Source organism: Nocardia cyriacigeorgica NBRC 100375 (assembly GCF_000308555.1).
GTDB lineage: Bacteria > Actinomycetota > Actinomycetes > Mycobacteriales > Mycobacteriaceae > Nocardia > Nocardia cyriacigeorgica.
Genome location: NZ_BAFY01000099.1, coordinates 1 through 54,884, shown reverse-complemented (window position 1 = coordinate 54,884; position 54,884 = coordinate 1). Strand labels below are relative to the sequence as shown.

58 protein-coding genes and 1 pseudogene (1 of these 59 running past the window's edge) are annotated in these 54,884 nt (G+C 69.2%); 16 read left to right on the top strand and 43 right to left on the bottom strand.

Annotated elements, in window-relative coordinates; all coding sequences use genetic code 11:
- From hisI to RJ05_RS09325, 17 genes are all read right to left on the bottom strand, one after another.
- A protein-coding gene (gene hisI / locus RJ05_RS09405) for a phosphoribosyl-AMP cyclohydrolase (RefSeq protein ID WP_036535687.1) crosses the window boundary here: on the bottom strand, positions 1-252 show its 5' portion. The gene continues 102 nt to the left of window position 1, outside the view; 252 of the gene's 354 nt are visible here — the first part of the coding sequence; its start codon is at positions 250-252; its stop codon lies beyond the left edge, outside the window.
- A gap of 8 nt (positions 253-260) precedes the next feature.
- Positions 261-4,790, bottom strand: a complete 4,530-nt coding sequence (locus RJ05_RS09400) for a type I polyketide synthase (protein ID WP_051016382.1) — start codon at positions 4,788-4,790, stop codon at positions 261-263.
- Positions 4,787-5,089, bottom strand: a complete 303-nt coding sequence (locus tag RJ05_RS09395) for an acyl carrier protein (RefSeq protein WP_373365055.1) — start codon at positions 5,087-5,089, stop codon at positions 4,787-4,789. The genes RJ05_RS09400 and RJ05_RS09395 overlap by 4 nt, the downstream gene beginning before the upstream one ends.
- The gene (locus RJ05_RS09390; RefSeq protein ID WP_036535686.1) at positions 5,086-6,741 is read right to left on the bottom strand and encodes a fatty acyl-AMP ligase; all 1,656 of its coding nucleotides are present in this window, start codon (positions 6,739-6,741) and stop codon (positions 5,086-5,088) included. The genes RJ05_RS09395 and RJ05_RS09390 overlap by 4 nt, the downstream gene beginning before the upstream one ends.
- Positions 6,742-6,892: 151 nt before the next feature.
- Entirely contained in the window at positions 6,893-7,666 is a 774-nt protein-coding gene (gene hisF / locus RJ05_RS09385) for an imidazole glycerol phosphate synthase subunit HisF (RefSeq protein WP_036535683.1), read from the bottom strand.
- A gap of 4 nt (positions 7,667-7,670) precedes the next feature.
- Entirely contained in the window at positions 7,671-8,513 is an 843-nt protein-coding gene (locus RJ05_RS09380; RefSeq protein ID WP_036535681.1) for an inositol monophosphatase family protein, read from the bottom strand.
- A gap of 10 nt (positions 8,514-8,523) precedes the next feature.
- On the bottom strand, positions 8,524-9,255 hold the full coding sequence (priA, locus tag RJ05_RS09375) for a bifunctional 1-(5-phosphoribosyl)-5-((5-phosphoribosylamino)methylideneamino)imidazole-4-carboxamide isomerase/phosphoribosylanthranilate isomerase PriA (RefSeq protein WP_036535678.1): 732 nt from the start codon (positions 9,253-9,255) through the stop codon (positions 8,524-8,526).
- A gap of 119 nt (positions 9,256-9,374) precedes the next feature.
- On the bottom strand, positions 9,375-9,902 hold the full coding sequence (locus RJ05_RS09370; protein ID WP_036535676.1) for a hypothetical protein: 528 nt from the start codon (positions 9,900-9,902) through the stop codon (positions 9,375-9,377).
- 298 nt (positions 9,903-10,200) lie between these two features.
- Positions 10,201-10,833, bottom strand: coding sequence for an imidazole glycerol phosphate synthase subunit HisH (gene hisH, locus RJ05_RS09365; protein WP_036535674.1), 633 nt, complete (start codon positions 10,831-10,833; stop codon positions 10,201-10,203).
- Positions 10,830-11,462 carry an imidazoleglycerol-phosphate dehydratase HisB gene (gene hisB / locus RJ05_RS09360; RefSeq protein WP_085996188.1) on the bottom strand — a complete coding sequence of 211 codons (633 nt, stop codon included), beginning with the start codon at positions 11,460-11,462 and terminating at the stop codon, positions 10,830-10,832. Before hisB ends, hisH begins: the two co-directional genes overlap by 4 nt.
- A gap of 14 nt (positions 11,463-11,476) precedes the next feature.
- The gene (locus RJ05_RS09355) at positions 11,477-12,610 is read right to left on the bottom strand and encodes a histidinol-phosphate transaminase (RefSeq protein WP_036535672.1); all 1,134 of its coding nucleotides are present in this window, start codon (positions 12,608-12,610) and stop codon (positions 11,477-11,479) included.
- Complete coding sequence (gene hisD, locus RJ05_RS09350; protein ID WP_036535669.1) at positions 12,607-13,944, bottom strand: histidinol dehydrogenase; 1,338 nt, start codon at positions 13,942-13,944, stop codon at positions 12,607-12,609. Before hisD ends, RJ05_RS09355 begins: the two co-directional genes overlap by 4 nt.
- A gap of 259 nt (positions 13,945-14,203) precedes the next feature.
- Positions 14,204-14,806 (bottom strand): maleylpyruvate isomerase family mycothiol-dependent enzyme, encoded by a 603-nt coding sequence (locus tag RJ05_RS09345; RefSeq protein WP_036535726.1) that lies wholly within the window; start codon positions 14,804-14,806, stop codon positions 14,204-14,206.
- A 61-nt stretch (positions 14,807-14,867) separates the two neighbouring features.
- The gene (locus RJ05_RS09340) at positions 14,868-16,457 is read right to left on the bottom strand and encodes a serine/threonine-protein kinase (RefSeq protein ID WP_036535667.1); all 1,590 of its coding nucleotides are present in this window, start codon (positions 16,455-16,457) and stop codon (positions 14,868-14,870) included.
- A gap of 510 nt (positions 16,458-16,967) precedes the next feature.
- On the bottom strand, positions 16,968-18,743 hold the full coding sequence (locus RJ05_RS09335) for a penicillin-binding transpeptidase domain-containing protein (RefSeq protein ID WP_051016381.1): 1,776 nt from the start codon (positions 18,741-18,743) through the stop codon (positions 16,968-16,970).
- Between the two features lie 259 nt (positions 18,744-19,002).
- The gene (locus RJ05_RS09330; RefSeq protein WP_036535663.1) at positions 19,003-19,206 is read right to left on the bottom strand and encodes a hypothetical protein; all 204 of its coding nucleotides are present in this window, start codon (positions 19,204-19,206) and stop codon (positions 19,003-19,005) included.
- Between the two features lie 173 nt (positions 19,207-19,379).
- On the bottom strand, positions 19,380-20,246 hold the full coding sequence (locus RJ05_RS09325) for an arylamine N-acetyltransferase family protein (RefSeq protein WP_036535661.1): 867 nt from the start codon (positions 20,244-20,246) through the stop codon (positions 19,380-19,382).
- A gap of 194 nt (positions 20,247-20,440) precedes the next feature.
- On the opposite strand from RJ05_RS09325, the gene RJ05_RS09320 reads away from it, so the two are divergent.
- A complete protein-coding gene (locus tag RJ05_RS09320) occupies positions 20,441-20,731 on the top strand; it encodes a hypothetical protein (protein WP_036535658.1) in 291 nt (96 codons plus the stop codon).
- An 81-nt stretch (positions 20,732-20,812) separates the two neighbouring features.
- On the opposite strand, the gene RJ05_RS09315 is transcribed toward RJ05_RS09320, so the two are convergent.
- Positions 20,813-21,499: a TetR/AcrR family transcriptional regulator gene (locus RJ05_RS09315; protein WP_036535656.1), complete on the bottom strand. Its 687-nt coding sequence runs from the start codon at positions 21,497-21,499 to the stop codon at positions 20,813-20,815.
- Positions 21,500-21,586: 87 nt separating this feature from the next.
- Between RJ05_RS09315 and RJ05_RS09310 the strand changes: the two genes are divergently transcribed.
- The 3 genes from RJ05_RS09310 to RJ05_RS09300 all read left to right on the top strand — a co-directional run bounded on the left by RJ05_RS09310 (position 21,587) and on the right by RJ05_RS09300 (position 23,000).
- Positions 21,587-22,282, top strand: coding sequence for an NAD(P)-dependent oxidoreductase (locus tag RJ05_RS09310; protein WP_036535653.1), 696 nt, complete (start codon positions 21,587-21,589; stop codon positions 22,280-22,282).
- 65 nt (positions 22,283-22,347) lie between these two features.
- The gene (locus RJ05_RS09305) at positions 22,348-22,689 is read left to right on the top strand and encodes a type II toxin-antitoxin system RelE/ParE family toxin (protein ID WP_036535651.1); all 342 of its coding nucleotides are present in this window, start codon (positions 22,348-22,350) and stop codon (positions 22,687-22,689) included.
- Positions 22,689-23,000, top strand: a complete 312-nt coding sequence (locus RJ05_RS09300; RefSeq protein ID WP_051016380.1) for a helix-turn-helix domain-containing protein — start codon at positions 22,689-22,691, stop codon at positions 22,998-23,000. The genes RJ05_RS09305 and RJ05_RS09300 overlap by 1 nt, the downstream gene beginning before the upstream one ends.
- Before the next feature lie 123 nt (positions 23,001-23,123).
- Here the strand turns inward: RJ05_RS09300 and RJ05_RS09295 are convergent, their stop codons facing one another.
- Together RJ05_RS09295 and RJ05_RS09290 are read right to left on the bottom strand one after the other, a co-directional pair.
- Positions 23,124-23,327: a DUF397 domain-containing protein gene (locus RJ05_RS09295; RefSeq protein ID WP_036535648.1), complete on the bottom strand. Its 204-nt coding sequence runs from the start codon at positions 23,325-23,327 to the stop codon at positions 23,124-23,126.
- Positions 23,324-24,181: a helix-turn-helix domain-containing protein gene (locus tag RJ05_RS09290; protein ID WP_036535647.1), complete on the bottom strand. Its 858-nt coding sequence runs from the start codon at positions 24,179-24,181 to the stop codon at positions 23,324-23,326. Before RJ05_RS09290 ends, RJ05_RS09295 begins: the two co-directional genes overlap by 4 nt.
- Before the next feature lie 302 nt (positions 24,182-24,483).
- On the opposite strand from RJ05_RS09290, the gene RJ05_RS09285 reads away from it, so the two are divergent.
- Complete coding sequence (locus RJ05_RS09285) at positions 24,484-24,822, top strand: hypothetical protein (RefSeq protein WP_036535644.1); 339 nt, start codon at positions 24,484-24,486, stop codon at positions 24,820-24,822.
- Positions 24,819-25,010, top strand: a complete 192-nt coding sequence (locus tag RJ05_RS09280) for a hypothetical protein (protein ID WP_036535642.1) — start codon at positions 24,819-24,821, stop codon at positions 25,008-25,010. Before RJ05_RS09285 ends, RJ05_RS09280 begins: the two co-directional genes overlap by 4 nt.
- 55 nt (positions 25,011-25,065) lie before the next feature.
- Here RJ05_RS09280 and RJ05_RS09275 read toward each other — a convergent pair whose 3' ends face one another.
- The 3 genes from RJ05_RS09275 to RJ05_RS09265 form a co-directional block, all read right to left on the bottom strand.
- Positions 25,066-26,028, bottom strand: a complete 963-nt coding sequence (locus tag RJ05_RS09275) for an esterase/lipase family protein (RefSeq protein WP_036535640.1) — start codon at positions 26,026-26,028, stop codon at positions 25,066-25,068.
- 31 nt (positions 26,029-26,059) lie between these two features.
- A complete protein-coding gene (locus RJ05_RS09270) occupies positions 26,060-26,920 on the bottom strand; it encodes an SGNH/GDSL hydrolase family protein (protein WP_036535638.1) in 861 nt (286 codons plus the stop codon).
- 274 nt (positions 26,921-27,194) lie between these two features.
- Positions 27,195-28,082: a LysR family transcriptional regulator gene (locus RJ05_RS09265; protein WP_036535636.1), complete on the bottom strand. Its 888-nt coding sequence runs from the start codon at positions 28,080-28,082 to the stop codon at positions 27,195-27,197.
- Positions 28,083-28,172: 90 nt separating this feature from the next.
- On the opposite strand from RJ05_RS09265, the gene RJ05_RS09260 reads away from it, so the two are divergent.
- Both RJ05_RS09260 and RJ05_RS09255 read left to right on the top strand, forming a co-directional pair.
- A complete protein-coding gene (locus tag RJ05_RS09260; RefSeq protein ID WP_036535634.1) occupies positions 28,173-28,526 on the top strand; it encodes a DoxX family protein in 354 nt (117 codons plus the stop codon).
- Between the two features lie 155 nt (positions 28,527-28,681).
- Positions 28,682-29,224 carry a YaeQ family protein gene (locus tag RJ05_RS09255; RefSeq protein WP_036535632.1) on the top strand — a complete coding sequence of 181 codons (543 nt, stop codon included), beginning with the start codon at positions 28,682-28,684 and terminating at the stop codon, positions 29,222-29,224.
- Positions 29,225-29,466: 242 nt separating this feature from the next.
- On the opposite strand, the gene RJ05_RS09250 is transcribed toward RJ05_RS09255, so the two are convergent.
- Together RJ05_RS09250 and RJ05_RS09245 are read right to left on the bottom strand one after the other, a co-directional pair.
- The gene (locus RJ05_RS09250) at positions 29,467-30,342 is read right to left on the bottom strand and encodes an LLM class F420-dependent oxidoreductase (protein WP_036535630.1); all 876 of its coding nucleotides are present in this window, start codon (positions 30,340-30,342) and stop codon (positions 29,467-29,469) included.
- Between the two features lie 77 nt (positions 30,343-30,419).
- Positions 30,420-31,370: a phosphotransferase gene (locus tag RJ05_RS09245; protein WP_036535721.1), complete on the bottom strand. Its 951-nt coding sequence runs from the start codon at positions 31,368-31,370 to the stop codon at positions 30,420-30,422.
- Positions 31,371-31,674: 304 nt separating this feature from the next.
- Here RJ05_RS09245 and RJ05_RS09240 point away from each other — a divergent pair, with 304 nt between their 5' ends.
- Genes RJ05_RS09240 through RJ05_RS09230 form a run of 3 tightly spaced genes read left to right on the top strand, consistent with a single transcriptional unit; the run spans position 31,675 to position 34,846 of the window.
- Positions 31,675-32,937, top strand: a complete 1,263-nt coding sequence (locus tag RJ05_RS09240) for an FAD-dependent monooxygenase (RefSeq protein WP_081597247.1) — start codon at positions 31,675-31,677, stop codon at positions 32,935-32,937.
- Between the two features lie 41 nt (positions 32,938-32,978).
- Entirely contained in the window at positions 32,979-34,157 is a 1,179-nt protein-coding gene (locus RJ05_RS09235; RefSeq protein WP_036535627.1) for a winged helix DNA-binding domain-containing protein, read from the top strand.
- Positions 34,158-34,210: 53 nt separating this feature from the next.
- Positions 34,211-34,846, top strand: coding sequence for a GNAT family N-acetyltransferase (locus RJ05_RS09230; RefSeq protein ID WP_036535624.1), 636 nt, complete (start codon positions 34,211-34,213; stop codon positions 34,844-34,846).
- On the opposite strand, the gene RJ05_RS09225 is transcribed toward RJ05_RS09230, so the two are convergent.
- From RJ05_RS09225 to RJ05_RS09205, 5 genes are all read right to left on the bottom strand, one after another.
- Positions 34,819-36,054: a TetR/AcrR family transcriptional regulator gene (locus RJ05_RS09225; protein ID WP_036535620.1), complete on the bottom strand. Its 1,236-nt coding sequence runs from the start codon at positions 36,052-36,054 to the stop codon at positions 34,819-34,821. The genes RJ05_RS09230 and RJ05_RS09225 overlap by 28 nt on opposite strands.
- A gap of 91 nt (positions 36,055-36,145) precedes the next feature.
- Positions 36,146-36,976: an SDR family NAD(P)-dependent oxidoreductase gene (locus RJ05_RS09220; RefSeq protein ID WP_036535617.1), complete on the bottom strand. Its 831-nt coding sequence runs from the start codon at positions 36,974-36,976 to the stop codon at positions 36,146-36,148.
- A gap of 25 nt (positions 36,977-37,001) precedes the next feature.
- Positions 37,002-37,415 carry a MaoC/PaaZ C-terminal domain-containing protein gene (locus RJ05_RS09215; RefSeq protein ID WP_036535614.1) on the bottom strand — a complete coding sequence of 138 codons (414 nt, stop codon included), beginning with the start codon at positions 37,413-37,415 and terminating at the stop codon, positions 37,002-37,004.
- A complete protein-coding gene (locus RJ05_RS09210) occupies positions 37,412-37,870 on the bottom strand; it encodes a MaoC family dehydratase N-terminal domain-containing protein (protein WP_036535612.1) in 459 nt (152 codons plus the stop codon). The genes RJ05_RS09215 and RJ05_RS09210 overlap by 4 nt, the downstream gene beginning before the upstream one ends.
- 3 nt (positions 37,871-37,873) lie before the next feature.
- Entirely contained in the window at positions 37,874-39,058 is a 1,185-nt protein-coding gene (locus tag RJ05_RS09205) for a lipid-transfer protein (protein ID WP_036535609.1), read from the bottom strand.
- 184 nt (positions 39,059-39,242) lie between these two features.
- Between RJ05_RS09205 and RJ05_RS09200 the strand changes: the two genes are divergently transcribed.
- Entirely contained in the window at positions 39,243-40,790 is a 1,548-nt protein-coding gene (locus RJ05_RS09200) for a long-chain-fatty-acid--CoA ligase (RefSeq protein ID WP_036535605.1), read from the top strand.
- Between the two features lie 23 nt (positions 40,791-40,813).
- Here RJ05_RS09200 and nadC read toward each other — a convergent pair whose 3' ends face one another.
- The 3 genes from nadC to nadA form a co-directional block, all read right to left on the bottom strand.
- On the bottom strand, positions 40,814-41,674 hold the full coding sequence (nadC, locus tag RJ05_RS09195) for a carboxylating nicotinate-nucleotide diphosphorylase (protein ID WP_036535603.1): 861 nt from the start codon (positions 41,672-41,674) through the stop codon (positions 40,814-40,816).
- A gap of 93 nt (positions 41,675-41,767) precedes the next feature.
- Positions 41,768-43,558: an L-aspartate oxidase gene (locus tag RJ05_RS09190; RefSeq protein WP_036535601.1), complete on the bottom strand. Its 1,791-nt coding sequence runs from the start codon at positions 43,556-43,558 to the stop codon at positions 41,768-41,770.
- 134 nt (positions 43,559-43,692) lie between these two features.
- On the bottom strand, positions 43,693-44,736 hold the full coding sequence (gene nadA, locus RJ05_RS09185; RefSeq protein WP_036535716.1) for a quinolinate synthase NadA: 1,044 nt from the start codon (positions 44,734-44,736) through the stop codon (positions 43,693-43,695).
- 77 nt (positions 44,737-44,813) lie between these two features.
- On the opposite strand from nadA, the gene RJ05_RS09180 reads away from it, so the two are divergent.
- The gene (locus tag RJ05_RS09180; RefSeq protein ID WP_036535714.1) at positions 44,814-45,572 is read left to right on the top strand and encodes an NUDIX hydrolase; all 759 of its coding nucleotides are present in this window, start codon (positions 44,814-44,816) and stop codon (positions 45,570-45,572) included.
- A gap of 73 nt (positions 45,573-45,645) precedes the next feature.
- Here RJ05_RS09180 and RJ05_RS09175 read toward each other — a convergent pair whose 3' ends face one another.
- Complete coding sequence (locus tag RJ05_RS09175; RefSeq protein WP_036535599.1) at positions 45,646-46,581, bottom strand: GlxA family transcriptional regulator; 936 nt, start codon at positions 46,579-46,581, stop codon at positions 45,646-45,648.
- Between the two features lie 71 nt (positions 46,582-46,652).
- On the opposite strand from RJ05_RS09175, the gene RJ05_RS09170 reads away from it, so the two are divergent.
- Positions 46,653-46,988, top strand: coding sequence for a cupin domain-containing protein (locus RJ05_RS09170; RefSeq protein WP_036535597.1), 336 nt, complete (start codon positions 46,653-46,655; stop codon positions 46,986-46,988).
- 47 nt (positions 46,989-47,035) lie between these two features.
- Here the strand turns inward: RJ05_RS09170 and RJ05_RS09165 are convergent, their stop codons facing one another.
- Together RJ05_RS09165 and RJ05_RS32190 are read right to left on the bottom strand one after the other, a co-directional pair.
- On the bottom strand, positions 47,036-47,569 hold the full coding sequence (locus tag RJ05_RS09165; RefSeq protein WP_036535594.1) for a DUF1353 domain-containing protein: 534 nt from the start codon (positions 47,567-47,569) through the stop codon (positions 47,036-47,038).
- A 115-nt stretch (positions 47,570-47,684) separates the two neighbouring features.
- Positions 47,685-48,146 carry a DUF2567 domain-containing protein gene (locus RJ05_RS32190; protein ID WP_255220926.1) on the bottom strand — a complete coding sequence of 154 codons (462 nt, stop codon included), beginning with the start codon at positions 48,144-48,146 and terminating at the stop codon, positions 47,685-47,687.
- Between RJ05_RS32190 and RJ05_RS32185 the strand changes: the two genes are divergently transcribed.
- Positions 48,088-48,435, top strand: coding sequence for a hypothetical protein (locus RJ05_RS32185; protein ID WP_255220927.1), 348 nt, complete (start codon positions 48,088-48,090; stop codon positions 48,433-48,435). The genes RJ05_RS32190 and RJ05_RS32185 overlap by 59 nt on opposite strands.
- On the opposite strand, the gene bsaP is transcribed toward RJ05_RS32185, so the two are convergent.
- Complete coding sequence (bsaP, locus tag RJ05_RS09155) at positions 48,432-48,647, bottom strand: biotin synthase auxiliary protein BsaP (RefSeq protein ID WP_036535591.1); 216 nt, start codon at positions 48,645-48,647, stop codon at positions 48,432-48,434. The genes RJ05_RS32185 and bsaP overlap by 4 nt on opposite strands.
- Before the next feature lie 17 nt (positions 48,648-48,664).
- Positions 48,665-49,678, bottom strand: a complete 1,014-nt coding sequence (gene bioB, locus RJ05_RS09150; protein WP_036535588.1) for a biotin synthase BioB — start codon at positions 49,676-49,678, stop codon at positions 48,665-48,667.
- Positions 49,679-49,824: 146 nt separating this feature from the next.
- Between bioB and RJ05_RS09145 the strand changes: the two genes are divergently transcribed.
- Positions 49,825-50,415: a TetR/AcrR family transcriptional regulator C-terminal domain-containing protein gene (locus RJ05_RS09145; RefSeq protein WP_036535585.1), complete on the top strand. Its 591-nt coding sequence runs from the start codon at positions 49,825-49,827 to the stop codon at positions 50,413-50,415.
- A gap of 84 nt (positions 50,416-50,499) precedes the next feature.
- Here the strand turns inward: RJ05_RS09145 and RJ05_RS09140 are convergent, their stop codons facing one another.
- The 5 genes and pseudogenes from RJ05_RS09140 to RJ05_RS31370 all read right to left on the bottom strand — a co-directional run.
- Positions 50,500-51,849 carry an LLM class flavin-dependent oxidoreductase gene (locus tag RJ05_RS09140; RefSeq protein WP_036535583.1) on the bottom strand — a complete coding sequence of 450 codons (1,350 nt, stop codon included), beginning with the start codon at positions 51,847-51,849 and terminating at the stop codon, positions 50,500-50,502.
- On the bottom strand, positions 51,846-52,592 hold the full coding sequence (locus tag RJ05_RS09135) for an ABC transporter ATP-binding protein (protein WP_174343919.1): 747 nt from the start codon (positions 52,590-52,592) through the stop codon (positions 51,846-51,848). The genes RJ05_RS09140 and RJ05_RS09135 overlap by 4 nt, the downstream gene beginning before the upstream one ends.
- Positions 52,568-53,431 carry an ABC transporter permease gene (locus tag RJ05_RS09130; RefSeq protein WP_036535580.1) on the bottom strand — a complete coding sequence of 288 codons (864 nt, stop codon included), beginning with the start codon at positions 53,429-53,431 and terminating at the stop codon, positions 52,568-52,570. The genes RJ05_RS09135 and RJ05_RS09130 overlap by 25 nt, the downstream gene beginning before the upstream one ends.
- Positions 53,431-54,522: an ABC transporter substrate-binding protein gene (locus tag RJ05_RS09125; protein WP_174343918.1), complete on the bottom strand. Its 1,092-nt coding sequence runs from the start codon at positions 54,520-54,522 to the stop codon at positions 53,431-53,433. Before RJ05_RS09125 ends, RJ05_RS09130 begins: the two co-directional genes overlap by 1 nt.
- Before the next feature lie 69 nt (positions 54,523-54,591).
- Positions 54,592-54,884, bottom strand: a pseudogene (locus tag RJ05_RS31370) (alpha/beta hydrolase); the annotation flags it as partial.

Genomic DNA, 54,884 nt, shown 5'->3' with positions numbered 1-54,884 from the left:
GTCGCCGTCGCAATCCAGGCGCACCTCGTGCACGTACTGGGTGTGACCGGAGGTCTCCCCCTTCACCCAGTACTGGCCGCGCGAACGCGAGTAATAGGTGGCCTTGCGGGTGGCCAGGGTGCGGGCCAGTGCCTCGTCGTCCATCCAGGCGACCATCAGCACATCGCCGGTGCCGCGTTCCTGCGCGACGGCGGCGAACAGGCCTGCCTCGTTGCGCTTGAGGCGGGCGGCGATGGCTGGGTCCAATGTCATGTCACCGTTTATAGCAGTGCCAGTTCTTCGGCGAGGATGGCGACGGCTTCGCGGATCTGCTGCTCGCTGTGGCAGGCGGTGACGAAGAAGCGCAGTCGCGCCAGATCTTCTGGGACAGCCGGGTACAGGATCGGGTTGACGTTGATCCCGCGCCGCAGCAGCGCGTTCGACAGCTTCAGCGTCTTCAGCGAATCGCCGACGATGCACGGGATGATCGGCGTGTCGTGGCTGTCGCCGGTGTCGATCCCGGCGGCCTTGGCCAGCGTCAGGAACAGTTCGGCATTGCGACGCAGCCGCGCCAGCGGTTCCGGATCGGTGCGCAGCACCCGGATCGCCGCCGCCGAGGCCGCCGCGTTCATCGGTGTCATGCCGACGCTGTAGACGAAACCGGGCGTGGTGTATTTCAGGAACCGGATCAGCTCGGCACTGCCCGCGACATACCCGCCGCACCCGGCCAGCGCCTTCGACATCGTGCCGGACCACAGCTCCACCTCGCCGCGGTCCACACCGTAGTACTCGCCGATGCCGCCGCCGCCCGCACCGAGCACGCCGACGCTGTGCGCCTCGTCGATCATCAACAGCGCCTGGTGCTTGTTCTTGATCTCGATGATGGCGGGCAGGTCGGGGATGTCGCCGTCCTGGCTGTACACGCCTTCGATGAGGATCAGCACCCGGCGATACCGGTGCCGCAGCTCGCCGAGCAGCCGGTCGAGGGCGGCGTGGTCGTTGTGCGGGAACGGCCTGCGGGTGGCGCCGGACAGCTTGCAGCCTTGCAGGATGCTGTCGTGGGCCAGGCTGTCGTGGATCACCAGATCCTGCGGGCCGACGATATGCCCGATGATGGTGACGTTGGTGGAATGCCCGCCCACCAGCGCCATCGCGTCCTCGGTGCCCAGCAGCGCGGCGAGTTCGGCTTCCAGCTCCCGATGCACCGGCTTCTCCCCGGAGAGCACCCGGCTGGCCGAGCACGAACTGCCGTACCGGGCGACCGCGTCGCGCACCGCCTCGACCACGGCCGGATGGCCGGACAGGCCCAGATAGTTGAAGCTGGAGAAATTCAGTACCGGCATGCCGTCGATCACCGAAGTGTCCCGGGTGACGCCGTCATTGACCAGGAAGTACGGGTTGGCCAGGCCGAGCGCCTGCGCGCCGGCGATCCGGCCCTCGATCGCCTTCACTTCGGCGAACTCGCTGATGCGGAACTCGGGGGCGACGAGCGGTGGTTCGGGGGCCGGTTCCGCGGCCCTCGCCTGCATGCGCTGGTGGGCGCCCGCGCGGCCGCGCCCATCGTTGGACGCCGACGCTGCTCCGCCGTCCGCGACGTAGTCGAGCACGTCGCCGAGTGTCGCCTGTTCCCCGAACCGCGCCGGGTCGATGACCAGCCCGGGCATCCGGCGGACGATTCCGCTGAACAGGTCGGCGGTCATGATCGAATCGAATCCGAGGTTCCCGGTGAGGGTTTGGGCCGCGGTGAGACGTTCGGCGGGATAGCCGCTCACCCTGGCCGTTTCGGCGTAGACGATGGTGGCTGCCTGTCGACTATCAGCAGCGGGGATGGTGGGCGAAGCGCCCGCAGTCCCGGTCGGCGCGTCGGCTGTCGCGTAACCCGAGGCTGTGCCCCCGTTCCCCGCCTGCGGCGCAAGAGAGTCGGTGGAGCCGGCTGCGAGCCTCGCCAGTAGCGCGTTCTGTTCGCGGAAAAGCGCGATCATCTGGTCCATGGTGGTGGTGTCCTCGGAGTCTTCGGGTGACGCTGTGCGGGTGGGTGATTCGGGTTGGGCTGGGGATGCCGTGATCCGCTGCTCGCGCGGTGCCGCACCGAGCGGTGATGGCTGCTGCTTCCCACCCTGCGGCTCGAACCAGAAGCGGTGTTCGGTCGAGAACTCGTACACCGGAAGCCGCCGCCGCACCCGCTGCTCGGGCTCATAGAGGCGGTCCCAGTCCGGGTCGAAACCGTCGCGGTACAGCGCGGCGATGGTGTCGGCGAATTCGCTGCCGGTGGCGCCGGGGCCGGGACTGGGAGCCAAGCAACGGCCCGCGTATTCGGGCCGGATGCGGCCGATCAGCGGTGTCAGCACGCGCCGGGGTCCCACCTCGATCAGGTGGGTCGGTTCGGTGCCGAGTGCGGCGTCGACGGCCTGGCCGAAGCGGACGGTGGCGCGAATGTGTTCGGTCCAGTACGCCGCGTCCATCGTCTCGCCGGGCTCGAGCAGGCGGCCGCGCACGGTCGAGTAGATGGGCAGGTTCGGCGCGCGGTAGGTGCAGGCGCGGGCAGCGGCAGCGAATTCGGCCAGCATCGGTTCCATGCGCGGGCTGTGGAAGGCGTGGGAGACGGTGAGCGCTGTGGTGATCACCGTGCGCTCGGCCAGGATCTTGTCGATGCGCGCGATCGCGGCGGCGTCGCCGGAGAGCACGAGGTCGGCCGGGCCGTTGACGGCGGCAATGGCGACCTCCGGCTCCTCGGCCAGCAGATCGGCCACCGCTGCCTCGCCTGCGCGCACGGCGAGCATCGCGCCACCGCCGGGCAGTCGCCCCATCAGCGCCCCGCGCAGCACCACCAACCGGCAGGCATCGTCCAGGTCCAGCACGCCGGCGACCACCGCGGTCGCATATTCGCCGATGCTGTGCCCGAGCAGCCACGCCGGCCGCAGCCCGGTCTCGGCCAGCGCACTCGCTATCGCGTATTCCATCGCGAAGATCGCAGGCTGCGCCGACTCGGTGCGGTCGACGTCGGCGGTGTCATCGAGCAGCAGTTCCCGCACGGATCGTCCGAGATGGACGCTCATGGCGTCATCCACGAGCACGAGCGCCTGCCGGAATCCCGGGCTCGCCGCCGCGAGCGCCCGCGCCATCCCGGCGAACTGGGACCCCTGCCCGCTGAACATCCACCCCACGCAAAGCGCCCGAGCAACACCGGCTTCCGGGCCGCTGCGCAGCTGCTTCATCGCCTCGTCCCGATCGGACGCGACCACCGCGAGGCGCCGGCGGCCGGACGCCTTGACCTGATTACTCGTCCAGCACAGCTGCGCAAAACCCTCGCCCGGCACCGCGGCAAGCGCGTCGGCCATGCGCAGCGCGTTCCGCCGCAGCCCCTCGGCGTTGTCCGACGACAGCGTCAGCACACGGGCGGGCCCGCCCGCGGCATCGCCCGGGACGGCGCGCCGTGGGTCGTGTCGACGTGCGCCCTGAGCATTGTCTGTCGACGACATAAGCGCGTCAGTGCGTGAGTCGGCCGACACCCCCGGCGCACTCCCCAGCACGATATGCGCATTCGACCCACCGACCCCGAAGCTGCTGACCCCGCCCACCGCCTGCTCGCCGAGCGGCATTGCCTCTGCCAGCAGCCGCAGACCATGCTGCGCGAGCCGCAGTTTCGGGTTCTCGGTATCGGCGAATCGGGTCGGCGGGACGAGCCGGTGGTGCAGGGCGAGCGCGGCTTTGATCACACCGGCGATGCCGGCAGCGCCCTCGGTGTGCCCGAGATTGCCTTTGACGGAGCCGATTCCGCAGGGCCGCGTGCGTCCGCCGTGCAGCGCGCCGAGCGCCTTGACCTCGATCATGTCGCCGAGCACGGTGCCGGTGCCGTGCGCTTCGATGAAATCCATCTGCTGTGCCGGCACACCGGCGCGCGCGTAGGCCTGCTCGACGACCTGCTGCTGCGCCCACCGGTTCGGCGCGGTGATGCCGTTGCTGCGGCCGTCGGAGTTGACGGCGCTGCCTTTGATGACCGCGTAGATCGGCAGCCCGGCGGCTTGCGCGTCGGCCAGCCGTCGCAGCACCAGGACCGCCGCGCCTTCGCCGCGCACGATGCCGTCGGCCGCGCCGCTGAACGGTTTGCACCGCGCGTCCGGCGCCGACAGTCCGGCCTGGGTGTAGAAGATGCCCACCGCCGGCGTCAGCACCAGGTTCACGCCACCGGCCAGCGCCTGATCGCACTCGCCCGTCGCCAAGGCGGTGCAGGCGAGGTGGACGGCGCTCAGCGACGACGAGCACGCGGTGTCGACGGCCATGCTCGGGCCCCGCAGATCCAGCTGGTAGGACAGCCGGTTGGCGGTCATGAAGTACCCGTTGCCCGAGCCGTGCTGCGCGGTGATCGCGCCGTAGTCGCTCATCTGCACGTTCGCCCATTCGTTGGCCATCACGCCGACGTACACGCCGGTCCGGGTACCGGCTTGGGCTCGCGGATCGAGGGTGGCGTCTTCGAGAGCTCGCCACGCGGTGTGCAGCAGTAGCCGCTGCTGCGGATCCATGGCGGCGGCTTCGCGCGGTGTGATGCCGAAGAATTCGTGGTCGAAAACGTCGGCGTCGGTGAGGAATCCGCCGCGGTGGTTGTTGACGGTACCGGGCCCGCCGGCCGGGTCGTGGTAGTCCTCGGCGGCCCAGCGATCGGCCGGGACCTCGGAAATGGCTTCGGCGGAATCGAGCAACAGTCGCCACAGCGCGGCAGGATCATTCGCCCCCGGGAATCGGCAGTCGATGCCGACGATGGCGATATCGGCGCGTTCGCGCGAGCTCTCGGTTCCGGTAGGCGCCCCCATCATGCGGCAGTGATCGATGCGCCGGCGAGGAAGGCGGCGATATCGGCGATGGTCGGATAGTCGAACACCAGCGTCGGATCCACCTCGATCGACCAGCGGTCCTCGATCTCCCCGCACAACGCCACCGCGGAGACGGAGTCGAGTCCGAGTTCGGCGAGCGGAACGACCGGATCCACCTGCTGCGGTGCGCGTCCGGTGTAGTCGGCGACGCGCTCGGCGAGCCAGCCGGTGATCGAGGTCGGGTGGGTGGGTGCGGTGGCGAACACGGTCGTCTCCTGGGTGGAATCGGGGTGGATGGTCACCGGCTCGGTGCCGGTTCGAGGTCCTGGTGCAGCACGCCGTCGACGCGGCGGTGCAGCAGTGCCGTGCGCATCGAGCCGCGCTGCACTTTGCCGCTGGTGGTGCGGTGCACCGAGCGCGGCTCGACGAGAACGACATTCGGTGCCGGTACCGCGAATTCGCGGGCGACGGCGGTCTTGATCACCGAAGTCAGTTCGGACAGGCTGACCCCGCCTTGCAGCGCCGTCTTCACGCTGTGCACCACGACCAGTCGCTCCCGGTCGCCGGCGTCGACCGACACCGCGACGCCGGTGCCCGCCAGCGCCGGATGCAGTCCGCGCACCAGTTCCTCGATGTCCTGCGGGTAGATGTTGCGGCCGTTGACGATCAGCAGGTCCTTGCGGCGCCCGGCGACGAACAGCTCACCGTCGCGAATGAGCCCGAGATCGCCGGTGCGCAGGAACGGCCCGTCCGCGCCGAGGTAGGCGCCGAAGTCCTCGCGGGTTTCGGCCGGGCGGTGCCAGTAGCCGGCGGCGACGCTGGCGCCGCGAATCCAGATCTCGCCGACGACGGTGTCGGGCACCGGTTGCCGGGTGTCCGGGTCGACGATGCGGATGTCGAGCCCGCGTGCGGGCCTACCGCAGCCGACCAGGGGGGCGTCGGTGCCGGTGTGGAAGGAACCGGGCACCGACGGCGTGCGTGCGGCGCTGGCCAGCAACGTCACCTCGGCCAGTCCGTAGGCCGGACGAAACGCCGTCGCCCGCCAGCCCGCGGGCGCGAACCGTTGCCGCACCGCCGCCATGGTGCGCGCGCGCACCGGTTCCGCACCGCACAGCGCGATCTCCAGGCTGGACAGATCCAGCGCGGCCACCTGCTCGTCGGTCACCCGGCGACTGATCAGCTCGTAGGCGAAATTCGGTGCGGCCGTGATCGTTGCCCGGTACGTGTCGATGGCCTGCAGCCAGCGCACCGGGCGTTTGAGGAACGTCGTCGGCGCCATGAACACCAGATTCGCCCCGGTGTGGATCGCGCCGAGCAGCATGCCGATCAGGCCCATATCGTGGAAGTGCGGGATCCAGCTGACAGCGGTCGCGGTGTCGTCGATCCCGAGGTCGGCGATCGCGGCCTCGTTGTGCAGCAGATTGCCGTGGGTGACCACGACGCCTTTCGGGGTGCCGGTCGATCCCGAGGTGTATTGGAGGAACGCGATGGTGTCGCGGTCGATATCGGGCATCCGCCAGGCGTCGGGATCGGCGAGCGCGCCATCGGTCGCCGCGACCACCACAGACGGCACGGCCGGCGCGATCAGCGGTTCGAGGTCGGCGGTGGTGAGCACCAGTCCGGCGCCGCAATCGGCGATCACACCGGCGACCCGCCGCGCGCTGCGGTCATCGTGCGGAACCGGCGCCGGAACCGCGATCACACCGGCGTACAGGCAACCGAGGAAGGCCCGCAGGAACGCCATCGCGTCGGCGTAGAGCAGCACCACCGGTCGCGTCGAGGCCGGTTGCGCGGCCAGCCAGACCGCGAGGGCCCTGGCATCGGTGTCGAGATCGCGATAGCCGGCGATCTCCGCTTGCAGGTCGCGGCCGCGCTCACGGAGATAGGTGTAGGACCTGGTATTGCCGTAGACGGCGACCTGTTGCCTGACGTGCTGCACAAAACTGTCGTGCACGGGCGGGTTCCTTCGCGGTGGGAGGTGGGAGGTGGGAGTTCTCACTCTCACCGACGCACCGCTACCGCAACAGCACCCTCAGGGACCGGTCGCCGCACCCGCAGGGTGTGCGCGATCGCACCCTTGGGGTGAAGCCAGGACCGCGTCGGCCCTACCGGACGACGATGTCGGCCTTGCGCATCGCGTCCTTGACCTGGGGAATGCTCAGATCACCGAAGTGGAACACGCTCGCCGCCAGCACCGCGTCCGCACCGGCTTCCACCGCGGGTACGAAGTGCTCGACCGCGCCCGCACCGCCGCTGGCGATCACCGGAATCGACACCGCCGCGCGCACGGCCCGGATCATCGGCAGGTCGAAACCCGCCTTGGTGCCGTCGGCGTCCATCGAGTTCAGCAGGATCTCGCCGACGCCGAGTTCGGCGCCGCGCACCGCCCATTCGACCGCGTCGATGCCGGTGCCGCGCTTACCGCCGTGCGTGGTGACCTCCCACCCCGACGGCGTGTCGGGCTGACCGTCCGGCACCGTGCGGGCGTCGACCGACAGCACGATGCACTGCGAACCGAACCGCTGCGACATCTCCCGCAGCACCTCGGGCCTGGCGATGGCCGCGGTGTTCACCGACACCTTGTCCGCGCCGGCGCGCAGCAGCCGGTCCACATCGTCCACGGTGCGCACACCGCCGCCCACGGTGAGCGGGATGAAAATCTGCTCGGCGGTGCGGGTGACCACGTCGATCATGGTGCCGCGGTCCGCGGACGACGCGCTGACGTCGAGGAAGGTCAGCTCGTCGGCGCCCTGGGCGTCGTAGAGGGCGGCCAGTTGCACCGGATCGCCGGCATCGCGCAGGTTCTCGAACTTCACGCCCTTGACCACCCGGCCCGCGTCGACGTCCAGGCACGGGATCACGCGTACAGCAACCGTCATGGCCTCATCCTTCCCGGCCGGGACCGGCCGCGGCGATGTCTTTTTCCGCCGACACCGAACCGATCATCTCCAGCAGTTCGCTGTGCACGCCCGGCGCGGCGGCCAGCACCGAGCCCGATTCGATATGCCATGGTTCACCGGCCAGATCGGTCACCACTCCCCCGGCCGCGCGCACCAGCGCCACCCCGGCCGCGTTGTCCCACGGGTGATGGCCGAACACGATGGCCCCGCCGAGCGCGCCCGAGGCGGTGAAGGCGAGGTCGATGCCGGTCGAGCCGTGCATCCGCACCCGCGACGACAGCCTGCTCAGCGCACCGAGCAGATCGAACCGGAAGCGGCCGGGTATGCGCCCGCGCGAATCGAGGTTGAACGCGCCGAAGCCGATCATCGCCTCGGCCAGGGTTCCGGTCGGCAACGGCGGCAACGGCACACCGTCGAGCAGCACCGGACCACCGGCGACGGCGGCGTAGCGGCGACCGAGCACCGGCAGCCAGGTCAGGCCGAGCACCGGTTCCCCATCGCGCACCAGCGCCAGCAGCATGCCCGAGAGCGGGTGCCCGGACGAGTAATTGAAGGTGCCGTCGATGGGGTCGAGCACCCAGGCGGTGCCGCTGGTCAGCTGCGGGCCGCCGAACTCCTCGCCGTGCACCTCGATTCCGGTGAGCTGATGCAGCCGCGCGGAGATGGTGCGTTCCAGCTCCAGATCCAGTTCGGTGGCGAAATCGTTGTGGCCCTTGTCGACCGCGCTCGGTGCGCCGAGGCCGTCGACGAAACGCACCGCGGCCGCGTCGAGAACCTCGGCGGCGAGGGGCAGCAGGGTGGCGGGATCGGGGTTCGGGACGGTCATATCGGTGGGTTCAGCGCACCGCGGCGAGTGCCTCGGGCAGCGTGAACCGGCCCGCGTAGAGCGCCTTGCCGACGATCGAGCCTTCCACTCCGTCCGGCACCAGCTCGGCGATGGCGATCAGATCGTCGATGGTCGACACCCCGCCCGAGGCGATGACCGGGGCGTCGGTGGCGGCGCACACCTCGCGCAGCAGATCGAGGTTCGGGCCGGTCAGCGTGCCGTCCTTGGTGACATCGGTGACGACGTAGCGCGAGCAGCCGTCGCGTTCCAGGCGCTCGAGCACCTCCCACAGGTCGCCGCCGTCGCTGACCCAGCCGCGCCCGCGCAGCCGGTACTCGCCGTCGATGATCCGCACGTCCAGGCCGACCGCGACCCGCTCGCCGTATTCGGCGATCGCGCGGGCACACCACACCGGGTCCTCCAGCGCGGCGGTGCCGAGGTTGACCCGCGCGCAGCCGGTGGCCATCGCGGCCTTCAGCGATTCGTCGTCGCGGATACCGCCGGACAGCTCCACCTTCACATCGAGTTCGCCGACCACCTCGGCCAGCAGTTCGCGATTGGTTCCGCGCCCGAACGCCGCGTCCAGATCCACCAGATGCACCCATTCGGCGCCGGCTTCCTGCCAGGCGAGCGCGGCCTCACGGGGCGAACCGTAGCTGGTCTCGCTCCCGGCCTCCCCCTGTACCAGGCGCACGGCCTCTCCATTGGCGACATCGACGGCGGGCAGCAGCACAAGACTCACTCCGTACAGCCTAGTAGCTCACCTTCGGCAACCCGGCCCCGGGCCTGCGGTGACGACGCCCGTGCGGCGCCGCAACCGGTACGGGCACCGGCAGCGGGACGGCACCGCCTCGGCACCGATTACAGTGCTGCCACGATGTCGTCGGCCGCCGTCGCCAGCACTCGCGCCCGGTAGCACAGCAGCGCCGCGACGACCGCACATGCCGCGGTGACTCCTGCCGCGAGAATCCGGAAACCCTGCCCGACCAGGAATTCTGTCGCCGCCTGCTCGATCTCGGCCACGGTGTGCTGGTCGCGATCGTCGAACAGGATCGACGCACGCGGCCACTGGTAGAGCACCGACAGCAGGAACTGCCCGCTGATCAGCGAGACCAGCGACGCGACCATCCAGCCCCGGGCGAGGCGGTAGCGCACCGCGACGGCGCACGCGATCAACGCCGTCAGCGTCAGCACCCCGCCCATCGGCCGCATCACATCGCCGACGGCGACCACGCTCATGAACTCCTCGGTCTGCGCCAGCGACTGCGGCACGTCACGAAAGATGTTCGGGTACAACAGCATTGTCTCGACCGCAGTGGTGGCGAACGCGAAACTCGCGACGACCGCGTACACCCCGATCACGGCCGGCGCTACGGTGACGGACCTCATGGCGACCTCCTGAAACCACGCTAGATCCGCGGGCAGGCGGGCGAATCCGGGTGCGGCCCTGGGATTACGGTCCCCGGCTCAGGGTTTACCCCCACTCGGCCCCGGCAATCTTCACCGCTCGCCCGCGAGCCCGGCACGATCGTGGATGTGCCGGTGACCTGCCGCCAGAAATCGACCCGCGCTCGGCCGCCGAGGTCCCGCCGCTACCTATCTTCTTTCAGCCGACGCACGAGGACCGCGGAGCACATGGACCGCGAGACCGTCGAACGCATCGAGGAGCGGTCGGTACGGCGCTGACCTACAGCGACTGCACCCAGTTGCGCAGCAGATGCGCCCCGGCGTCCCCGGACTTCTCCGGATGGAACTGCGTCGCCGACAGCGCCCCGTTCTCCACCGCGGCCAGGAACTTGGTGCCGTGTTCGGCCCAGGTGAGCTTCGGGGCGGCGATGTGCTCGCCGGGGGGCAGGTCCCACTGCTGGGCGGCGTAGGAGTGCACGAAGTAGAAGCGGGTGTCGGCGTCCATGCCGGCGAACAGGACGCTGTCGGCGGGGGCGTCGACGGTGTTCCAGCCCATGTGCGGGAGCACTGGGGCGTCGAGGCGCGCGACGGTACCGGGCCACTCACCGCAGCCTTCGGTTTCCACATCGAACTCCACGCCGCGGTCGAACATGATCTGCATGCCGACGCAGATGCCGAGCACCGGCCGTCCTCCGGCCAGGCGCTGGCCGATGATCCGTTCCCCGCGCACCGCGCGCAGCCCGGCCATGCAGGCCGCGAAGGCGCCGACGCCGGGCACCACCAGACCGTCGGCGGCCAAGGCGGCTTTCGGGTCGGCGGTCACCTCCACCTGGGCGCCGGCCCGTGCGAGCGCGCGTTCGGCCGAATGCAGGTTGCCGGAGCCGTAGTCCAGCAGAACCACCGAGGTACTCACAGCGCCCCCTTCGTCGACGGAACGCCGCTGACCCGGGGATCGGGTTCGACGGCCGCGCGCAGAGCGCGTGCCACCGCCTTGAATTCGGCCTCGGTCACATGGTGCTGGTCGCGCCCGTACAGCACCCGCACATGCAGCGCGATGCGCGCGTTGAGCGCGATCGACTCGAAGACGTGCCGATTGAGCACCGTCGAATACGGCGCACCCGGCTCGCCGCGACCGCGCACCGGCGATCCCGGGATCACCGCGTGCAGCAGGTGGTCCGGCTCGCCGACGTGCACGCAGTAGGGCCGCCCGGAGACGTCGACGGCGGCGTGGGCGAGGGTTTCGTCCATCGGGATGTAGGCGTCGCCGAAGCGGCGGATGCCCTTCTTGTCGCCGAGCGCCTGGCCGAGTGCCTGGCCGAACACGATCGCGGTGTCCTCCACGGTGTGGTGGGCCTCGATCTCGATATCGCCGTCCGCGCGCACGGTCAGGTCGAAGCTGGCGTGCGCGCCGAGGGCGGTCAGCATGTGGTCGTAGAACGGGACACCGGTGGAGATGTCGGTGCGGCCGGTGCCGTCGAGGTTCAGCTCGACGACGATGCTCGACTCCTTGGTGGTGCGCTCCACCCGCGCGGTTCGGTTCATGCTCGCTTCCGTACTCATCGGGCGGACCCGGTGGTCAGTTCGGTGCCGGCCAGTTTCGCGCTGACCCGCAGGAATTCGTCGTTCTCGGCGGCGAGGCCGATGGTGGTGCGCAGGAAGCCGGGGATGCCGACGTCGCGGATGAGCACGCCCTCGTCCAGGTAGTGCTGCCAGGCGCGGGCCGCGTCGGTGAAGCGCCCGAACAGCAGGAAGTTGGCGTCGCTCGGCACCACCTCGAAGCCGAGGGCGGCCAGTTCGGCCGCGACCCGGTCGCGCTGGGCCGCCAATTCCGCGACGCTGCCGAGGGTTTCGTCGGCGTGGCGCAGGGCGGCGCGGGCGGCGGCCTGGGTGACCACCGACAGGTGGTAGGGCAGCCGCACCAGCAACAGCGCATCGATCACCGCGGGCGCGGCCACCAGATAGCCCAGCCGCCCGCCGGCGAAGGCGAAGGCCTTGCTCATCGTGCGACTCACCACCAGCTTGCTGGGGTATTCGTCGATCAGGCCGATGGCGCTGGGCTGGGCGGAGAATTCGCCGTAGGCCTCGTCGACGATGACGATGCCCGGCGCCGCGTCCAGGATCCGCGCCAGCTCGGCCGACGGCACACTGTGTCCGGTGGGGTTGTTCGGGCTGGTCACGAACACCACATCGGGGCGACGCTCGGCGATGGCGGCCAGGGCGGCGTCGATGTCGAGGGAGAAGTCCGCCGACCGCCGCGCCTCGATCCATTCGGTGTCGATGCCCTCGGAGATGATCGGGTGCATCGAATACGACGGCACGAAACCGAGGGCGCTGCGGCCCGGCCCGCCGAAGGCCTGCAACAGCTGTTGCAGGATCTCGTTGGAACCGTTGGCGGCCCACACATTGCTCGCGTCGACCGCAACGCCGGTCTGCCTGGTCAGGTAGGCGGCCAGGTCGGTGCGCAGGGCGACGGCATCGCGGTCCGGATAGCGGTGCAGGTCGGCGGCGGCGGCGCGAATGGCCTCGGCGACGTCGTCGATGAGAGCGCGACTGGGCGGGTGCGGGTTCTCGTTGGTGTTGAGCTGCACCGGCACCGTCAGCTGCGGCGCGCCGTAGGGGCTTTTGCCACGCAGGTTCTCCCGCAGCGGCAGATCCGCGAGTCCGATGCGCGCACCGGGCACGGCGCTCACGACAGGGCCTCGAACCGCGCCTGCACGGCCTGGCCGTGTGCGGGCAGATCCTCGGCGTTCGCCAGCGCCACCACGTGACCGGCGACGTCCTTCAACGCCGCTTCGGTGTACTCCACGACGTGGATGCCACGCAGGAACGTCTGCACGCTCAGGCCCGAGGAGTGCCGCGCGCAGCCGGCGGTGGGCAGCACGTGGTTGGAGCCCGCGCAGTAATCGCCCAGGCTGACCGGGGCGTACGCACCGACGAACACCGCACCCGCGCTGCGCACCCGCGCGGCCACGGCCGGGGCGTCGGCGGTCTGGATCTCGAGGTGTTCGGCGGCGTAGGCGTTGACCACGCGCAGGCCCTGCTCGATGTCATCGACCAGCACCGTGCCGGACTGGGCGCCGGTGAGCGCCTCGGTGACCCGGTGCGCGTGCTTGACCACCGTCATCTGCGTGGTGAGCGCGGCATCGACGGCGTCGGCCAGCTCGACGCTGTCGGTGACCAGCACGCTGGCGGCCAGCACATCGTGTTCGGCCTGGCTGATCAGGTCGGCGGCCACATGCACCGGGTCGGCGGTGGCGTCGGCGAGGATGGCGATCTCGGTGGGGCCGGCTTCGGCGTCGATGCCCACCAGGCCGCGGCACAGCCGCTTGGCGGCGGTGACGAAGAAATTGCCGGGGCCGGTGATCATGTCGACGGGCGCGAGCTGGGCGCCGTCGGTGTCGGTGCCGCCGTAGGTCAGCAGGGCCACCGCCTGCGCGCCGCCGACCGCCCACACCTCGTCGACGCCGAGCAGCCGGGCCGCGGCCAGGATCGTCGGGTGTGGCAGGCCGCCGAACTGCGCCTGCGGCGGCGAGGCGACGACCAGCGATTCCACGCCGGCGGCTTGGGCCGGGACCACGTTCATCACGACGCTGGACGGGTACACGGCATTACCGCCCGGCACATACAGCCCGACCCGTTCGACCGGAACCCACCGCTCGGTGACGGTGCCGCCGGGCACCACCTCGGTGACGGTGTCGGTGCGCCGCTGATCGGCGTGCACGGTCCTCGTACGTTCGATGGCGACCTCGAGCGCGGCCCGCACGGCCGGATCGAGCCGGTCGAGCGCGGCGCTCAGCTCCGACTCGGGGACCCGCACCGAGGGCGGGACGACCCCGTCGAACTTCTCGCTGAATTCCTGCGCCGCGGCCACACCACGGTCGCGGATCGCCTCGACCACCGGCCGCACCTGATGCAGCACCGAGTCCACGTCGACTCCCCCGCGCGGCAGCGCGGTGCGCAGCTCGGCAGCGGAAGGAGTACGACCGCGCAAATCGACGCGGGCGAGCTCGATGCGGGATGTCATATCGGTGTCAATCCTTGTCTGCAGCGGGTTCGCAACGGGAAAGTTGCCTCTACCAGCCTAATGGGCGGACGCCACCGGTTATCCTCGCGGGCTGCCCAGTGTGCGCCGGGCGCCACGCCGTCGTCCGAATCGGCACGTCACGACGTCCGCACCACCGGTCGTAGGCTCACCGGCCAGCGCTGGGCATCCGCGACATCAGCACGCAGGCCGGTCGGCGGGCCCGAACCCAGCGAGCTCGAGATCCTGGCTGCGCCTGTTCTCAGGCGCAGCGGCGGCGCAGTTGCGCGACGCCGTCGCCGGTGAGGTCGTCGAGCGCGGCCGTGCGGCCGACCATCGCCAAGGCCAGCGCCTCGCCAGGGCCGCGCACTTCCGGCCCGTCACCCGAGGACCACGACACGTCGGTGGCGACGAAACGCAGGCCCTTGGTGCGACGGCCCGGCCGGGCGAACAGGTCGGGGTGGTTCAGCACCGTGACGAGCCGCTCCTCCGGGATATCACGGCCGCGGCCGAGCGGGCGGCGGATGTCCTGCTGATGCACCATGAGGTCGGCCAGCAGCAGCTGGGGCGCGAACCTCGACAGCCGCCCGGCGCGGTGTTCGAGCGCGTCCACCAGCTCGCCGGTGGTCAGCCGCGCCGACGCGGTGACGATCGCCTCGTTGGTCTTGTCCACCGAACCGAGGCACTTGACCGTCAGCACCGCATAGGTGAGCGGCGAGTAGGTGTCGTACATGAGATGCCCGGCCACATCCCGCACCCGCCACCCCGTGCACAGCGACGGCGACTCCCATTCGGCCTCGGACAGGTCCCGCAACATCTCGATCAGCTGCGCCCGCTCGGCAGCGACCATCCCCCGAATACTCATGCGCCCGAGCGTATCCCGCGGCACCGCCCCGCGAAAGGGTGCCGCACCGGACGAGCGATCCCTACCGGGTGTCGCTGTCGATGAGCAGCCGCCCACCACCGGCGTCGATGATGCGCAGGTCGGGGTTCTTGCTCTGGCCGCCGTAGGTGAGGCCGGTGACGCGCATGTCGACCGAGCCGTCGGCGTTGACGCCGTTGGGGGCGTAGATGCGGCCGAAGCTCTGGATGGTGCGGCCGTCGGCGCTCCAGTACTGCCGGAAACCCTGCTGGTCGGTGTAGACCTTCTGGGCGGCGGGCGTCAGCAGCGACCAGGAGCTCTCCGGGTCGCTGTAGAACCGCTCCACCAGCTGCCCGGCGGCGCCGATATCGGTGACCTTGCCGCCGACGCTCGGGGTCTGCCCGAGCAGCGGCACCGCGGCCGAGGTGCTCGGATCACCCGAGGGTGCGGTGGCCACCGACGAGGCCGAGGCCTGCGACGAGGAGTCGTCGTCGGCACTGTTGAACGCGCTCACCAGCAGCGCCGACACCGCCACGACCGCACCGACGAGTGCGCCGATGAGCACGGCGCGCCGTTTGCCCGCGGCCGGCGAGGCCGGGCGTGGCTGGGTGGTGGTGCGGGGATGGGCCACGGTGTCGGGATGATCGCGCGCGGGCTCCACCGGGCGATGCGCGGCGGTGTCCACCGCGACCGAGCTGCGCCGCGGCGCGGGCTGACGTTCGGTGGCCGGGCCGGCGGCCGCGGCGCGGGAACGCAATGCGCGGGTGGCCACCACTTCGGTGGCGCCGTCGCCGTTGCGACGCCCGTAAGCCTCACTGGCCGGGACGAATCCGGCGGGCACCGCGTCCGCACCGGCGTCGGCGAAGGCGGCGAGCTGATCGCGCGCCATCCGCATGGTCGGGCGGTCCTCGGGCTGCGGGCTCAGCAGCTGGAGCAGGAAATCGGTTGCGGGACCGGCATTGCGCGGCTCGCTGACCTGTCCGTTGGCCGCCGCGTACAGCACGGCCAGCGGATTCGAGCTTGCGCCGTAAGGCGGTTCGCCTTCGAGGGCGTGAAAGAGGGTGGCGCCAAGGGCGAAAACGTCGGCGGCGGGCGTCGGGTCGGCGCCGCGGGCCACTTCCGGCGCGAGATAGGCGGCGGTACCGCAGATCAGGCCGGTCTCGGTGAGGGTCACATCGCCCGCGGCGCGCGAGATGCCGAAGTCGGTGATCTTCACGGTGCCGTGGTCGTCGAGCAGGACATTGCCGGGTTTGACGTCGCGGTGCACGATTCCGGCCTGATGCGCCGCGATCAGCGCCGAGGCGACCTGTTCACCGATGCGTGCGACCTGGTTCAACGGCACCGCGCCCTGCGCCGAGAGCACCTGCGCGAGGCTGCGCGATTTCAGGTATTCCATCACCAGGCACGGGTCGCCGTTGTGTTCGGTGATGTCGAAGACGACGATCGCGTTCGGATGCTGGAACCTGGCGGCGTTGCGCGCTTCCCGGATGGCGCGTTGGCGCAGCACATCGCGTTCCGCCTCGGGCAGACTGGGTTTGATGTGGATCTGCTTGACCGCGACCGATCGCTGCAAGCGCTCGTCGATGGCACGCCAAACTACGCCTGTGCCGCCGCTACCAATCCGCTCGACCAGGCGGTAATGCTCCGCGATCAACTGACCGGTATCGATGGCGCCTACTCCGAACCTTCTCGAAATGTGACAAATCGCGTAACTGACCGCTCGCGCGTTCGGGACGAGTGTAGCGGGCGTGCGGGCCGCACCGGCCACTGATACACCCCTCACTCGCTGCCGGTGCTCCCCGCTACCCCGCCACCTGCGAGCACGGCGCGGACAGCGTGTCGGACGGGTCGGAACTCGGCCCGACACGCCGTGCGACTCGCCGAGCGCGCGGTGGATCCTCCGTGCGGCGCCACGACCGCCGGTGTCCGGCTTCGCGGTCGTCCACTGGGCGTGCGTCGTCGCCATCTTTCGAGCGCGCACTCATCACCGCCGTGTCTCACCGCCGTCGTAGTCGCGACCGCGCTCGGTGGCCTCCCGGACCGGCCGGGCGCAGACCCGACGGCACGAACGCAGGGCGTCCGGTGGAACCGTCGACCACGACGTCCCCGGCGGCGCAGGACAGCCGGTGGAGCGGGCCGCCGAGACCGACCGGCTCACCCCCGGTCAGCGACTCCCGCGCAGCATGCGCCCCGCGGCGTCCACGGCCGGCGCCGAACTCCCCGCGTCCGCCACGAACACCGCGAAGGCCAGGTCACCGTCGATGCCGACGAACCAGCCGTGCGCGTTCGAGTTGTCGCCGTATTCGGCGGTGCCGGTCTTGCCGAGCAGCCCGGGGATATCGGCGAGCTGGGTGGCGGTGCCCGCGGTGATCGTTTCGCGCATCATCGTGCGCACCTGTTCGGCCACGCCCGCCGCAAGCGGTTGCGGTGTCCGATCTGCGACGCCTGGCGCACCCGCGACCAGCATCGGCGTGGGTGGGCTCCCGTGCGCGAGCGAGGCCGCGACCAGGGCCATCCCGAACGGCGACGCGGTGACGGTGCCCTGACCGATGCTCGATTCGACCCGTTCGGCGGGGGTGTTCGCGGGCGGCACCGAACCGGTGACGGTGGTGAGGCCCGGCGTGACGTAGTCGATGCCAAGGCCCAGCTGTCCGGCGGTGTCGGTGAGCGCGTTCGGCGGCAAGTTCACCGCCAGCCGGGCCATGGTGGTGTTGCAGGAGCGGGCGAAGGCGGTGTGCAGCGGCACCTCGCCCAGGTCGAAGCTGTCATCGTTGGGGATGCGGCGGCCTTCGATATTCGCCTCGCCCGGGCAGGGCAGCACGGTGTCCGGGGTGACGGCGCCGTCCGCGAGCGCCGCCGAGACCGTCACCGTCTTGAAGGTCGAACCGGGCGGGTACAGCCCGGTCAGCGCGATCGGGCCCTGCGCGTCGGCGGCCTCGTTCTGGGCGACTGCCACCACCTTCCCGGTCGAGGGTTGCACCGCGACGATCGCCGCGGGTTGAGCCAGGGGTGTCAGCGCCTGCTCGGCGGCATGTTGCAGGTCGATGTCGAGGGTGGTGGTGATGTCGGTGGTCGGCTGCGGGTCCTGGCCCGCGATCCGTTCGGTGCCCTGCGGGGTCTGCGCGCGCACGGCCCAGCCCGCGGCCTCGTCGGCGCGCTGCTGCCACAGTTCGTTCAGACCCGACAGTGTCGGCGCGGCCAGCGATTTATCGGTGGTCAGCAGCCGGGTCTGCGGTGCGAGGGTGACGCCGGGGACAGCGGCCAGCGCCTGCTGGATCGGCGCGATATCGCTGGCGCGCAAGCTGATCGGTGTGATCGGTTTGCCTTCGGCGGCCGCCAGATCGGCGTTCAGCGATGCGGCGGTGATGGTGGGCGCGACCGGGGCGAGCACGGCGGCCAGTGCCGCGGTGTCGGCGCCTTGCGCGACGTTGACGAGGGTGACCACCTGCTCGGTCATGAGTTCCCCGCCGCTCGCGTCGAGCACTCGCGCGGGTTCCGGATACACCGGCGCGTAGGTCAGCGGGCCCTTGTCCAGCCCGGGTGCGACCGTCGCCGGATTCCAGTGGATCGCCCAGTCGTCACCGGATTCGGCGGCCGTGCCGGTGGTGGTGTATGTCCACTCGCGCTTGCCGTCCTTGCCGAGCTTCCAGGTCGCGGCGAGGGTGAAGCGGCCTTCCTCGGCGTCGGCGACCCGGAAGACGACCTCCGACCCCAGCCCCTCGTACAGCCCGCGCAGCGCCTCCCCCGCCTGCGCCGGGTTGTCGGTCAGCGCGGCCGCCGCCGGCAGATCATCCCTGTTCAGGGCCTCGACGAACTCGCCCGCCACGGTGTCGGGCTGTTCCGATCCGGACGAACACCCGGCGGCGAGCAATGCGACGGCGGCCAGTACCACGAAGACTTTCCGATCGGTGCGCACTCGCCCGAGGGTAGCGATGCGCATGCGATTCGAACGAGGCTGCGTTCCCCACGGCGTGCCGACGGAGACGTTCCGTACGCCGTGGCCGGAGTGGACGGAACCGGAGGTCGGCTATTTCGAGTATCGGCGGCGATATCACGTAGTGCCCGGTGGACCGCCCGATCGGAGCGCTTACAGCGATGATCGGGCGGTCCGGGCCATCGGATCAGTGCGGAAGTTGGTCTGCATCCCGGTAGCACTTCCACTGGTAATACGTGGGCAGCGTCTTGCAGCGCTCGAGCAACTACTCACGTTCGGATTTCGGCTGCTGTGTGGTCGAGTTGGAATCTGCCGGGACCTGGGGTTGTCCGTTGCTACCCTCGGGCGTTCCCGGATAGGGATTCGGATATTGCTGCGGGTCTGCCGTCGCGGTACCCGCGGCCAGTGCGATCGACACGGTGGCGGTGAACAGTCCGGCTGCGATCGCGCCGGCGGTTTTGTGAATCATGTGACTCCTTCTCGAATCGATACGGAAACACTTGATCAACGCCTGCAACCTATCTGACCAGCGGTTTTCTGGATCGCATTACCGGAGTTCCGGCGTTTTCTCGATGCGCGGCGAGAGCGCCGACGGGCTGACCGGCCGCGCCCCACTCGCGGCGGCCGAGTCGGCGGCCGTGCTCACCCGCGCACGGTCCAGGGGGCGGAAATCACCGCCTTCGCGTCCTCCTCGGTGAGGTCGATATCGAAGACTTCGGTCAGCACTTTGGACAGTTCGCCGAGTTCCACGTCGCGGGTTTCGCTGGTGCCGTCGGGGTATTCGGTGGTCCAGGTGGCTCCGTCGAGGATGTGGTGGGCAGCGGGGTGGAAGCGTTGCACGAAGGGGCGCTGGGTGAACGGCGAACGCGGCGAGGTCGAGACGAAGTGGTTGCCGACTTCGAAATCGATGCGGTATTGCGGGTTCAGGGTGAAGTTGTAGCGGTCGACCCAGCCGTCTCGGGCGAACTGATGCAGTGTCCACAGGTCGCTGCCGAGTTCGCCGGTGCCGTGTTCGAGGCGGAACTTCCATTCACCGAGGGTGAATTCGCCGCCGGAATCGGCGAGTTCATATGGTGCGGCCGGTCCCGCGCCGAATCCGACGTCGACGATCCACACCCGGTCGTCGTCGGTGGTGGTGACGCGCAGCAGCGCATGCGTCGCCGGGCGCAGGCCACCCGAGCCCATCGTCACCCGGCCGCTGAGCCCGGTGACGCCGAATCCGAGTCGTTCCAGCGCCGCGGCGAACAGCCCGACGTTCTCATAGCAGTACCCGCCGCGCCGCCGGCGGACCAGCTTGTCCTGCAACGTTTCCAGATCCAGCGGCACCGGCCTGCCGAGCACCGCCTCGAAGTTCTCGAACGGGATCGAGGTGGTGTGCGCGGCCACCAGCGCCCGCAGTGTCGCGACGGTGGGTGCGCGCTCGCCGTCGAACCCGATCCGGGACAGGTACGCCTCCAGGTCCAGGTCGTCGCCGTTCCAGTGGTAGGCCGGGTCTGCGGGCTTGCTCATCGGTGTCCTCGTTTCCTCGCCGTGTCGTCGTCTCGGACAACCCGATGGGGCGCGAGCATGTTCCGGCGGACCCGGCCCTCAGCACCGAACGGACTGATGTGATTGCCGTCACATTGCAGACCCGGAGGGAACCGGAGGCCAGCGCCTGCGTCCAAGCCGTTGTAGGACAACCACATTCGAGTGAGGATCACATCATGAGGCTTCGGACCGCGAGCGTTCTCGTCGCCGCCGCGATCGCCGGCTTCGGCGTTATCGGCGCCGGATCGGCCCTTGGCACGCCCACCGGCACCGCGCCGGTCGCGCCGGCAGTCGTCCCGGGCGAGGGCTGCCCGCCCCCGCCGCTGGGACCCGACGGCAGGCCGCTGCCACCTCCGATCGGTCCGGACGGTAAGCCGCTGCCACCTCCGATCGGCGCCGACGGCAGGCCGTGCCCGCCGCCGGTCGGCCCGGACGGTCATCCGCCGCGCCCCTCCGCCGACCGCTGAGGTTCGCGCACCCGGCGCACTCGACGTGAACCGCCCGGCCGCGCGAATGAGCTTTTTGACGGAGCCGGGCCTTCAGTACCGTCAGGCGCGGGGCTCAGGTGCGCCATCCGGGTGCAGCGCGTCCAGGATCAGGGTCAGCCCGAACTCGAATTCGTCGGCGTAGGAGTAGTCCCGCCGCAGCGCTTGGTCGGCGATGAGTTCGGTGAGGTGCGGGTATTCCTCGGCCGGCGCGTCGGACAGGATGCCGGTGGCGACCTCGTCGAGTTCGGCGCGGTTACGGAACGGCAGGCTCAGTTCCTGGAGCACGAAACCGTAGAGGTAGCTGTCGATCACCGAAAAGGCGTGGGCGGCCATCGCTGTCGAGAAGCCACCGGCGCGCAGCACGCCGAGCACCGCGTCGTGATGACGCAGGGTGGCGGGCCCCGGATGGCTGCGGGAATCCAGCATGCCGACGGCCCAGCGGTGTCGCCGTAGCGCCGCGCGCGTGGAGTGGGCGCGCTCGCGCATGGCCGACTTCCAGTCCGGACCCGCAGCGGGAAGGTCGATCTCGCCGAAGACCGCGTCGACCATTCCGTCGAGGATGTCGTCGCGACCGGCCACATGGTTGTACAGCGACATCGCCTCCACGCCGAGCCCGGCCGCGACCGCGCGCATCGTGACCCCGGCCGCGCCCTTCTCGTCGGCGAGCCGCATCGCCGCGTCGATCACCCGGCCCCTGCTCAGCGGCGCCCGATCGGCGCGCTTGCGGCGCGTGCCCTGTTCGCCCATCCGTTTCCTCCGCCCTTGACGCACTTACACCGTAAGTCTACCGTGACTTACAACGTAAGTTTCACCGTGACAGGCAGGAGTGCGGACATGAGCTCGGATCGGATTCAGAAGGTGTGCATTGTCGGCGCCTCGGGCAAGCTCGGGCAGTACATGGTTCGCCATGCCCTGGATCGGGGTTACGAGGTCGTCGGTGTCTGCCGGGAGAAAAGCGTGCCGAAGCTGGCCGAATACGCCGATCGCATCACCATCGTCCCCGGACCCACCAACGACCGCGAGGTGATCCGCGAGGCGGTGGCCGGCTGCGACGGCGTGCTGACCGTGCTGGCGCCCTGGGGCATCCAGCAGTACTCCTCCGGTACCGCACAGGCCGTCCTCGATTACGCCGAAGCCGATGCGCGCCTAATCTTTTCCTGTGGCTGGCACGTAGCCCGTGACGACAACGACACCTACACCTGGCAGTTCAAGACCATCGTCCGGATCACCACCTGGCTGGCCCGCCTGGTCCGCGCGGTCGAAATCGACGACCAGGTGGAGGCCGCCCACCGCATCTACGCCAGCGACCGCCGCTGGACCCTGGTCCGCGCCAGCGACCTCGAAGAAGGCGAAAGCCAGGGCCTCCCCGTCTGGAGCCCCCACGTCGGCGACCCCATCCTCGCCACCAACCGCACCCGCCGCACCGACTTCGCCCTCTTCATGATCGAAGCCCTCACCGACAACACCCTCATCCACCAGGCCCCCGCCATCGTCGGCCGCCTCTCCCCCAGCGTCCTCGCCGCCAGGTGAAAGCCACCGAGATACGAATTTAGACCCTATAGACTCTAGACCCTACAGGCGGTACTCTGGAGCAGGTGGCTTGGACCATCCGACTCACCAAGCAGGTCTTCGACTGGATTGAAAGCCTGGACGAAGAAACATACGACCACTACGAGGCCGCACGCCAGGAGCTGGAGGAGCGCGGGCCAGGAGTCGGCCGGCCATGGGTCGACACCCTCCGGGCCTCCCGACACTCGAACATGAAAGAACTCCGCATCCCGGGATCACACGCCAGAATCATCTTCGCCTTCGACCCACAGCGTTCGGCGATCTTCCTCATAGCCGGAGACAAAACCAACAAGTGGAAAGAGTGGTACGAAAAGAACATACCGATCGCAGATCGGATATACGACGAACATCTAGAAGGGTTGGGCTGATGGAGCTGTACACGAGCGACCAGACGCGGCATCCGCGCGGTGGCTACGATCAGTCCCGTATAGCAGCGGTCCGCCACGAAATGCGGACGATCGAGCGCGCGTACCGTCTCGCCGAGCTACGGGAAGCGCAGCAGTTGAATCAAACCGATCTCGGCAAGCAGATCGGCGTCGGCCAGCGCACCGTGTCCAAGATCGAGAACGGCGGGATCGAGCACTCGAAGATCGAGACCATCCGCAAGTACGTCGAGGGACTAGGTGGCTCCTTCGAGGTCATAGCGCGATTCGGCGACCAGTCCTACCGCATCGCCTAGCACACGACGCTCGCCCCAGAGGCGTCGACCCCGCACCCATAGGGCGCGACGAGCGGTACATGCGGCTGGTGGCACGCCGGTGCGGCCTGCCTCATGTACCACTCGTCGCCGCCTGAGCGGGGGTTACTTGGGGAGGGTGAGGCCGGTGCGGGTTCGGGTGAGGAAGGCGTCCCAGGTGGAGGGGGTGAAGATGAGGGCTGGGCCGGTGGGGTTTTTGGAGTCTCGGACGGCGACGTGGGCGGTGAGGTGGGCTACTTCGACGCATTCGCCACCGTTGCCACTGCGCGTGGATTTGAACCATCGAGCGCCCGAAAGATCGACGTTCACGCCTTGTACTCCCTCGCGATCTGCCTGAGTAAACGTTTACTGTCCGGCACGGACAACGCTACTCGCTTGAATGCCTCGTGTGCTCGGCGATATTCGTGGACCGTCCGCGGGCGGTCGTAGTAGATGCTCGAGCTCAGCTGTTCGAGGTGGACCACCGACGGTTCGCTCGCCAGGTCGAGAATGACGAATGAGTTCACCTGGTTTGGATGGGGACACGGAGCGCCGATCGGAACCACTCGGAATTCGACGTTGGCGGGTACGTCTGCGAGCGCCTTGAGCTGCTGCGCCATCACCGCCCGGCTACTCACGATCCTTCGCAGCACTGCCTCCTCGACAAGAACGTCGTACGGCAACGGGCTCCTGGTGCGATGGAGCACGCGCTGGCGCTTGGCTCGGATGCGAACCTGATCCTCGGTCTCCTCGGGAGGGCTGTCTGCCAACTTACCGAGGGCGCGCGTGTAGTCCGGGACTTGCAGTAGTCCGGGAACCAGTCCGCACTGATACTGGGTTACCTTCATCGCGTTCGCCTCGAGGCTCAGATACGGCGCGAAGTTTTCATTGAGCACTTCGGCGTACTGATGCCACCACCCTTGATCCGGCTCCCCCGCTTGCTCCGCCAGCTTCACCAACCCTGCCAGCTTCTCCTCCGCATTACACAGCTCACAGATCCCCTCCAGATCACTGATCCGGATCGTGTTCGCCGTCCCGGTCTCCAATCTCTGCACCGTCGTCGCTCCTCGCCCGAGCAGCCGGGCGAGATGTTCGATGGAAAGCCCCGCGCCCTGGCGGATTTCCCGTAGCTGCCGGCCGAGCTGCCTGCGCGGGATGTTGGTCGGCACCGGCTTGGTGGTCATCGTTCGCCTTCCCCCTCGTGGATGGATTCGCGGTCGATTCGTGGATGGGATTCGGCGCCGCTACGGAGTGCCCTCTGGGGAAGCCGGTGAACTCATCTCAGCATCCCTCGAAAACTGGAACCCGCTGGCAGAGCCGTGTTTTCCTGGCGCCGGTCACCAGGGCCGGGCCAGCTGTTCCGGGGGATGTGCCCCCTGCGAAAGCCCCGGAACAGACATCTGCACGATGCCGTGGAGCGCGGGTTGCGGATGGCGATTGCCCCTCGCCCCGGCCCTGGTGGCACCCAACGAATCGTGAGGATGATGTGGACGACGATACACCGGTCGCGCTGGGGCTCATCCGGTTTCGGGACGAGACGCCGGGCTGCTCACGCTGGGACGAAACGCGGATGCGCCGGCTGGCTGTTCGGCTCGGTTACCGCCTGCACGAGCCGCTGCTGGTGTTCGGGCCCGAACCCGCGTTCTGGGAATCCGACACCGCCGACGCGATTCGCCGCTACCGCGCCGAAGCGCTGTTCGTGCCCTCGCTCGTTCATCTCGATTACGCGTTCCGCGCGCTCGAGCAACTCGTCGATGTGATCACGCTGGATCCGTTCCACGTCTATGCCCGCTGGCCGCTGAAGAAACTGGAGAGCTTCGAATGATCACCGAATCCATGCTGGAACCGCTGCTCGGCCACGCCCGCCTGCCCGTCATGGACGTGACCACCGCCCACCTGGTGATGCAGAAGCACCGGCATTGCCTGACCACCAACTGCCCGATCCGGCATCAGGCGAAAATCCGTCTGGTGCAGGCGAAGCGGATGGTCCCGGCGGACTGGCCGCACATGTAGGCGCCGCGACACCCGCGATCCGGCGGCTGTCGGCTCGGCACCGAGGCTGTCCCGCTCAGCCCGCGTACGGCATGACCGGCGGTTCCGCACCGAGACGTGGCGCCGACAGCGACGACTGGACCGTCACGTTCAATGCCATCGCGGTGTTCTGTGCGTACGCGGCCGGGTCGACGCCGGGCATCAGCATCTGCCCGCAGCTCGACCGGCCGACTCGATCCACCACCGCCGGTCCCTCATGGGTGAACGCGTCGATCGCCAGCTGAAAGGCCGTGTTGTCGTAGGCCATGCCGAAATGCTCGACCAGCCTGCCCGGGCACAGATCCTGCACTGCCACATTGGCCACGTTCGGTCCGGCGGCGAGGTAGGACGAGGTGTGCGGCACCACGATTTCGTCCAAGGTGGTGGCGACCACCGTGTAGTCGATCTGCGCGAAGGTCTCGGGCTGTCGGTTGAGGGCGGTGAGAAAATTCGAGCCTGCCGTCTGCTGCCACCTGGCCGCCGAGCATTCCTTGGTGCTGCGGCAATCCTGGATCGGATTGCGGGAACCGTGATTCGACGAGGAGAACCCCACGTAGTCGTCGACCAGGTCGCGGGTGTGCGGCCAGAAGGCGAATGCCCAGCGCGCCACCATCCCGCCCTGGCTGTGGCCGAGGATCGAGATCGGCCGGCCCGCGCGCTCGGCCAGGATACCGATCGCGCGGGCGACGTATTCACCGTTGATCTGGATATCGCCGTTGGCGTTGCCGGGTGATTGCAGATCGCAGTGCGCCCAGCCCTGTGCGTCGAGGTAGCGATCCCAGTTCCAGGACCAGTTGGCCTCGGCAGAGGAGGTGGTTCCGTGCAACAGCAGCAGCGGGGTCGGTCCGGTGCGGGGATCGCCGGTGCAGGTCAAGGCCTCCTCGACGGTCTGCACCGATGGTCTCGGCTCGGGAGCGGCCGCGGAGACGCCGGTCCCGGAAGCCATCAGGCAGACGGCGGCGGCGGCCAAGAAAACGCGGCGGATGGTGGTCGGCCTCATCGTCGAGGATCCTTCGTGTCGATCGGGTGGTTCAGCGATTCAGGACACCGGAATCGGTGATCGCGGCAGCGATCAGGTCGGCGACACCGCGGTGGCCTTCCAACGTCGGGTGATACGGGAGCAGAGTCTGGTCGGCGATGACCGGATCGAACCAGCGCACCGCCGGATCGGCGCACATGCCCGCGGGCGGTGACGCTGCGACGGTGTCGATGTAGATCGCGCCGTGCGCGGCGGCTTCGCGGGCGACGACGGTGTTGAGGCGGGCGAACTTCGACTGGATGTAGGGCGCGTCGGCGTCACGCAGGCCCAGCATCGCCGCGCAACTGGACTCGCCCAGGTAGGTCGGCCAGCCGTCGACGAAGATCGTCGCATTCGGTGCGCGGCGGGAGATCTCGTCCAGGGCAGTGGCGTATGCGGGGGCGATGGCGTCGATCTCGGCGTTCCATGCCGGGTCCGCGGCCGCGGCACAGCCGCCGGTCGCGATACCGGCGTGGCAGCCGCCGAGGATGTGCCTGGTCATGTTGGCGTCATTGGCGCCGATGTGCAGGGTCACGATCCGGGTGTTCGGGCCGAGCGCCTCCATCTGCGGCGCGACACCGGGAGCCTGCGAGCGCAGCAGATCCGGGATCTTGGCGCTGCTGCACGTCCGATCGTCCAGTTCGAGGCCGAGTCGCCGCGCCACCAGCGTCGGCGCGTTCGAGTTCGACCGGACGCACGTCAATGGCGCTGTCGAGTCGATGTCCACTACACCCGCCGTCGCCGCGCCGGAGTCACCGAGCGCCACGTACTCCGCTCCGGCGGACGGCCCGGGAACCGCATGCACAGCCGTCGACGGCACTGCCAGCATCGATAACGCGAGCACAGCGGCGAGTCGGGTGCGAGTGCGGGGCATCGGATGTCCTAGGTGTTCGAGCCGTGGTGGCGGGGCCTTGCACCTGGTGCCACCTTTGAGACCACGTCGTCTCAATAGGGCCGAATCCTAGCGAGACCGTTCTGCTCGCGTGAGCACTTTCGCGCGCAGTGCCCGAGCGCGGGGCATGATTTCTTGCCGCTGCCGGGAGCTGCTATCAGCGGCGCAGTACGCCTTGTTCGCGGGTCGCGGGTCGCCCGCACGCCGCTCCGCCGCACCAAGCGGGTCCCCGAGGCCCTGCCTCCGGCCGTCTCATCTACTGGCGGAACCGCAGGCAGCTGGCGACGAAGTCGCGCACGGCCGGGGCATCGGTCGCGGGATCCCAGGCGACGGCCACCTGAGTCGGCGCGATTCCCGTCACCGGGCGGTACACCACCCCCGGCCGCTGGAAGTAGCGCCCCGCCGATTCCGGAGCGAGCGCGACCCCGTAACCATTGGCGATCGCGCTCAGCCATTCATCGGTGTGCTCGGTGACGGCGCCGATGCGCACCGGATGCCCGTGGCGTTCGTCGACAGCGAGCCAGTAATCGCGCCACCGGCCGGTCGAATCGGGGGCGGCGATGAACGGCTCGTCCCATAGTTGCGGGAAGTCGATGGTCTCCGCGTCGGCGAGCCGATGGGTGCTGGGCAGCATCACCCCGCGCGGTTCGGTCAGCAGCACTTCGACGCCCCAGGCCTGCTGGCCGGGGAACGGCACCCGCAGCAGCGCGACGTCCACCTCACCGTCGGCCAGCCCCGCGGTGGGATCCCACCAGGGGCTCTGCCGCATCTCCACCCGCCAGCCGGGCCGCAGCTCACCGAACGCGGCGATGATGTCGGTGGTTGCCTCGTTCGCCGCGCTGGCCAGAAATCCCACGCGCAGCACGCGATCCTGTTCGGCCGCAGCGGTTTTGACCTCGGCCACAGCTCGCTGCCAATCCGTCAACAGCGCCGGCACCGAGCGGGCCAGGGCCTTGCCCGGCTCGGTGAGTGCCATGCCGGCGCGCGAACGCACGAACAGTGTCACGCCGAGGAGCTCTTCCAGGCGGCGGATCTGTTTGGTGAGCGAGGGCTGCGACACGTACAGCCGTTCGGCCGCGCGGGTGAGGTTGCCCTCGTCGGCGACCGCCGCGAAGTAGCGGAGCAGCCTGGTGTCGACATCCATGCCATCAGGTTATGGATGCAGGTATTGGACGGCCAACACCGGTGGCGGCGAGGGTGGAGGCAGATCCCAACGCAGGAAGAAAGGCGACCGATGTTCGCGCTGTACGTGCTCTCGACCGTGCTCACCGCGCTGCTGTGCGCGGGCGGGGCGTGGATGAACTTCACTCGTCATCCGGTCACGGTGGCGGCGGCCGAGCAGGTGCAGGTTCCGCTGTCGTGGACGCGGCCGATCGGGCTGATGTTCGCGGCCGGCGGGCTGGGTGTGCTGGCCGGATTCGCGCTGCCCGTTGTCGGTGTCGCCGCGGCCGCCGGGCTCGTCTTCCATTTCGTCGGCGCGATCATCGCCCACCTGAGAGTCCACGATCGCGATCTCGGGAAAGCGGGCGGGGCCCTCACGCTGATGGCGCTGAATCTCGCCGTGACCTTGGCTTATCACCTCGGGTGAGCACCGCGGCGGGGCCGGCTATCACCGCGACGGGGCCGGGTGGCTCGGTCCTCGAACTTCGGGCCGATGAGTTGCACGCCCACCGGCAGTCGCGCCTACCGCCCCGCGTAGAGCCGGACATCCGATCGTCACCGAGCCCACCGTAGGCTCCACCCATGGCTCTCAGCGCAACCCTGTACACCTTCACCATCCAGCTGGCCGACGTCGACCGCGGCGTCTACCAGGACCTGGAGCTGCGGGTCGCGCGCCACCCGTCCGAGACCGCCGAGTACATGCTCACCCGCATCCTCGCCTACTGCCTCGAATACGACGACGGCATCACCTTCAGCGACGGCGGCGTCTCCGCCACCGACGAACCTCCCGTCCTCATCCGCGACCTCACCGGCCGCCTCACCACCTGGATCGACGTCGGCGCCCCCGACGCCGACCGCATCCACCGCGCCGCCAAACTCGCCGACCGGGTAGCCATCTACACCCACCGCGACCCCGCCAAAGTCCTGGCCGCCCTCACCGGCAAACGCATCCACCACGCCGAATCCATCCCCCTGCACAGCTTCGCCCGCCCCTTCATCGACTCCGCCGCCACCACCCTCGACCGCCGCACCACCGCCACCGTCTCGATCACCGAACGCCAGCTCTACCTGGAGCTCAACGGAACCGGATTCACCACCGAAATCGGCGAGCACTCACTCGCGTAGATTCCGCGCCCTGTTTCCCCCGCATCGGGAGCGGGCCACTGCCCAACTGCCCGCGCGTAATGGTGGCGCGACGATCGCCCGATCACCAGCCGCATGAGCCGCGCGGATCTGCCCTTCTCGTCGAATGTCGGGTCGATCTCCCGCGCGACGGCGTCGTAGGCGTGGCAGGTGCCCTGGGCCGCTGCATGGTGTCATTTACGACGGGCGCGGGCGCATCCACTTCCCACCACGCACCGCACCCCTCACCCCAGCTCGGCGAACTGGGGCACGACCGGGGCCATACCGTCGATCCACTTGGCCGGGGAGCCGGTGAGGGGGATAGCCATGACGGCGTCGATGCCGAGGGCGGCGTATTCGGCCATGGTGCGGACGAATTCGTCGCGGGTGTCGGGGGTGGCGTAGGTGCGGTCGGCCATGACGGTCTTGCGGATCGTGTCGTAGTCACGGCCGAGGGTGTCGCAGTGTTTGCGCAGGACGTCGAGTTTGTGGGCTACCTCGGCGGGTGAGGTGGCGAAGAGGTTGCAGGCGTCGCCGTACTGGGCGACCAGGCGCAGGGTTTTGCGTTCGCCGCCGCCGCCGATGAGGACGGTGGGGTGGTGCAGTGGTTGTGGGGCGCAGAGGGTTTCGGCGAGCTGGTAGTGCTTGCCCGTGAAGGGGCCGTTGTTGGTCGGGTCCCACATCTGGGCGCAGATCTGCAATGCCTCCTCGAGACGTTCGAAGCGTTCGGAGATGGCGGGGAACGGGACACCGAGGCCCTCGTGTTCGCGGTCGAACCACGCCGCACCGAGGCCGAGGGCGGCGCGGCCGCCGGAGAGCACGTCGAGGGTGGTGACGATCTTGGCCAGCAGGCCGGGATGACGGTAGGTGACGCCGGTGACCAGCAGGCCGAGTTCGACGGTCGAGGTGTGCGCGGCGAGGTAGCCGAGCGTGGTGTACCCCTCGAGCATGTTCGCCTCGGCGGGCAGGCCGGTCGGCGGGATCTGGAAGTAATGGTCCATGAACGACAGCCAGGTCGCGCCGGACTCCTCCACGGCCGCGCCGACCCTGGCCAATTCACCGGCGATCGCGCCGGGACCGCCGTCGATGTCGAAGTTCGGGATGTGAAAGCCGAGGTCCATACGATGATCTCCTCAGTGGGGCAGCGTGTGCGACCCAGGCTATGAGCTGGAGTGCACTCCAAGTCAAGCGCTGGCGCTCAGAGCGCGAGCCCACCGGCGAACGGCATCGCCCGCCACTGATCGATGGCCGGTTTCATGACCTCCACCAGCATCGGAAGTTGCGGCGCGAGCCCGAGATAGGCGACCACCCGCAGCATCCCGACGGCGTTGACGAACTTCATGACCTCGCTGTTCAACGGCCGCAGGCCGTTTCGCCGCGCACCACGGTCATAGGCGGCTTCCAGCCCGGGTCCGAGCGCGGCCAGATCCCATTCGACCGGTCCGAGCGTGACCAGTTCGAAGTCGGAGAAGAGGGCGCCGTCCACGCCGGGGAAGATGTTCGCGGGTGGCGAATCGCCGTGGATGGGTTGCAGATCGATCCCGGGAAACGCGTCCTCGAACGCCGAACGGGAGCGCACGAGCGGTTCCAGCACCTGCCATTCGCGGCGAGCACGCGCGAGATCGCCGGCCTCGATCAGATCAGGCCGCTCGCCCAGCCCGGCGAGGCTTTCGGTGACGAACCGCGGTTCGGCCGCCGACAGGAACGACAACTGTCCCGGATAGGCGCGCAACGCGACATGCAGCTCGGCGACGCGTTCGCAGTTCGCCGCGTAGTCGGGTTCGGCGTCCGGATTCTCGGCCAGATACTGCCAGAACGTCATCGAGAACCCTTCGCGCCGTACGGGTTCGCGCGGTACGAGCGGGCTCGGCGCGATCACGGGTGTGCCATGGCCGACGAGCCACGAGGTGACGTCGAGTTCGCTGCGTTGGCGGTGCGCCAGCGCGTCGAGTCCGCCGATCCCGGGCACCACGGTCGGAATCCGCGCCACCACGGGCGCGGGCGCGAGATGGACGACCACCGAGAACAGATCGTGCAGCACCCGCGCGTCGGTCACCGTCAGACCGAGCTCACGGGCAGCTGCGACAGCGGCGTCGACTGCCGCGGCGGTGCGCTGGGCGAGCTCGTGTTGGCTCAGGAAATCGGACACCGGGCCGATCTTGCCACGCCGGACGGGCACAGCATGGAAGCCTCGGCAATCCGGCGGCCGATCACGGCGAGCACGCCGGGACCGTCCATCGTGCCTGCCGGCGCGCCCGACGGCCCCGCGGCGAGCTACCCGCCGTAGGACGTCGCGCTCCTGCCGAGTTCCGGGCGGACGCGAACGCGGTCTCGAGTGCACCGATGAATTTCGGGCGGTCCCGTCGTCGATACCTCTGGTACACCGGCAGCGGTGGGCCGGACCAGAAGCACTCGATCCGAACAGTGATTCGGCAATGTCAGTGGGAGGCGCGATGAGCGGTATCAGAGTGTTGGTGGCAGGTGCGAGCATCGCGGGACCCGCGCTGGCCCACTGGCTGTACCGGCGGGGCGCGGTGGTGACCGTGGTGGAACGGGCACCCGAACTGCGTCCCGGCGGCCAGGCCGTGGACGCGCGCGGCGTGACCAAGGAAGTCATCCGGCGGATGGGGCTGGACCCGGCGGTCCGCGCAGCCTGCACCCAGACCATCGGCGCACATACCGTGGACGCGGACGGGAACGTGCTGGAGACCTTCCGCGTGGACGACGACGGCGGCGACGGATTCATCGCCGAGATCGAGATCCTGCGCGGCGACCTGTCGCAGGTGCTCTACGACGACACCCGCGACCATGTCGAATACATCTTCGGTGACCGGATCGCCGAGCTGTCCCAGGACGCCGACGGAGTCGACGTGGTCTTCGACAGCGGTGGCCGGAGGCGTTTCGAGCTGGTGATCGGATGCGACGGACTGCATTCCGCGCTGCGCACCATGGTTTTCGGGCCGCACGAGCAGTTCGTCCGCCACCTCGGGCATGTGCTGGCCTTCTTCAGCGTGCCCAACGAGTTCGGGCTCGACCGGTGGCTGATCGAATACCAGGAGGCCGGACGGTCGGCCGGGCTGCGGCCGATCCAGGACGCCACCCGGGCGATGGCCATGTTCTCCTTCCCCGCGGATGACGCCGAGGTCGACTACCGCGATATCGAGGCCCAGAAGCGGCTGCTGCGCGAGCGGATGGACGGCCTGGGCTGGCTGACCCCGCGCATCCTCGCGCATCTGGACGACACCCCGGACTTCTATCTCGACCAGGTGGCCCAGGTCGTGATGGATCGCTGGTCGCGCGGGCGGGTAGGGCTGCTCGGCGACGCGGCCTACAGCTCCTCCCCGATGTCGGGCCAAGGTACCGGGCTGGCACTGGTCGGCGCCTACGTGCTGGCGGGCGAGCTGGCCGGCGCCGAATGGAATCCGGAGCTCGGTTTCGCCCGCTACCAGGCACGGATGCACTCGTTCGTCGAGGCCAATCACGAAATCGCCCGATTGAACGCCCGCAGCCGCGACGTTCCCGGGCCCGATACCGAGCCGCTCCCCGATTTCACCGGAGCGTGGTTCGCCGAGCTGGTCGAGCGCGCGCTCAACGGCGTCGAACTGCCCGACTACGCGGGGCTGCCGGATTCCGGAGTCCTGACCGGATCGCCGGCCGAGCCAGGTGTTGCCCAGCGCGCCGAACAGACGGATGCGGTGGCCGGTCACGCCGGATAAGCCCGCAGGCCGCCAGGCCCCGAGCCCGCTACTATTCGCATATGCGTTCGATTACCGCCGCGCAGCGGCGCGCACGGCTCGGGGTTCGGCATCGGCTGGCCTACCCACAGCGAAGCGCTGACGTCGCGGATATCGCGCGGTCGCTGGTGGTGCTGCACGCGACCGACCCCGCGACGGTGTTCCTGTCGGTGGCCGCGCGCGGCGCCGGGATCACACCCGCCGATATCGAGCAGGCACTGTACGAGCAGCGATCGCTGCTGCGCATGCTGGCGATGCGGCGCACGATGTTCGTCGCGCCGGTGGAGCTGGTGCCCGTATTGCAGGCCGCCTGCGCGGACGCACTGGCCGATAAGCAGCGCCGCACTTACGGAAAGTTCTTGGAGCAGGCCGGAATCGGCGACGGCGATGTGCGGTCGTGGTGGGCCGAGGTCGAGGAGCAGACCCACCAGGCGCTGCTCGCCCGCGGTGCCGCGACGGGTGCGCAACTGAGCAAGGATGTGCCGCTGCTGCGTACGCAGGTGAATACCGCACCGGACAAGGCGTATTCGCGTCCCACCAATATCACCACCTGGGTGCTGGTGACGCTCGGCGCCGAGGGCCGCATCGTGCGCGGACGGCCGAACGGCAGCTGGTCGAGTAGCCAGTACACCTGGTCGCCGATCGAATCGTGGTTGCCCGGCGGCGTGCCCGTCATCCCGGCCGACGACGCCCGCGACGAACTGGTCCGGCAGTGGTTGCACGCGTTCGGGCCCGCCCCGGTCGGCGATATCAAATGGTGGACCGGCTGGACACTGGGCGAGGTGCGCACAACCCTGGCCCGCCTCGACATCACCGAAGTCGAACTGGACGAGGGCACCGGCGTCATCCTCACCGACGACCTCGACCCGGTGCCCGAACCGCAACCGTGGGCCGCCCTGCTGCCCGCCCTCGACCCCACACCGATGGGCTGGCAGTCCCGCGCCTGGTATCTCGGCGACCATGCCGCGGCCCTGTTCGATCGCAACGGCAATATCGGGCCGACCATCTGGTGCGACGGCCGCATCGTCGGCGGCTGGGCGCAACGCAAGGACGGCGAGATCGCGCTGCGGCTGCTGGAGGACGTCGGGTCCGACGCCGTGGCGATGATCGAGTCGGAAGCCGAACGGATCGGCGCCTGGTTCGGCGATGTCCGCCCGGTCCCGCGCTTCCGCACCCCGCTGGAAAAAGAGCTGACCGCCTGAACTGATCACCGGCCGACCCTGGGGCTGGAGGGTCACTACTGTCGTGCACATGGATGCTCGCCCGTACCAGGGAAACCGACCGCACCGAACTGCGTGAGCTGTTCGGCCGCGCGGGAGCGGGCTCGCCGACCGAAAGCCTGTGGGGGCACCTCGATTCCGAGGCCGCGGTGTACCTCGACCCCTACATGGACCTGGAGCCCGAGTCGCTGTTCGTCGCCGAGCACGAGGGCCGCCTGATCGGCTATCTCACCGGATGCGTCGACACCGCGGCATTTCCCGCCGAAAGCGAACGGATGGAGCAGGCGTTTCGCCGCTACCGCTCGATCTTCGCGTCCCGCTCGGCCCTGTTCTTCGCCCGCGCCACCCTCGACACGCTGACGGCGAAGCTGCGGCGCGCTCCCACCGCGGCGGACTTCACCGATCCCCGCTGGCCTGCGCACCTGCACATCAACATCGCCCCCGAAGGCCGGGGCACCGGCGCCGCCGACGCGATGATGCGGTTGTGGTTCACCCGCCTGCGTTCGGTCGACTCCCCCGGCTGCCATCTACAGACGCTGGTCGAGAACACCCGGGCGGCGAAGTTCTTCGAACGCATGGGATTCCGTGCGCACGGCCCGCAGCCGCTGGTGCCGGGTGTGCGGTTCCGGGGCGCGCGGGTGCATCAGCTGACGATGGTGCGGGAGTTCTGAGCCGGTTCACCGACCTCAAGGATCCTTCGGCACACGGCGGCGGTCGGCTCGGCGATGGTGTCGATGGCACGCAGGTGTGGCGTCGCGGCGAGGTCGTTGACCACGGTGAAGGCGGCTTGGATCCGGATGCGGGTCTCGTCGGCGCCCCATTCCGGGTGGATCTGACGCAGCAGCTGAGCCCATTCGGCGATGTATTCGCGTTGCACCTGCCGGGTGCGGCGACGATCGTCGTCGGGTAGCCGATCGGTTTCCGAGATCAGCAAGCGCATCAGATCGTTGTATTCGAAGACGAACTCGCAGTAGCTCGTGATCAGCAGCCGCACGGCGTCGATGGCGCTGTGAGCGCGGCCGAGCTGGCGGATCATATCGGCGCGCAGTAGTTCGTTGCCGCGGCGCATGGCCGTGGCCAGAATGTCGGCCTTGCTGTCGAAATGGTTGTAGATGCTCGGGCCCGCGATGCCGACGGCGGCGCCGATATCGTCATTGCCGACGCCGGCGAATCCGTGCCGGGCGAACAGCCTGGTGGCCGTCCGCAGGATCGCTTCCCGTCGATTCGGTGCCCACTGCGGCGTCGTCTCAACCGTTCGGTTCGGCCTGGGCAGCGCCGTGATGGGCACTTCGGCGACCGCGCGGCTGATCCCGGCGATCAATCCGACGAAGCGCTCTTTCGGCAGCTCGAGGTGATAGTAGGAGGCGCTGGTCGTGACGCCCAGCACGCACCACGACAGGTAGTCGGCCTCCGCGGGACCGAGCCCGGGGCGGGCGCGCCGCAGGATCTGGGCCAGCCGAGCGCCGATGCCGCGCAACTGATGGCGCAGCTCGGTGCGCGCCTCGGCGCTCAGGTGCCTGGCTTCGGCATGCCAGAGCACGCCGACGCCGCGGTGCTCGAGCATGGTTTCGGCCAGCACCAGCACGACGGCCGGATCAGCGCCCGGATCGGCCAGCAGGCCGTCGAGCGCGGCGTCCACCGTCGTGAGCGCGTCGGCGACCACGGCATACAGCAGATCGTGCTTGCCCGTGAAGTGGCGATACAACGCCGAGGGTCCGATCGCCACCGCGTCGGCGACATCGCGCATCGACACACCGACGTAGCCGTGCCGGAAGTACAGATCGGCGGCCGCGGCGATGATCAGGCCGCGCCGGTTGGCCGGACGGGTACCGCGAGCCGGCCGGGATACCGCCGTGGGTTCGGCTCGGCTCGCGGTCACTGTCTGCTCCTCCTGCATCGTCCGGGCAAGGGTACTGCGAGCGGGCGGCCGGCTCGGCCATCACCTCGCCGGGGCCGCCACCGCGGCGGGATCAGACGTTGAACCCGCCACCACAGAGGAGGGTCTGGCCGCTGATGTAATCGGATTCCGGGGTGCACAGCAGATACACCGCGCCGGCCGCCTCCGCCGGTGTGCCCGCCCGGCCCAGCGGGATCGACCGTTCCATCGCCGCCAGCAGATCGGGATTGACGCCCACCTTCAGCTCCCGGCCCTGCACGTCGATGGTGGCACTGCCGTCGGCCGGCGCCTCGGTGAGCCGGGTCTTGATGAGCCCGAACGCGACCGCGTTGACGGTGACGTTGTAGCGGCCCCATTCCTTCGACAGGGTCTTGGTCAGGCCGAGCACGCCGGCCTTGGCGGCGGAGTAATTCGACTGTCCCGCATTGCCTCCGGTGCCCGCCATCGACGAAATATTGACCACCTTGCGGCACGGCACCGCCTCGCCCGCTTCCTTGGCCTGCTTCACCAGTCCAGCGATCACCGGCTGCGCGGCCCGCAGGATGCGGAACGGCGCCTTGAGGTGCACGTCGAGGATGGCGTCCCACTGTTCATCGGTCATCTTCTGGATCACCGAATCCCAGGTGTAGCCGGCATTGTTGACGATGATGTCGAGGCCGCCGTAGGTGTCGACGGCGGCGGAGACGAACCGCTGCGCGAAGTCCTCATCGGTGACGCTGCCCGGCACCGCCACCGCCTGACCGCCCGCGGCCTCGATGGCGGCGACGGTCTCCTTCGCCGGTTCGGCATCGAGATCGTTGACGACCACCCGCGCCCCCTGCGCGGCGAACTTCAGCGCGATCTCGCGACCGATGCCGCGGCCGGAGCCGGAGACGATGGCGACCTTGTTGTCCAGATTTCCCATGGTGAATGTCCTTGTGTGCGAAGTGTCAGAGGGCGATGACGGCGGTGCCGGTGAGTGTGACGGTGCCGTCGGGCAGCGTGATCGCGAGGTCGAGCTGCGCGCGGGACTCACCGTCGACGTCTTCGATCGCGGCGACGGTGGCGGTCGCGGTGGGTTCGGCACCGACCGGAGTGATCGCGCCGAAGCGCACGCCGAACGACCGGATGCGTTCGGGCCCAACCCAATCGGTGAGGATGCGGCCGAGGTAGGCCATCGACAGCATGCCATGGGCGAAGACGTCGTCGAGGCCGGCTGACCGCGCGACGTCGATATCGATGTGCATCGGATTGTGGTCGCCGGAGGCGCCGGCGAACAATGCGAGGGTGGTGCGGGTGATGCGCCCGACCGCCAGCGGAGGCAGTTCGGTGCCGACGGCGATCGCGGTGGTTGGCAGGCTCATGCGGGGGCTCCCGGATTGCGGATGACGATCACCGAGGTCAGTTCGGCGACGGCGGTGCCGTCGGCGCGCGTGACGTCGGTCTGTTTCACCACGAACTCGAGCGCACCGCCCTTCTTGCTGTAGACGTCGGTGATACGCGGCCGGGCGGTCAGCGTGTCACCGGCATAGGCCACCGAGTGGTAGTCGAACCGCTGCTCACCGTGCAGCACTGTGCGCAGGTCGATGCCCAGTTGCGCCAACCACGCGAACGGGTCGGGATTTTCCAGTTCGATCGAGAACAGGAAGGTCGGCGGTACCGGAAGCGCCTCGTGGCCTGCGGCTTTCGCCGCGGCATCGTCGGTGAAAACCGGGTTGGTCTCGCCGATGGCCTTGGCGAAGAATCGCAGTCGCCCGGCGTCGACGGTGAGCGTCGACAGCGGTAACTCGGTGCCGATGACGGCGGGATCGAGTGGCATACCTCAGCCCACTTTCTGGTACAGGGTGACGACGGCGGCGCCGCCGAGTCCGATGTTGTGTTGCAGGCCGACCCGCACATCCTCGACCTGACGCTGCTCGGCCTGACCCCGCAGCTGCCAGACCAGTTCCGCGCACTGCGCCAGCCCGGTAGCGCCCAGCGGGTGCCCCTTCGACAGCAGCCCGCCCGAAGGGTTGGTGACGACCCGGCCACCGTAGGTGTTGTCCCCGTCGGCGATGAACTTCTCGGCCGTCCCCTCCGGGGTGAGCCCGAGCGCTTCATAGCTGAGCAGTTCGTTGGTGGTGAAACAGTCGTGCAGCTCGACCACCCGGATGTCCTCCGGCCCGATACCCGCGCGCTCGTACACCTGTTGTGCGGCGGAGCGGGCCATATCGGCGCCGACGATGTTCATCATCGAGCCGCTGTCGAAGGTCGCGGGACCGTCGGTGGTCATCGCTTGCGCGGCGATCGCGACGTCGCGGCGCAGCCCGTGCTTGCGCGCGTACTCCTCGCTGACCAGCACAGCCGCTGCCGCTCCACAGGTCGGCGGGCAACACTGCAACCGGGTGAGCGGACCGTAGATCTGCGGCGCGGCCAGCACCTGCTCGACGGCCACCGGGTCGCGGAACACCGCGTACGGGTTGTTGGCCGCGTGCTTGCGGGCCTTCACCGCGATCTGGGCGAACACTGCCGGGTCCATCCCGTACTTGTCGGCGTATTCGCGGCCGGCGCCGCCGAAATACTGCGCCGCGAACGGCGCGTCGCTGCCGCCCTGTAGGCGGTCGACGACCGCGCCGAAGCTGTCGAACGGGCTCGGCCGATCGGTGTAGGACATGGTCAGCGCGCCGCGCTGCATCTGCTCGAAACCGACCGCGAGCACCACGTCCGCGACGCCGTGTTCGATGGCCTGGCGGGCCAGGAACAGCGCCGACGAACCGGTGGAGCAGTTGTTGTTGACGTTGACCACCGGGATGCCGGTGACACCGACCCGGTACAGGGCGGCCTGACCGGAGGTGGAATCTCCGTAGACGTAGCCCGCGTACGCCTGCTGAATCGCGGTGTAGTCGACGCCGGCGTCGGCGAGGGCCGCGCGGACCGCGCGTTCACCCATCACGTCGTAGGTCTGGCTCGTGCGCGGGGTGGTGAACGGAATCATCCCGACACCGGCGACGAGAGTGGTCACTCCCATAGCAACTCTCCAATCAGCTATCAGAAATTCACTTAAATAGTTGCACCTGCCTCTCATGTGTTGTCAATACCGATTTGCCCCGCCAATGACGCGCACCTAGACCATTTACACCTATTGTCAATTCACTTACACTCGCCCAGTGTGACCTAGGTCGCAGACGGACCATTCTCTCCAGGAGGACACGATGTACCTCACGCAATCCCTGCATCGCGCGCTTCAGCAGCGGCCCGGCGATATCGCCACGATCTGCGGCGACCGGGTGCGCACCGTGGCCGAATCGGCGGATCGGGTCGCGCGGTTCGCCGGTGCGCTGCACGCGCTCGGCGTGCAGCGGGGTGAGCGCGTGGGGATCCTGGCGTTGAACAGCGATCGCTACCACGAGTACTACCTGGCGGTGCCGTGGCTCGGCGCGGTCGCCAACCCGGTCAACATCCGCTGGAGCGTCGCGGAAATCGTTTACTCCCTGCAGGATTCGGACACCACCGTGCTGCTGGTCGACGATGCGTTCGCGCCGATGATCGCGCCGATCCGCGCGGCCTTCGACCGGCTGCGCACCGTGATCTTCATCGGCGACGGCCAGACCCCGCCGGACGCGCTCGACTACGAAGAACTCATCGCCGGCCACGAACCGGTTCCCGACACCCGCACCGGTGGCGACACCCTGCTCGGCATCTTCTACACCGGCGGCACCACCGGGCATCCGAAGGGCGTGATGCTCAGCCACGACAATCTGGTCACCTCGGCGCTCGGCTCGCTGTCCACCGGCCACGTACTTTCCCGTGGGGGACGCCTGCTGCACGCCGCGCCGATGTTCCATCTGGCCGATTTCGCGCTGTGGACCTGCGGGAACCTGGCCGACGCGACGCATGTGTTCGTCCCGGCCTTCACACCCGCCGGTGTACTGGAAGCCATCGCCGGGCATCAGGTCACCGACGCACTGCTGGTGCCGACCATGATCCAGATGCTGGTCGACGATCCGGCCGCCGCCGCGCATGATCTCAGCAGCATGCGGCACCTGATCTACGGCGCCTCCCCGATTTCCGAGGCAGTGCTCGAACGGGCCATGACCACGTTCCCCGACGCGGGCTTCACCCAGGCCTACGGCATGACCGAACTCTCGCCGATCGCCACGCTGCTCTCCCCCGCCGACCACCTGCGCCCGGAACTGCGGCGCTCGGCCGGCCGGGCGGCGCCGCATGTGGAGGTCCGGATCGTCGACGAGACCGGCGCGGAGGTGCCGCGCGGTGAGGTCGGCGAGGTGGTCGCCCGCGGCGACAACGTGATGCTCGGCTACTGGAACAAGCCCGACGCGACCGCCGATGCGATCCGCGACGGCTGGATGCACACCGGCGACGGCGGGCGGATGGACGAGCAGGGCTATGTGTTCATCGTCGACCGGATCAAGGACATGATCATCACCGGCGGCGAGAACGTGTATTCGGTGGAAGTCGAAAACGCCGTGGCCGCACACCCTTCCGTCGCCGCCTGCGCCGTGATCGGGGTACCCGACGACCAGTGGGGTGAGCGGGTGCACGCGGTCATCGTGCGGCAACCGGGCGCCGACCTGGACGAGAACGCCGTGCGTGAGCACTGCAAGAGCCTGATCGCGAACTACAAGATCCCGCGCAGCGTCGCGTTCGTTGACGCGCTACCGGTGTCGGGGGCCGGCAAGATCCTCAAACGCGAACTGCGCAAAGAGTTCTGGAGCGAGTCGGCGACCGCCGTGCACTGAGTGGCGGAGCATCGGTCAGGGGCCTACATGTCCAGGCCGAGGTCGAGCACGGTCACCGAGTGCGTCAGGGCGCCGACGGCGAGGTAGTCGACGCCCGTGCGGGCGTAGTCGGCGGCCACGTCGAGGGTCAGCCCGCCGGAGGATTCCAGCTTCGTGCCCGGTGACTTCGTATTACGGCGCTGAACCGCGGCCTGCGTCTGCCACAGCGGGAAGTTGTCGAGCAGGACCAGTTGCACGTCCTCGGCGAGCACCGCGTCGAGCTGCTCGAGGCTGTCGACCTCGACCTCGCATTCGATCTCAGGCGCGAGTTCGCGCACCGCGCGCAAAGCCTCGACCACCGAACCGGCGGCGACGACATGGTTGTCCTTGATGAGCGCCGCGTCGCCGAGACCCATCCGGTGATTCACCCCGCCACCGACGCGCACCGCGTACTTCTGCAGAGCCCGCAGGCCCGGCAGGGTCTTGCGGCTGTCGCGGATCCGGCAGTCGGTGCCGGACACCGCATCCACCCAGGCGGCGGTGGCGGTGGCGATACCGGACAGGTGGCACATCAGATTGAGCATGGTGCGTTCGGCGGTGAGCAGCCCGCGCGTCGGGGCGACGATGCCGAGCACCGTCTGCCCCGGCGTGACCCGGGTTCCGTCGGCCACCCGCTCGGCGACCTCGTACTTGCCCGCGCCGATGACCTCATCGAGCACCAGCAGCCCCACGTCGATCCCGGCGACCGTTCCGGGCTGGCGCGACACCACCGACGCCTTCACCACGGCGTCCTCGGGAACCGTCGCCACGGTGGTGACATCCGGGCCGTACCGCAGATCCTCATCCAGCGCGGTCCGGATCAGGGCGAGCACTTCCTCGCGCGCCAGATCGGCGTCCAATCCCATCACGAACTCCCTACTCTCATGTCTCTGATCGGCGAGTGCTGCCCGGCCGAGAGGCCTTCTCGCGTTGCCTCGGTCAGGTGACGCTCGGCGGCGTCATCCGGTGGTGACGGGCACCGTCAACGGGGTGAGGTGCGGGGTGCCGTCGGGGGCCAGGCGGATCGACGTGCTGTGGCGGGCGGCCTCGACCGGCGCCGGATGATCCGAGCGCGTGTGGCAGCCCCGGCTCTCCTCGCGCGCGGCCGCCGCCAGCAGCAGAGCGCGCGCGGTCACCGTCAGAGCCGCGTCCTCGAAGGCGGCAATGCGCGCGGTCAGCAACCCGGCCGTAGTCGGATTCGGTCCCGCAGCTCGGCGCGCACCGGCCACGTCTGCGGGGACAGCGGTCGATGACTCGAGGCTCATACCCTCCGACCCGGACGGGCCGCTGATCGCAGGCTGCACCGTGAGCGACGTGGCGTCAGGGTCGGTCGTGAGGTGGCCGGGCGCGGTGTCGTTCTCGCTCGTCGCGCCCGGCTCGGAAGGCCGGGGCGCTCGATCCGCGCTGCGCACTGCCCGCTCGATCGCCTCGATTGCTGTCGTGAGTCCGACCGCGTCGCGGACCACCGCGGCATGGGCGGTCATCAGCCGCTGCACGAGTTCCCGAGGCGCCTTGGGGACGTCGAAGTGCTCATCTGCCGCGAAGCCGGTCGGTTCGCCGAGGCGCGTCACCGCTGCCACCCCCGCACGTTCGCCGACCACCAGACCCTCCAGCAGGCTGTTGGAAGCCAGCCGGTTCGCACCGTGCAGTCCGGTGCGCGCCACTTCGCCCGCCGCGTACAGCCCCGGCACCGAGGTGCGGCCGCAGACGTCGGTCACGACACCGCCGCACTGGTAGTGGGCGGCCGGAGCAACCGGGATGAGGTCGGTGCGCGGATCGATACCGGCCGCCAGGCAGGACGCGGTGATCGTCGGGAAGCGGGTGAGGAAGCCGTCGACCGAGCGTGCATCCAGATAGACGTGATCGTCTCCCAGCACCCGCATCCGGTCGGCGATGGAGCGCGAGACCACGTCCCGTGGCGCGAGATCACCCAGCGGGTGCACACCGGCCGTCACGGACTCGCCGCGCGAATCGACCAGCACGGCGCCTTCACCGCGCACGGCTTCGCTGATCAACGGCCTGCGGCCGAGCCCGCCCGGCGTGTGCAGGACCGTCGGATGGAACTGTACGAATTCCAGGTCGGCCACCTCGGCGCCGGCCCACAGGGCCAGCGCGATGCCGTCGGCGGTGGCGCCGGGCGGATTGGTACTGAGCGCGTAGAGCTGCCCGAGCCCACCGGTGGCCAGCAGCACCGCCGGAGCGCGCACCGCGCCGATACCGCGCCCGGACACCGCGATCACCCCGCGCACACCGCGCTCACCGGTGACGATCCGCACCGCCGCCGTCCGGAACAGCACCGGCAGGCCGGCCGCGTTCAACGCCCGCTGCACCTCGGCGCCGGTGGCATCGCCGCCGGCGTGGATGATCCGCCGGGTGCTGTGCCCGCCCTCGCGGGTGCGCGAGATCTGGCCGTCACGGCCGAGGTCGAAGACCGCGCCGAGATCGGTCAGCGCGGCCACGGCATCCTGTCCCCCGGTGACGATGGATTCGACGGCCGCGATATCGCAGAGCCCGCCACCGGCGGCCACCGTGTCGCGCACATGCGATTGCACCGAATCACCGTGCGGGGCAACCACAGCGATGCCGCCCTGGGCGTACTGCGTGGAGGTGTCGGTCGGGCCACCCTTGCTGAGCACCAGCACCCGCAGACCCCGCTGTGCGGCGGTGCGGGCGGCGGTCAGTCCCGCGACGCCGCCACCGATGACGACGAAATCCGCGTCCTCGGTCCAATCGAAAGCCGGCGCATTCATCTCTTCTCCAGGTGGATTCGCCTGCGGCCCCGCATGTCAGCGGGGCACGCCGGGGGCCGTCGGCGAGGTCGGCGCTCGGACAACCGACGCGACGGCCGACGGCCGGGCACTCCCGGCACCGGGCCGGGAACGGTTCACTCACCGCCGCCGGGGTTGCCGATCTCGATCATGCGCTGGACCGAATTGCGGGCCAGGGCGGCGGTTTCCGGGTCCACGTGCACCTCGTCGGTGTTCTCGGCGAGGCTGCGCAGCAGGGCGGCCGGGGTGATCATCTTCATGTACTTGCAGGACGCGCGGTCGTTGACGGCCTGGAAGTCGATGCCGGGCGCGGCCTTGCGCAGCTGGTGCAGCATGCCGACCTCGGTGGCCACCAGCACCTGGGTGGACTTGGCCGCCTTGGCCGCGTCGATCATGCCGCCGGTGGACAGGATGTGCACCCGGTCGGCCGGGAACGAACCCTCGCCCGCCAGGTACAGCGCCGACGTGGCGCAACCACATTCGGGGTGCACGAACAGCTCGGCGTCCGGGTGGGTGCGCGCCTGCTCCTGGAGCTCGTCGCCGTTGATGCCGGCGTGCACATGGCATTCGCCGGCCCAGATGTGCATGTTCTCCCGGCCGGTGACGCGCTTGACGTGCGCGCCGAGGAACTGGTCGGGCAGGAACAGCACCTCGCGGGCGGGGTCGATGGAAGCGACCACGTCGACGGCGTTGGAGGAGGTGCAGCAGATGTCGGTGAGCGCCTTCACCGCCGCGGTGGTGTTCACATACGAGACCACGACCGCGTCCGGGTGCTCGGCCTTCCACTCGCGCAGTTCGTCGGCGGTGATCGAATCGGCCAGCGAGCAGCCCGCGCGCTGATCCGGGATCAGGACGGTCTTGTCCGGGCTGAGGATCTTGGCGGTCTCGGCCATGAAGTGCACGCCGCAGAACACGATGGTGTCCTCGGGCGCCTCGGCCGCGATCCTCGACAGCGCCAGCGAGTCACCGACGTGGTCGGCCACGTCCTGGATCTCGGGCAGCTGGTAGTTGTGCGCGAGGATGGTCGCGTTGCGCATCCTGGCGAGGCGTTTGACCTCGCTCGCCCACTCGGGTGTCGCGTCGACCCCGGCGAACCCCGACGGGGTGTCGGTGACCCGCTCCAACAGTGCGGGGGCGAGTTCAGCTCCCATCGTCGCCATGACGGCTCCTTCCTTCGTGCGCGCCGGCATCGCCGCCGATTCGCACCACACCAGGTTTTCGACTTATGATCGAAAACATGGCCCATAGTAGCACCATCCACGAATCGCTCACCGCGGTGTTCCAGGTTCGCCGCTTCCCTGCCGTCATCACCGCAGGTCAGAGCCGCGACGAGGGCGCGAGCGAGCGGAGCGGGCGCCGCCGTCCTGGTCAACGGACCGAATTGGCGGTGCTGCTGTGGCAGCGGGCGCTCGACCCGCAGGCGGGCACCTGGTCGCTCCCCGGTGGCCGCCTGCGCGACGACGAGGACCTGGATTTCTCGGCGCGCAGACAGCTCGCGGAGAAGGTCGATGTGCGCGAGCTGACCCACCTCGAGCAGCTGTCGGTGTTCAGCGCCCCCGATCGGGTGCCGCCGCCGCGCCGGATCGCCTCGGCCTACCTCGGCCTGGTGCCGTTGACCGCCGACCCGCAGCTGCCCTCGGACACCGCCTGGCATCCGGTGTCGGCACTGCCGAACATGTCCTTCGACCACGGCATCGTCGTCGACCACGCCCGAACCCGGTTGGCCGCCAAGCTGTCCTACACCAATATCGCCTTCGCGCTCGCCCCCGACACCTTCACCATGTCGACACTGCGTGAAATCTATTGCGTGGCACTCGGTTACGACGTCGACACGACGAACCTGCAACGAGTCCTGAGCCGCCGCAAGGTGATCACCCCCACCGGCGAGACCGCCGCCCCCGGCCGGGCCGGCGGACGCCCGGCCGCCGTCTACCGCTTCACCGACTCCGAACTCCGGGTCACCGACGAATTCGCCGCCCTGCGCCCGCCGACCTGAGCGCCACGCGGCCGCGGATCGGCGTGGACCGGCAGCCGGCAGGACGGGGAATCCACAAAGCAGCGGTCCCGGTTCACGGAGTGCGGAAGGCCCGGCGATAGGCGCCAGGCGTCGTGCCGACGTGGGTGCGGAAATGGCGGCGCAGGTTCACCGCTGAGGACAGGCCGACGCGGGCCGCGATCGACTCCACCGGCAGATCGGTCTGTTCGAGCAGGGTACGAGCTTCGGCCACCCGCCGCGCCAGCAACCAGGCACCCGGGCCGGTGCCGAGTTGCTCGGTGAAACGCCGGGACAGGGTGCGCGGCGAAACATTCAGGTGCGCAGCCAGATCCGCGACCGAGAGCGGGGTGTCCAAGCGCGCGGCCGCCCAGTCGAGCAGCCCATCGAGTGCGTCCTCCGGCGGCGGCGCGGGGGCGTACTGGAGTTGGCCGCCGTCGCGATGCGGCGGCATCACCATATGACGGGCCACCAGGGCCGCATGGGCGGCGCCGTGATCCTTGCGGACCAGGTGCAGGCACAGGTCGATGCCCGCGCCCGCGCCCGCGCTGGTGGCGACGTCGCCGTGGTCGACGTAGAGCACATCGGGCTGCACCCGCACGGCCGGGAACTCCCGCTGTAGTTGTGCGGCCCGAGCCCAGTGCGTGGTGGCCTCGCGTCCGTCGAGCAGGCCGGTGCGGGCCACAGCGAACACCCCCGAGCAGATCGTCACCAGCCGTGCGCCCCTGCGGTGCGCGGCCAGCAATTCCCGGCGCACGCGGGCCGGTAACGGGGCTTCGACGGGCGCCCATCCCGGGATGATGACCGTATCCGCCGACCGCAGCGCCGACAGTCCGTGCTCGACCGACATCGAGTATCCGGCCGAGGTGGGCACGGGCCCGGGTTTCTCCGCACAGACCGAGAATTCGTAGCGCTGCGGTATCCCCGCCCGCGGCGTGCCGAAGACCTCGGCGGCGCAGCCGAGCTCGAAAGTCGACTGCACCGGCCGCACCAGAGCGACGACACGATGCATGGCAAGAAAATACCCCATAGTGTCTTTACCGCCACTGTTGCGCCGGTCGGCGGCTCGGCAAGGTGGGTGGCATGCATCCGGAGATCCTGGCCCAGCAGGGCTACACGTCCGCATCCGTCGACGACGCACCTGTGCGTGAACTCTTTCCCGGCATCCGGGTACGGCCGCTGTGGCGCGGGCCGGTTGGGGCACACGCCAATGTGCTGGAGATGGACCCGGGTGCCTGCTGGCCGCATCGCGATGTCCACGAACCCGGACCGGAGGAAGTGTTCGTCGTGGCGGGCACGTTCAACGACGGCGCCCGCGACTACCCGGCAGGCACCTTCCTGCACGCACCGGCGGGCTCCTGGCATGTGCCCGCGACAACGACCGGCTGCACGCTGTTCGTCTTCTATCCCGAAGGCTAGGAGCACTGCTGCGACGCTGCCGTCGACGACGCCGGTCGAGTGCGGGTTCAGGCCGATTTCATATCCGGCGTCGGCGCCGGTTCGGGCGGACGGCGCGTCAATCGGTAGACCGACCACGCGAGTAGTTCGATGAACCAGAACAGGATCAGATACACCGTCACCACCGTCACCGGGACGGCCAGGAACAGCACCGACAGCACGGCGACGAGCAGGAACAGCGCGATATCGCCCGCGGTGGCGCCGCGCAGCCTGCTGGCGAAGCGCACGGCGGCCCACATCATCCAGCGCCGCGGTACCGACACACCGAGTTCGCCGAGGGTGCGGCGGAAGATCCCGTCGGCGTCGGCGGCGCTCACCACGCCGGAGCTCAGCAGATAGTCGTGCAGGATGGCGGCTTTCGTGTACACGCCGTAGCGCGGGATCAGCCACACCACCGGCCGTGGCACCGAGGCGAAATCGGTGCGGAACCCCGCGGGCACCACGAATCGCTCGGTGGCGCCGTGATACTCCAGCGGTTCGGCCACCTGCCAGAACCGTTCGTCGAGCTCCTCGACGACGATCCCGCCATCGGAGAACGGCATGGCTCGCCTCCCCTGAAAATCCAGCGTATGCACCAATTCTAGGGTCAGCGGGTAGCGACTGGACCGAACACGCGGCAACGGTTGGGCCAACAACAGCGACCGAGCACGGCAGGAGTCAGTTCGATGAATCCCGTTCCGGCACTGCGTCCGGCTGCGCAACACCACCCTGCGGCGGCGCACCGTAGACCCCCGGGTTCGCGGGCACCCGGTACGGGTCGTACACCGACGCGGGATCGTCGTCGTATTCCGGCATCGGCCGCGACGCCCCGACCGGCCCCGCATACCCGGTCCCCAGATCCTCCGACGAACTCAACGCGGCGAGAAACAACACCACCAGCGAGGCGATCAGCGGCTGCGGCACCAAGGCGAGCCACGTGCCGACCTCTGGCGGCAGCGTCACGATCGTGCCCACCGGCGGATCGGTGGGACGCGGATGGTTCGCATCGGCGATGTACTGGCCGAGCAACGCCATCAGCCAGCCGCCCGCCAGCGCGCCGAACAGCAGGCCCGCGAACGCGATGGGGCCGCGCATCCGCCGCCACCGCCATGCGCCCACCGCCGACAGCAACCCGATCACCGCGCCCACGCAGACGAAGATCGCCACCGCGTCGAACTGGTGCGCGCTCTCCCCCGGTGAGCGCCGCCCCGCGCCCGGGCTGCACCACGAGCAGCTGTTCGGCCGGCGCGAGCAGCGCCCATACCACCGCCCCGATGAGGTTGGCGACGATGACCGCGGCCGCGATGACGCCCGCCGCGCCCACCTCGCGGCGCACGGCAGCACCGGGATCCGCGGTCACCGGGTGCGCTTGCGTATTCGCTCCGACCATGTGCTGGATTATGACCGACCGCCGTGCCCGCGGCCTTAGCGGCGCTCCAGGCTGCTCGAATCGGTAACCCCGTGCCGGGAGCATTTGGCCCACCAGCCGTCGGGGTTGACCTGCACGATCATCCTGCGCCCGCAGTGCTCGCAGAATCGCGGCGGCTCCAGGCCCAGTTCGGCGGCCTTCGGCATCGGATCGTCGAGCCCGGGCACGATCCGTTTTCCGGTGAACGGGTTGTAGCGCTCGGCCATGTCCATCACAGTAACCGCGCGGCTCACAGGGTCTCGTTGAGCGCCTTGATCGGCATCTTCAGCTCGCCGAGCAGGTCGATGTCGCTCTCCGCGGGCCGGCCGAGGGTGGTCAGGTAGTTGCCGACGATGACGGCGTTGATGCCGCCGAGGATGCCCTGCTTGGCGCCGAGATCGCCGAGGGTGATCTCGCGGCCGCCGGCGAAGCGCAGGATGGTGCGCGGCAGCGCCAGCCGGAACGCGGCCACAGCGCGCAGCGCGTCGGCGGCGGGGAGCACCTCGAGATCACCGAAGGGGGTGCCCGGGCGCGGGTTGAGGAAGTTCAGCGGCACCTCGTCGGGCTCGAGTTCGGCCAGGTTGGCGGCGAATTCGGCGCGCTGTTCGAGGCTTTCGCCCATGCCGAGGATGCCGCCGCAGCAGACCTCCATGCCGGCTTCGCGGACCATGCGCAGGGTGTCCCAGCGCTCCTCCCAGGTGTGGGTGGTGACGACGTTCGGGAAGTGCGAGCGCGCGGTCTCCAGGTTGTGGTTGTAGCGGTGCACACCCATGGCGGCGAGCTGGTCGACCTGTTCCTGGGTGAGCATGCCGAGCGAGCAGGCGACCTGGATGTCGACCTCGTTGCGGATGGCTTCGACACCGGCGGCGACCTGCGCCATCAGCCGCTCGTCCGGACCACGCACGGCCGCGACGATGCAGAACTCGGTGGCGCCGGTCTTGGCGGTCTGCTTGGCGGCCTCCACCAGGCTCGGGATGTCGAGCCAGGCGGCGCGCACCGGCGACTGGAACAGGCCCGACTGCGAGCAGAAGTGGCAGTCCTCCGGGCAGCCGCCGGTCTTGAGGCTGATGATGCCCTCGACCTCGACCTCCGGACCACACCACTTCATCCGCACGTCGTGGGCCAGCGCCAGCAGATCCTCGAGCTGGTCGTCACCGAGCTTCAGTACCTCCAGGGTCTGTTCCTGGGTGAGTCCGACGCCGCGTTCGAGCACCTGCTCGCGGGCGATGGCCAGAATGTCGGTGGTCACGGGTGCCTGGGTCACTGCACGAATCCCTTTCATCCGGCCGGGTGCGGCCGTCGGTGGTGGCCGATCGAGATGGCATTCACACTGGAACGACCATGCAACTTGAACGGTGTTCAGGATAGGGTAGCTCGAGAGTGAGACACAACACGACGGGAGGGTTCAGCGTGCAACTGCACCGGTCCGATGTGGTCGACGGCGCCATCGCCATCCTCGACCAATACGGTCTCGCCGACCTGACGATGCGTCGGCTGGCCGGATCGTTGCGCGTGCAGCCCGGCGCCCTGTACTGGCATTTCCCGAACAAGCAGGCCTTGCTCGGCGCGGTGGCCGACCGCATCCTCGCGCCCATGGAAGACCCGCTGGAGGCCACCGACTGGCCGGGCCAGCTCACCGAACTCGCACACCGGTTGCGCAACTGCCTGCTGGCCTACCGCGACGGCGCCGAACTCGTCTCGGCCACCTACGCCTCGCGGCTGACCACGAGCAAGGGCCGCGAGCGGTTCGCCGGCGCTGCCATCCGCGCCGGTATGCCGCGCGCCGAGGCCGAACTCGCCGCGTTCACGTTGCTGTATTACGTGCTCGGGCACACTGTCGACGAACAGTCGCGGATGCAGATGGACTCGGCGGGTGCGCTCGCCGACACGGCGTCGCCGCTGGAGCAGACCGAATCCAGCGACCCCACAGCCCGTTTCGATTTCGGCCTGCAATTGTTCGTCGGCGGTATCCGGCATCTGCTCGGCTCCCGCGTGCGCTGAAACCCGGCTCCGCATGCGCTGAGAACCGCGTGAGGCCGGCGCGATCACATCCGCGACGGCCTTTCTCATCGCGCTATCCGGCCCTCACCGGACGAGTGCGGGCCGCCGCGCGAACCGGCTCTCCGGACGCGGCAGCCCGAAGTGATCCCGCAAGGTGGTCCCGCTGTATTCGGTGCGGAACAGCCCGCGCTCACGCAGAATCGGCACCACGGTCTCGGTGAACACCTCGAGCCCGCCCGGGTAATACGGCGGCATCACGTTGAACCCATCGGCCGCGCCGTGGCGGAACCATTCCTCGATGGTGTCGGCGACCTGCTCCGGTGTTCCGGCGAACACCCGATGCCCGCGCGCGCCGGCCAGCCGATGCAGCAGTCCGCGCAGCGTGGGTCGCTCGCGCTCGACGATCCCCGCCACCACCTGCAGTCGGCTCTGGGTGTTGTCGGTGACATCCCCGGCGTCGGCGAACAACTCGTACGGCACCGGTTCGTCCAGCTTCAGATGCCGCAGGCGCTTGCCCGCGATGCTCTCCAGCTGCGTCACACCGTATTCCGGCACGGTGAGTTCGTTGAACTCCCGTTCCAGCCGCCTGGCCGCTGCTTCGGTGCCGGCGATGAACGGGCTGATCCCGGGCAGGATCTTGACGTGATCGGGATTGCGGCCGAAGCCGCGCGCCCGCTCCTTGATGTCGCGGTAGAACCGCTGCGCGTCCTCCAGCCGCTGATGCGCGGTGAAGATGGCTTCGGCGTAGCGGCCGGCGAAGGCGCGGCCGTCGTTGGAGGCGCCGGCCTGCACCAGCACCGGATAGCCCTGCGGCGTGCGCGCGGCACTGAACGGGCCGCGCACCCGCAGGTATTCGCCGGCGAAGTCGATCCGGTGGATCTTGTCCGGGTCGGCGTAGCGTCCGGCGGCGCGGTCGAACACGATGGCGTCGTCTTCCCAGCTGTCCCACAGCGCGACCACCGCGTCCACGAATTCCCGCGCCCTGGCATAGCGTTCGCGATGATCCGGGTGCCGGTCGAGTCCGAAATTGGCGGCCGCCGCCTCGGTTCCGGTGGTGACGATGTTCCAGCCCGCGCGGCCACCGGAGATATGGTCGAGCGAGGAGAACAGCCGTGCCAGGTTGTAGGGCTCGTAGTAGGTGGTCGATGCCGTCGCGATCAGGCCGAGATGGGTTGTCGCCGAGGCGATCGCCGTGAGCAGGGTGATCGGTTCCAGCCCTGGCGCGGCGTTGAATTCCACGTTGGTGCGCAACGCGGGGCCATCGGCGAAGAACACCGCGTCGAAGGTCGCGGCCTCCGCGGTGCGGCCGATCTGCTGGTAGTAGGACACGTCGTAGATCCGGTCGGCGCCGCTGTCGGGGTGGCGCCAGGCCGCCTCGTGATGGCCGGCCGGATAGATGAACGCGTTGAGACTCAACTGTCGCTGTTCGGTCATGACGCCTGCTTCACCGGTGCTGCCTGCGGCTCGACACCGAGCCCGCCCAGCAGGTCCTCGCGATGCCGCGCGAACGCCGGATCGCTGTGCCTGCGTGGATGGTCCAGGTCGATCCGGCGGTCGAGCACGATACGGCCCGCCTCGAGCACGAGCACGCGATCGGCCAGCGATACCGCCTCGTCCACGTCGTGGGTGACCAGCAGTACGGCCGGCGTGTGTTTGGCGCACAGCTCACGCAACAGCACATGCATCCGGATCCGGGTGAGCGCGTCGAGCGCGCCGAAGGGTTCATCGGCCAGCAGCAGCGCGGGCGCGCGCACCAGCGAACGGGCCAGCGCCACCCGCTGCTGCTCGCCACCGGACAGCTCGCGCGGCCATGCCTTCTCCCGGCCCGCCAGGCCGACCTCGGCGAGGGCGTCGCGGCCGCGGTCGGCGGCACCGGGACCGGTCAGCCCGAGGGTGACGTTGTCGAGCACCCGGGTCCACGGCAGCAGCCGCGAATCCTGGAACACCACCGCCTTTTCCGCGGGCACCGACAGCTCGCCGGAGCCGGGCACGCCGTCGTCGAGTTCGGCCAGCGCCCGCAGCAAGGTGCTCTTACCGGAGCCGCTGCGCCCGAGCAGGGCGACGAATTCGCCGCGCGCGATATCGAGATCCAGGCCGTCGAGGACCACCCGGTCACCGAAACCGCGGGTGAGACCGCGGGCCCGGACGAGGTTCAGTCGCCGAGAGTCTGCCGCCATGACAGGGCCTTCCTTTCCACTGTGCGCACGGCGAGATCACCGAGCAGCCCGAGCACGCCGTAGATGACCAAACCGACCACGATGACGTCGATCTGGCCGTAAGTGCGGGCCTGGGTCATCAGATAGCCGATCCCGCTGGTGGCGTTGACCTGTTCGACCACCACCAGCGCCAGCCAGGAAATGGTGACCGCCAGCCGCAGTCCGGTGAAGAAGCCGGGCAGCGAACCGGGCAGCGCGATCTTGCGGATGAACGCCGTCCGCGACAGGCCGACGGTCTCGGCGAGTTCGACATAGCGTGCGTCGACGCTGCGCAGGTGCGCGTGGGTGTTGATGTAGACCGGGATGAGCACGCTGGTGGTGATGACGATGAGCTTCATTTCCTCGCCGATGCCGAACCACACGATGAACAGCGGGATCAACGCCAGCGTCGGGATGGAGCGTTTGATCTGGATCGGCCCGTCCACCAGCGCCTCACCGAGCCGGCTCAGCCCGGCGATCAAGGCGAGCACCACACCGATGACGACGCCGAGCACCAGGCTGATTCCGGCGCGTTGCAGCGAGGTGAGCAGGTTGGATTGCAGGCGGCCGTCGGCGATGAGCTCACCGGCGGTCCGCAGGACCGTCCAGGGTGCGGGCAACGTCTCCGGGTCGAGCGTGCCGGAGGCCGATCCGATGATCCACGCGCCGATCAGCAGAGCGGGCCCGAGTGCCGCGCCGAACGGGATCGCCCGGCCGGGGCCCAGTGTGCGACGGGAGCGCTGTCGCGCGGCGAGCGCGGGAGTGGAAGCGGTAGGCGAGACCCGTCCGAAGGTCCGCGCGCCCGCGGTGTGCACAGCCATCAGTTGCTCCCCCGGACGAAACTGGCGCCGACCTGGCCGACGGTTTCGGTGATGACGGCGTCGAATCGCAGGTCGATGCCGTCGGCGGCGCTGACCTTGCGTGGCAGTTCACCGGCGGCGTCGATGAGGTCGATGGTGGCCTGCTGGCGGTCGATCAGCTGCTGGTCCAGATGCGGGAAGGTGATGGTGCCCCGCGATTCCACGATGCGGGTGGCGTCGTCGAGGCTCACCTTCTGGTTGTCCACGTAGTACTTCTGTGCCCATTCGGCGCGGTGCTCGTTCACCCACTGCCAGGACCGCACATACGCGGCCACCAGCGCCCGCGCCGCGGCGGCCTTCGCCGGATCACGCACCACCTCGCGGCGCGCATACAGGTAGGTCAGCCCCGGGTAGGTGCCGTCGGTTTCCTCGGCCGGGATCAGCGAGGTGCCAGGGGTGCGCAGGAATCGGGTGGTGTTGGGTTCGTTGAGCGGAGCGAGATCGACCTGCCCGGTGCGCACCGCGTCCAGGAACTCGGCCAGCTGGATGCGCACCAACTCCACATCGGAGGTCTGCAGCCCGGCCTTGTCCAGCAAACGCAGGACCGCCGCCTGCTGTGCGGTGCCCTCGGCGTAGGCGATCTTCTTGCCCTTGATCTGCGCGGCGGTCGTCACCGAAACACCCGGCGCCACACCGAATCGCAGCGCGCCCGGATCGATCTGGGCCGCCGCGACGATCGGCACGTCCTGCTTGGCGGCCAGCGCGTGGATGGGCGGCACATCGCCCACCCAGGCGGCATCGGCGGCCCCGGCCCGGAACGATTCCAGGATCGCCGGTCCGCCCACGAAGTTGGCGAACTCCACCTCGAACGGCAGCTTGTCCAGCTCGCCCGAGAGCAGCAGTTGATGACGCAGTAGTTCGGATTGGTCGGCGAGCACGAGCTTGGTGCCCGGCGGCACCTCGGTGGGCAGCGGACCGTCGACGACCGACCCCGCCTCCGTCGTGTCGGCGGCACATCCGGTCAGCGCGAACGTCGCGAACGACACTGCGGCGAGCAGGAGAGCGGCGGTGCGGCCGCGCGGACCGGTGCGGGAGAAACGAGGTCGAGCCATGCGGGAATTCAACAGTCCGGGCGCGGCGCCGAACACCGTTAACGGCACCGTGATCCGAACTCGGCCACCTCACCGGCCGGCGTCGATACGGCCGGCGATCTGCTGTTCGAATCGTTCCACGAACGGCCGCACCTGCTGGGCGAGCACAGTGTTGTATTCGTGCGGGCGCTGTCGTGGGTTGGCGTGGCCGGTGCCGTGCGGCAGCACCACCAGCAGCGCGCCGTCCACACCGCCGACCTCGTCGATGAGCACCTGGTGGGTGCGTTCGACGTCGACCACGTCGTCACGGTGGGCGTCGTGCGGGCGGATGAACACGATCGCCGGACGCGGTTTGCCGTCGGCCGGCTCGGACAGCGCGCGCA

Bases quoted from the DNA above. Each gene is read 5' to 3' on its own strand.
- RJ05_RS09130 (WP_036535580.1), bottom strand. From the start codon at position 53,431: ATGGCTGTGCACACCGCGGGCGCGCGGACCTTCGGACGGGTCTCGCCT.
- bsaP (WP_036535591.1), bottom strand. From the start codon at position 48,647: ATGGACATGGCCGAGCGCTACAACCCGTTCACCGGAAAACGGATCGTG.
- RJ05_RS09320 (WP_036535658.1), top strand. From the start codon at position 20,441: ATGAGGCTTCGGACCGCGAGCGTTCTCGTCGCCGCCGCGATCGCCGGC.
- RJ05_RS09125 (WP_174343918.1), bottom strand. From the start codon at position 54,522: ATGGCTCGACCTCGTTTCTCCCGCACCGGTCCGCGCGGCCGCACCGCC.
- RJ05_RS09300 (WP_051016380.1), top strand. From the start codon at position 22,689: ATGGAGCTGTACACGAGCGACCAGACGCGGCATCCGCGCGGTGGCTAC.
- RJ05_RS09260 (WP_036535634.1), top strand. From the start codon at position 28,173: ATGTTCGCGCTGTACGTGCTCTCGACCGTGCTCACCGCGCTGCTGTGC.
- RJ05_RS09290 (WP_036535647.1), bottom strand. From the start codon at position 24,181: ATGACCACCAAGCCGGTGCCGACCAACATCCCGCGCAGGCAGCTCGGC.
- RJ05_RS09280 (WP_036535642.1), top strand. From the start codon at position 24,819: ATGATCACCGAATCCATGCTGGAACCGCTGCTCGGCCACGCCCGCCTG.
- RJ05_RS09265 (WP_036535636.1), bottom strand. From the start codon at position 28,082: ATGGATGTCGACACCAGGCTGCTCCGCTACTTCGCGGCGGTCGCCGAC.
- hisB (WP_085996188.1), bottom strand. From the start codon at position 11,462: ATGAACCGAACCGCGCGGGTGGAGCGCACCACCAAGGAGTCGAGCATC.
- RJ05_RS09140 (WP_036535583.1), bottom strand. From the start codon at position 51,849: ATGACCGAACAGCGACAGTTGAGTCTCAACGCGTTCATCTATCCGGCC.
- RJ05_RS09175 (WP_036535599.1), bottom strand. From the start codon at position 46,581: ATGCATCGTGTCGTCGCTCTGGTGCGGCCGGTGCAGTCGACTTTCGAG.
- RJ05_RS09325 (WP_036535661.1), bottom strand. From the start codon at position 20,246: ATGAGCAAGCCCGCAGACCCGGCCTACCACTGGAACGGCGACGACCTG.
- RJ05_RS09205 (WP_036535609.1), bottom strand. From the start codon at position 39,058: ATGGGAGTGACCACTCTCGTCGCCGGTGTCGGGATGATTCCGTTCACC.
- RJ05_RS09230 (WP_036535624.1), top strand. From the start codon at position 34,211: ATGCTCGCCCGTACCAGGGAAACCGACCGCACCGAACTGCGTGAGCTG.
- RJ05_RS09270 (WP_036535638.1), bottom strand. From the start codon at position 26,920: ATGCCCCGCACTCGCACCCGACTCGCCGCTGTGCTCGCGTTATCGATG.
- RJ05_RS32185 (WP_255220927.1), top strand. From the start codon at position 48,088: ATGGGGCCGCGCATCCGCCGCCACCGCCATGCGCCCACCGCCGACAGC.
- RJ05_RS09190 (WP_036535601.1), bottom strand. From the start codon at position 43,558: ATGAATGCGCCGGCTTTCGATTGGACCGAGGACGCGGATTTCGTCGTC.
- RJ05_RS09335 (WP_051016381.1), bottom strand. From the start codon at position 18,743: ATGCGCATCGCTACCCTCGGGCGAGTGCGCACCGATCGGAAAGTCTTC.
- hisF (WP_036535683.1), bottom strand. From the start codon at position 7,666: ATGACGGTTGCTGTACGCGTGATCCCGTGCCTGGACGTCGACGCGGGC.
- RJ05_RS09240 (WP_081597247.1), top strand. From the start codon at position 31,675: ATGAGCGGTATCAGAGTGTTGGTGGCAGGTGCGAGCATCGCGGGACCC.
- RJ05_RS09380 (WP_036535681.1), bottom strand. From the start codon at position 8,513: ATGACCGTCCCGAACCCCGATCCCGCCACCCTGCTGCCCCTCGCCGCC.
- nadA (WP_036535716.1), bottom strand. From the start codon at position 44,736: ATGGCGACGATGGGAGCTGAACTCGCCCCCGCACTGTTGGAGCGGGTC.
- nadC (WP_036535603.1), bottom strand. From the start codon at position 41,674: ATGGGATTGGACGCCGATCTGGCGCGCGAGGAAGTGCTCGCCCTGATC.
- RJ05_RS09275 (WP_036535640.1), bottom strand. From the start codon at position 26,028: ATGAGGCCGACCACCATCCGCCGCGTTTTCTTGGCCGCCGCCGCCGTC.
- RJ05_RS09170 (WP_036535597.1), top strand. From the start codon at position 46,653: ATGCATCCGGAGATCCTGGCCCAGCAGGGCTACACGTCCGCATCCGTC.
- RJ05_RS09220 (WP_036535617.1), bottom strand. From the start codon at position 36,976: ATGGGAAATCTGGACAACAAGGTCGCCATCGTCTCCGGCTCCGGCCGC.
- RJ05_RS09315 (WP_036535656.1), bottom strand. From the start codon at position 21,499: ATGGGCGAACAGGGCACGCGCCGCAAGCGCGCCGATCGGGCGCCGCTG.
- RJ05_RS09135 (WP_174343919.1), bottom strand. From the start codon at position 52,592: ATGGCGGCAGACTCTCGGCGACTGAACCTCGTCCGGGCCCGCGGTCTC.
- RJ05_RS09200 (WP_036535605.1), top strand. From the start codon at position 39,243: ATGTACCTCACGCAATCCCTGCATCGCGCGCTTCAGCAGCGGCCCGGC.
- RJ05_RS09400 (WP_051016382.1), bottom strand. From the start codon at position 4,790: ATGATGGGGGCGCCTACCGGAACCGAGAGCTCGCGCGAACGCGCCGAT.
- RJ05_RS09250 (WP_036535630.1), bottom strand. From the start codon at position 30,342: ATGGACCTCGGCTTTCACATCCCGAACTTCGACATCGACGGCGGTCCC.
- RJ05_RS09345 (WP_036535726.1), bottom strand. From the start codon at position 14,806: ATGAGTATTCGGGGGATGGTCGCTGCCGAGCGGGCGCAGCTGATCGAG.
- RJ05_RS09330 (WP_036535663.1), bottom strand. From the start codon at position 19,206: ATGATTCACAAAACCGCCGGCGCGATCGCAGCCGGACTGTTCACCGCC.
- RJ05_RS09235 (WP_036535627.1), top strand. From the start codon at position 32,979: ATGCGTTCGATTACCGCCGCGCAGCGGCGCGCACGGCTCGGGGTTCGG.
- RJ05_RS09210 (WP_036535612.1), bottom strand. From the start codon at position 37,870: ATGCCACTCGATCCCGCCGTCATCGGCACCGAGTTACCGCTGTCGACG.
- hisD (WP_036535669.1), bottom strand. From the start codon at position 13,944: ATGACATCCCGCATCGAGCTCGCCCGCGTCGATTTGCGCGGTCGTACT.
- RJ05_RS09370 (WP_036535676.1), bottom strand. From the start codon at position 9,902: ATGAGGTCCGTCACCGTAGCGCCGGCCGTGATCGGGGTGTACGCGGTC.
- RJ05_RS09215 (WP_036535614.1), bottom strand. From the start codon at position 37,415: ATGAGCCTGCCAACCACCGCGATCGCCGTCGGCACCGAACTGCCTCCG.
- RJ05_RS09180 (WP_036535714.1), top strand. From the start codon at position 44,814: ATGGCCCATAGTAGCACCATCCACGAATCGCTCACCGCGGTGTTCCAG.
- RJ05_RS09255 (WP_036535632.1), top strand. From the start codon at position 28,682: ATGGCTCTCAGCGCAACCCTGTACACCTTCACCATCCAGCTGGCCGAC.
- RJ05_RS09310 (WP_036535653.1), top strand. From the start codon at position 21,587: ATGAGCTCGGATCGGATTCAGAAGGTGTGCATTGTCGGCGCCTCGGGC.
- RJ05_RS09165 (WP_036535594.1), bottom strand. From the start codon at position 47,569: ATGCCGTTCTCCGATGGCGGGATCGTCGTCGAGGAGCTCGACGAACGG.